Below are 55,490 nucleotides of genomic sequence, written 5' to 3'. Positions count from 1 at the left end.
TTCGCGTTCCGATTCGAGACCGCGTCGGGCAGCGTCGTGGTGTCCGGTGACACCGGCCCGTGCGCCAATCTCGAACGCTTGGCAGCGGGGGTCGACGTGCTCGTCCACGAGGTGATCGACGAGCAGTGGGCAGAACGCAACTACGCGGACAAGCCCGAGGCGGAACGCCAGGCGATGATGTTGCACCACCTTTCGGCGCACACGTCGATCGAGGAGGTGGGCAAGATCGCGCAGCGGGCGTCGGTGGGAACCCTTGTCCTCAACCACTTCGTACCGGGTCATCTTGTGCCCGGACGCTGGCACGAGGCCGGCCTGCACTTCGACGGCACACTGATCGTCGCCCAAGATCTGGACAGGATCGACGTCGACGCCGGCCGTTCGGCTCGCGTGTGACCGAGGAATGGTCGCGACAAACCGGCGCTCCGGCAAGGACCGCTCTGGCACGCCGATTGTTACCCGGCGGGAGCGAGCCCGATCCCCGCTTCACCCTGGCGAACGAGCGAACGCTCCTTGCCTGGATGCGTACGTCGTTGGCCCTGATCGGAGGCGGTATCGCGGTCGAAGCATTCACCACCGCCTCCCTGTCGCCGTTCGTACGAATCACGGCCTCGGTCGTGCTACTGACTCTGGGAATCACCATCAGCCTCGGTGCCCTCGCGCGCTGGCTCGCGACCGAACGAAATCTGCGGCATGGACGACCTCTGCGGATGCCGATGGTGGCAAGCCTACTCGGACTGGGCATCGCCGTTGTCGGCATTCTGTTCGTCGGTGCAGCGTTCTTCTGAAATGCCCCCTCTCCACAGCGATCCGGGGCTCCAACCCGAACGAACGTCCCTGAGCTGGCACCGCACACAGGCCTCGTTGATCATCGTCAGTGTCCTGTTCGTGCGGTGGTACCCGACATGGGGCGCCTTCGCATTCGCGCCCGTCGCCCTCGCATGCACGACGACCTTGGCAATCTCGGCGACACAGCGTCGGCGGTACGAACGAAGCTGCGCATCGATCGCCGCGGCACCCCTCGGCCCGGACATCGGTGGCGCAATAGCGATCGCCGCGTCGTGCGCAGCAATCGGAGCGGCCGGAACCGCTGTCCTTCTCGTCACTGCGTGACCGCCCTCGTAACGCGCCGATACTCCGGCGCTGGGCAGCATACTCGGTGCTCGCGCACCTGAAAGTGCCTTTTGTACGCCTCCGCTCGCGCACGCATCATGGTGTTACGAACTGCCAGTGAGTAACGGAGTCGAGAGCGAGGTAGTGGGATGAACGCACAGAACGCACAGGTGGTGATCGAGGTATGGACCGATCTGGGCTGCCCGTGGTGCTACATCGGTAAGCACCGTCTGCAGACTGCGATCGACCAGCGGCCGGACGCGGAACGGTTCGAGGTGCGGGTGCGGTCCTTCGAGCTGAATCCCGATGCGCCACACGAGCCGGAGACCATCGAGAGTGCTTTCGTTCGCAGCCATGGCGGCGACGCGTCGGTAGTCCTCGACGCCGAACGACGTATCCAACAGCTCGCCCAGAGCGAGGGATTGAAATTCTCGCTGGATCGGCTGAACGCCAACACTTTCGACTTCCACCGCGTTGTTCATCACGCCGCCGAGAAGGGCCTCGGCGCTCAGTTCTTCTCCGCAGTGCAAGACTCGTTCTTCGCGGGCGAGATCAACCCGTTCGACCGCGACCAACTGGTGCAGGTCGCCGAGTCGATCGGCCTGGACGGCGAGCGGGTCCGAGACGTCCTCGCCGGCGACAACTACGCCGAGCAGACTCGCGTCGATCGCCGCGAAGGACTCGCGCTGGGATCGACGGGCGTCCCGTTCGTGGTCTTCGACCGCCAGGTCGCGACCGCAGGCGCACAGTCGGTCGAGGCGTACAGCCGGATTCTCGACCAGGTCGCAGGCGGGGTCGCCCGGGTCTCGACAGCCGACGCTCATGGCTGACCCGATGCGCCCGCTCGAGGTCGTCACCGGCGACCCGGCCGGGATGTGCGACCTCGACACCGGCGTCTGCGTTCTGCCCGACAGCTCCGCGGAATCGGAATCGGCGGTCAGCGAACCGCAGTAGCCGCAGCCCTGCCCACGCCGGTTGCCTCGTGCAGCTTACGGTGGGCCGCCACGACGCTGTGATTCCGGGCCGCCCAGCCGGCGAGTGCCCGCACCGCCTCCTGCAGCGACCGCCCGAGGTCGGTGAGCTCGTAGACCACCCGCGGCGGAACCTCGGGGTACGCGGTACGGGTGACGAGCCCGTCTCGTTCGAGTTCCTTGACGGTCACCGTCAGCATCCGCTGCGAAATTCCGGGGATGCTGGCTTGGAGGTCCGAGTACCTCAACGGCCCCGCACCCAGGGTGCTGATCACCAGCACCGTCCACTTGTCGCCGATCCGGTCCAGTACCTCGCGGATGAACGCGCTGTCTTCCGGCCACGACGTGCACGGCCCCGAAAGTGTCCGCTGAGCCACCGCGATCTCCCAACTCCACATACCGAATCAATGGTTACCGCATCAACGGTAACCGTAAAACCACACCGAAAGATACCCACAGATGAGCACACTTCTCGTACTGGGCGGCAGCGGCCGCACCGGCACCCACGTACTCGCCCACGCCGTTGCCCGCGGCCACCAGGTCCGCGCTCTCGTGCGCAACCCCGACGCAGTCCAGGCTCCCGCCGGAGTGACGTTGATCAGCGGCACCCCGACCGACATCGACGACATCCGCCGGGCCGCCGACGGAACCGAGGCCGTGATCAGCGTGCTGAACAACTCGAGGGCGTCGGACAATCCGTGGGCCAAGTCGGTCAGTCCCCCGAATTTCATGACCGACGCGGCCCGCGCCACCTTGACCGTGATGGGCGAGAAGGCAATCACCCGGCTCGTCGCGACCTCGAGCCAAGGCGTCGCCGAGGACTGGAAGCGAATCAGCCCGATCATGCGCGGCCTGATCGGCATCTCCAACATCAAGGCCGGGTTCGAGGACCACAACGGAGTCGACGCGCTGGTGCACGCCTCCGACGTCGACTGGACCCTGGTCCGTGCCGTCGCCCTCACCGACAAGCCGGCCACCGGACCACTGCGCGCTGCCGAACGCGGCACCGACAAGCCCTCCCGGTTCGTCAACCGCGACGACCTCGCTGCCTTCCTCGTCGACACCGTCGAACAGAACCTCTGGGTCCATCGAACCCCACTGGTGTGGAACGCGCGCCAATAGAGCGCGCGTAATTGGACCGCGGTTCGTCAGCGCGACCGACGCGAAGGCCGGTCGATGGCAAGGGTGGCGAGAGCAGAAACGACGCCCGCACCGTTGATGACGGCCCAGGTCACGTTGCCGGGCTTGCCCGACTGTGCAGCGGCGACAGCATGATTGACGCCGAACAGAGCCGACAGAACGGCAAGTCCGCGCAGCTGCGCCCGCACCGGGTCGCCATCACCGGCGACGATCGCACCGGCCGCGACCAGAGTGCCGAGGTTCCAGATCGCGATCTCCCGCTGCCAACCCGGGTTGCTACCCCAGGCAGTGGTCGTGGCGAACTTCTCGGGGAAGACACCCTGCACGACCAGCGCGGCGGAGGTGCCGGCGAGCCAGGTAAGGGTGGCGGACCGGACGGTGGGTCGATACATGGCGGCCTCCTCGGGTATCAACCAGGAGACAGTACACCGCAGTGAGCAGCGGGCGGCAGTGGATGTTCAGACCCACTCGTCTTCGTGTGTGGACGACCGCTCGAGCGCATCACCGAGACTGGCTGCGACAGCCTTATCGTCGCAGCCGGTGCCGGTCAGTCGCACTTCGGCAACGAGCACTTCGCCGAATACGCACCCGGAATGAAAACCAACGACGACGCCCACGAACTCCGCGGCCGCATCCTCGGCGCATTCGACCAAGCCGAACTCGCAACCGATCCGGCAGAGATCGAGAAGCTGCTCACTTTCGTTGTCATCGGAGCGGGACCGACCGGGGTCGAGATGGCAGGGCAGATCGCCGAACTCACACACAAGACTCTCGACGGCACCTACCGTCACATCGATAGCCGAAGCGCTCGCATCATCCTGCTCGACGCCGCCCCGAAAGTGTTGCCGCCGATCTCTGATTCCCTCGGCCATGCCGCTGCGAAGCGCCTGAACAAGATGGGCGTCGACATCCAACTCGGCGCGATGGTCACCGATCTCGACGCCGACGGCCTGTCCGTCAAGGATGGGGACGGCACCAATCGACGCATCTTCTCTCGCGCCAAGGTGTGGTCCGCGGGAGTTGCAGCCAGCCCCCTCGGCAGGCAACTCACCGATCAGTCAGGAGCCGAAGTTGACCGCGCTGGGCGCGTACTGGTGAATAAAGACCTGTCGCTCCCGGACCACCCCGAGGTATTCGTCGTCGGCGATATGATGAGCCTCGACAAGCTCCCCGGCGTCGCACAGGTTGCTATAGGGGCGAGCGCTACGCCGCTCGCGCCATCTCCGCAGGCCTCGAAGCCGTTCGCGAAGGCCGAGATACGCCCGCGCGCATAGACTTCAAGTACTTCGACAAAGGTTCCATGGCGACGGTCTCGCGGTTCAATGCCGTCGCGCAGTGCACTGGACCCCGTGGGTTGGACTGTTAATGCAAGTCTAGGCCGCGAGGGCCTCAGCTCGGTATCGCACCGGGCTCAGGCCGTCGAGGCGTAGCGAGATCCGGTCGTTGTTGAACCAGTCGATGTAGTCCTCGATCGCGGTCTGCAAGGTGCCCAGGTCGAGATATCGGATGTGATGAAACATCTCTTCTTTGAGGTGACCGAAGAAGTTCTCGATGATCGCATTGTCGTAACAGTTCGCTTTACGCGACATCGACTGGATCGCCCCCGCATCGGCCAGCAATCGCCGCCACGAGGAATGCTGATAGTGAAAACCCTGATCCGAGTGCACAATTGGACACTCCTGTTCACCGAGGGTGTCCAGCGCCGCCCGCAGGGAACGGTTGGTGAACTCCGTCGTCGGGGACCGACCGATCGAATACGAAATGATCTGACGATCGAACAAGTCCATCACCGGAGACAGATACAACTTCGCCTCCCCGACCCGGAACTCGGTGACGTCGGTGACCCACTTCCGATTCGGTGCCTCCGCCGTGAACCGGCGGTCGAGGATGTTCGAGGCGACCGCCCCGACCTACCCCGGGCGTACCAGTCAGAATTCGCACGCCCAACCGACGTCCACCCTTTCCCTTCCGATCGCAAGCCAGTTCTCCGCTCACGGGCGCTCATCCTTGTCGAAACACCCGCCCGAATAGCCGTCACGCGTGGACCGCACAAACGAAGAGGGGCATCGAGCTCCGCTCACCCGACCTGGTGATTGACATCACAGAGCAGGGCGGCTATCTTTCAAACTGACATCAGTTCAGTTTGGCGAACGTGGCGTTTGGCTCGAATTCGTACGCCGAGTCTGCGAGCGGATGTCGACCGACTTCACGTCACCGGCGGCTCACCGAGTCCGCGGAAAGTTATCGACGTGCCCGAAAGGAACGCAGGCATGAACAAGTTCAGGACGACGATGGTTGCCGTGGCAGCAGCGGCGGCGATGGTGGGCCTTACCGCATGTGGGGGGTCGTCTTCCTCCGCGTCCGCTCCGGTCGAGGGCGACTGGGATGCTGTGGTCGCAGCTGCGAAGGAAGAGGGCAGTGTGATGCTCTACTCGAGCCAGAAGCCCGCCAATCTCGACGCACTGACAGCGGCTTTCGAGGCGAAGTACCCGGGAATCGACATGGAATACGTCCGTGGCACCGACTCCGAGATCAACCCCAGGGTCGAGACGGAGAATCGAACGGGAAGCGGTATCGCCGACGTGCATATGACCACCGATGCCTCCTGGATCGAGAACGCGGCAGAGTCCGGCAAGTTCTCCACCGAACTCGTCGGGCCCGATCTGGACGCACCCGCCTTCGATCCGGCAGCCAGTGTGATCAACGATCGGTTCTTTCTCACCAGCGCAGCGGTATTCGGCCTCGGGTGGAACACCGCAGCGGTGCCGGACGGCGTCAGCACGCCCCAAGATCTGATCGATCCGAAATTCCAGGGCAAGATCGGCATCGTGAACCCCACCGGATTCGCGTCGTACGTGGATCTGTACAAGTACTACGCCAAGAACTTCGGTGAGGACTACTGGAACAAGATCGCCGAACTCTCGCCGCGGGTCTACCCCAGCGCACTCGCAGTGGCGCAAGCCCTCACCTCCGGTGAAGTAACGGTCAGTCCCATGGTGCAGCCGCTCGTCACCGAGGTTGCCGCAGGCGCACCGGTCGATTGGGCTCTGCCCGACAAGCCGTGGGGAACACCCTGGTACTCGGAAGTTCTGAGCGCCTCACAGCATCCCAACGCAGCGCAGGTGCTCGCGAACTTCATGGTGACGGCCGAGGGACAGCAGGCCTTGAACGGCGGTTATGCAGCCGTACTGCCCGACGTCGAGGGTGCGGTCGCGCGAGCTCAGGACATCGCATCTCCGGATATCGCCGAACTGACTCCCGAGAAGGTCGAGCAATATTCTCAGGAATGGCAAACCCTGTTCCAGGGCTGACCCACGGCAATCCCCGGTGAAAACCGGACCGCCGCATCTGCGAGCGGACTACGAAATGATATGTGACAGAGCCGAACACCACGGTCGACGCACAGCGACCGCCGGTGCACGCACACCGATGCTCCGAAAGTGAGTATGCAATGACCTCTCGATTCGCGGTCTCCGGACTGACGAAGACCTACGGTGCCAACGTCGTCGTCGACAGTCTCGACCTCGAGATCGAGCAGGGTGAATTCTTGGTCCTGCTCGGACCGAGCGGCTGCGGCAAGACCACGACCTTGCGGTGCCTTGCCGGTCTGGAGACACCGCAGGGCGGTTCGATCTCGTTCGCGGGTCGGACAGTGTTCGACGCGGCCTCGAAAGTGCTCGTGCCTGCGCACAAGCGAAACATCGGCATGGTGTTCCAATCCTACGCACTGTGGCCCCACATGACGGTCGCCGAGAACATTCGGTACCCGCTGACCGTTCGCAAGCTCAAGAAGGCTATTGCCGACGGAGCGGTCGAGACGGCCGCGAATATGGTCGACTGCGGCGCTCTGCTCGATCGGTACCCATCACAGCTCAGCGGCGGCCAGCAGCAACGTGTCGCGGTGGCGAGAGGGTTGGTGGCCCAACCGGATCTGGTGTTGTTCGACGAGCCGCTGAGCAACCTCGATGCGCGTTTGCGAGATCAGGTTCGATCTCAGATCCACCAGCTGCACCAACAGCTCGGTTTCACCGCCGTGTTCGTCACGCACGACCAGTCCGAGGCCTTCGCTCTCGGCGACCGCCTCGCGATCATGAAGGCCGGAAAAATCGAACAGTACGACGAGCCCGAGCACGTGTTCGAGAACCCGGCATCGGAGTACGTCGCGGCGTTCATCGGGATGGGTAATCGACTCGAACTCCGCCGCGGCCACGACGGATGGGTCACCAGCGGCTCCGACGTCATCGACCTTCGGACCGCCACAGTGCGTGAGCGCGCCGACGAGGGCACCCGCGCCGTCGCCAGGTTCCGACCCGACGACGTGCTGTTGCACGACACCGCAGACCAGGTGCCACCCGGAAACGTAGCCCTGCACGCGGAGCTCGTGACGTACGAGTACGGAGGTCGGTACTTCGACGTCGCAGTCAGAACCGGTGACGAGCAATTGACACTCCGTGCCGTGGCCGCCGACCACAGTGCAGCACTGAGGCGTAGCAGCCCGGGAAGACCCGTCGTCGTCAGCTTCGCGCCGTCGTGTCTGAGGGTGTACGCGCTTCCCGACGCCTCGTCGGCCACCAGCTCCGAGCTCGTCGGATCCGCTGGAAAGAACTCGTGATGGCAACTCTCGTCGATGTCGAGCGTCCCGAGTCCACCGAGCCGGCCGACAGAAGATCACTGACCATCCCGTCGAGCTGGCGCGCACGAATCGGCTACGCCGCCGTCCTTGCCGTTCTGGCCTATCTGGTCGTGCTTCCCATGGTGAAACTGCAGATGCTCGCCTTCGAGGACGGCGCTGCCGGATACGGAAGTCAGTACGGCCGCTTCGACATCGGTGTCACGCTCCGAACCACGGTGGCATTGGCACTCGGTTCGTTGGTCATCGCCATGGTGTTGGGAACGCTGCTCGCCTTCGCAGCGAGCAGGCTTCCCGCCAAGCTCGGTTGGCTCCGCGTCATTCCGATCCTGCCGATCGTGATGCCGGCGGTGGCCAGCGTGGTCGGTTGGGCGTTCCTGCTCTCCCCCGGTCCCGGCTATCTGAACGTGCTCCTTCGCCTGTTGCCGTGGTGGAGCGGGTCGGACAGTGGACCGATCGACGTCTATACCGTCCCGTGGATCATCGTCCTCACCGGCTTCGGTCTGACGTCGTTCGTGTACCTGTTCGTCAGTTCCGGCATGCAGAACATCAGCTCCGAGCATCTCGAAGCGGCTCAGGTCAGCGGATCGTCCACGGTGGGAATCTTTTTCAAGATCGTTCTCCCGCTGCTTCGACCGTCTCTCATCTACGGCGGCGGCATCGCGCTGCTCCTCGGTCTCGGCCAGTTCACCGGCCCCCTGCTGCTGGGCGCGAACACCGGCGTCAAGGTGCTGACCACCGAGATGTATCGCCGGGTGTCGGAGTCCCCGTCGGACTTCGCCGCGGCAGCGGCCGCCGGGTCTCCGCTGGTGATCTTCGGCTTGGTGCTGGTGCTGGCGCAGAAGGCGCTGCTGGGCAACCAAACTCGCTTCGTCACGCACGGCGGCAAGGCATTCGCCCCCTCCACGGGTAAGGCCACGTGGGCCACGGTCACGATCGTCGTGTTCGCACTCTTCGCCTTGGTCATCCCGCTGGTGGGTCTGATCATCGTCTCGTTGACGCCGTACTGGTCGGGATCGTTGTCGCTGAGTCTGTTGACGCTGGACAACTTTCGGGCACTGATGGACACGACGGCCGTGGTCGAGTCGGTCCTCACCAGTGTGGTCACCTCGCTCGGCGCAGTGGCCATCTGCATCCCGCTGGGATACCTCATGGCAAACCTTCTCGTGCGGGGACGCCGGTTCAGAATTCTCGCGCTGATCGCAGACCTCATGACTGCACTGCCACTGGGCATCCCGGCCGTGATCTTCGGCGTCGGATTCCTGCTCACGTACACCGAGCCGCCGCTGATCCTCTACGGAACCAGGACGGTGATCATCCTCGTGTACATCGTGCTGATGTTGCCGTTCTCCACGAGGATGCAGATGACGGCCATGCTGTCGCTCGGCAACACGTACACCGAAGCGTCGGCCACCAGTGGTGCATCGCCGATCGTCACCAATCTCCGAATCATGTTGCCGCTGATGCGTCCCACGATCCTCAGCGCCGTCGCGCTCATGTTCATTCTGTTGACCCACGAGTTCGCCGCGTCACTTCTGGTGCGCGCGTCGACCACCCAGGTGATGGGCACGTTGCTGTTCGACATGTGGCAGAACGGCTCCTACCCACTCGTTGCGGCGATGGCACTGCTGATGACTGCCGTGACCACCATCGGTGTCGCCGCGGCGATGCTCGTCGGCGGCCGTAACGTGTTGAGCAAGCTGTGACGGGCATGCCGTCCCGGCTCCAGGACAAGGTCGTTCTGGTCACCGGGGCTACCGGAGGAATCGGTACCGCGATCGTCGAGCGGCTGGCTTCGGAGGGTGCCTCGCTGGTGGTGACCGACGTCGACGGTGCCGCATGTGCAGCACTCGTCGCCGAACAGACCGACAGTGACCGGCATCTACCGATCGGTCTGGATATCACCCGAGAGGGCCAGTGGCACAACGCCGTCGAGACCATCGACGCGCGATTCGGCCGACTGGACGCGGTGGTCAACAACGGTGCGATCGGCAGTCTCGGAACGGTGGTCGACGAAGATCTAGACCGCTACAACCGCGTGGTCGAAGTCAGTCAGACCGGTACGTGGCTCGGAATGAAGCACGCAGGGGCGTATGTCGAGCGATCGGGCGGAGGATCGGTCGTCAACATCTGTTCCATCCTCGGCAGCGTCGGCGGTCTCGGCAACAGCTTCGCTTACGCTGCAGCAAAGGGTGCCGTGCGCACCATGACCAAGAATGCGGCCCTGCACTGGGCCACCAAAGGGGTCCGCGTCAACTCCATCCACCCCGGCTTCATCGGTACCACGCAGCTGCTCGAACGCTACGAGGGATCCGAACGGCACAGGGCCATGATCGCGCACACTCCGATGGGTCGACTGGGAACCGGGGCCGAAGTGGCTGCTGCGGTTGCGTTTCTGGCCGGCGACGACTCCACGTTCGTCACCGGGACAGAGCTGTACGTCGACGGCGGATGGACCTGCGACTGACCGCTCGGGTAGGGCTGTCGGGGCGGATGCTTCAGCAGGTGGTGAAGAAGTCCACCCCGTTGGAGGTCCGCGCCGACAGTCGGCCGCGCTGGACCAGAACATCGAGGTGCGCAAGCGTCTCACAGGTCGCCACCATCTGATTGAAGCTGTCCATGGTGGCGAACGATCGTTCGTGCCGAGTCCACGTCAGGCCGGCTGCCACGTCCGACCCGGTTGCGCGACCGGCAGATTCGACAACGCTCTCGGTAGCGGTGAGACGGCGATCGTGGTGTTCGAGCAGCTGCCGGCAGCGCTCGTGCACACCCGCACCCGGATGGCCGTGTGACGGCAACATCGTCCGGTCCGGCCCGTCGAGCATCGCGGTCAGAGACGTCAGATACTTGTCCAACGGCAGGTCCCACTCACCGAGCTCGAACCCGATCGACGGCGTGATGGTGGGCAGAACGTGGTCGCCGGTATAACACACATTCCGGTCGGAATCGTGAAACACCATGTGCCCCTTGGTATGCCCGGGTGTGTGCGCAGCGAGAACCGCATGACCGGCAATATCGAGCGGTCCGGGCTGCAGCCAGGTGTCCGGCAGCTCCCAGTCCGAGGCGTCGAAGGGCTCGGCCTTCCCGCTCTCCCACGCGATGCGGGCGATGTCGGGTGCGCCCGCGCGCTCGAGTTCACGAATCGAGCTGACCGGAACGTTGCTGCGCAATCGACCGATGGCGTCGATGCCCGGAGCCTCTGCGGCACCGAGATGCACCCGGGTGCCGTATCGACGCCGCAATTCAACGGCGAACGTGTAGTGATCACGATGCACATGAGTGACGTACACGTCGTGGATCTCGGACGGTCGACGCCCGATCAGGCGTAATGCATCCACGAGCTCGACATGGGTGGACGCGCGGTGCCAACCGCCGTCGATCAGCGCGAGTCCCGTATCGGTCTCGAGCACATAGACATTGATTGCGCGCAGACCGTCCTGAGGCATCTGCAGAGGAACGCGATGAACACCGTCTGCCACTTCGAAGCAACCCGGGTCGGCCCACGACGACGTCATCCCGCGTCGCTCGCGAGGGGCACCATCGTTTTCTCGTCGCCGTACCACATCATCCGTCGGCCGCCCATGGTTCCGACGTGGTCGACCGCGGCCTTCCACTCGTCACTGGTCAGCGCGGCCTCGAGTGCGTCGCGGGACTCGAAGCTGAGCACCGACAGGCCGTCCCACCCTTCGGACCTGCCACCGAACGCTTCGAGCAGTTCGGTGTGCTGCCAGCGGATCAACCCGGGCAGGGGGTAGGTGACGTCGGCATGCTCGCCGCGCCACCACATGATGAACTGATCGTGAGTCCACTCGGCAGGACGGGCGGCTACGAGGACCAGGTTGTACATTTTTCTCCTAAGTGAATTCTGTTCAGTTACGCCGGCCGTCGAGAATCGGCAGCGCCGACGACATGCGGACTACTTTCGTACGACCCTGATGGCTGCGTCCGTGACCAGTGCAGTGATGTCGTCGATGCTCAAAGGACCGTCCGGCCGGTACCAACGCCATACGCTGACCACCAGGGCGAGCACCAGACGCGCAGACATCGTCGGATTCGATTCCGCGAACTGGCCCGCCTCGATCCCCCGCCCGATCAACGCGGTCCAGTTCTTCTCGATCCGTTGCACGAGTTCACGGCATTCGACTCGCTCGGCCTCTTCTTTGGCAGACTGACGTTCGGTCGCCAGCAGGTCCATGTGATTGTGGAGAATGCGCCGGGCCAATGCGTCCTGAGGTGATGCCGCCAAGGACGCGGCAATCGCGGCGCGAAGTGCGTCCTCGGCGTGCGTCACGCCGTCGGTGGCCGCAACGAAACGGGCGGCGGAGTCCGCGAGTTCTATGCGCATGATGGTCAACAAGCAGTGCGCTTTGGACTCGAAGTAGTGGTAGAGCGCGGTCTGACCGATACCGACCTCGTCGGCGATCGACGCCCACTTGGTGTGCTCGTATCCCACCTTGCCGAAGTGGTCGATCGCCGCCGACAGAATGCGCGTTCGCTTGGACCGCGGACTCTCGCGTCGGACGTCGGTTCCTACGGTCATGGTTGCCCCTACTGATAGCACGTGTTCCGGCCTCGTTCGAGTTTACATTTTCCGATGTGAATTCGAGTCAGTTGCGGCCGCGAGCTGCTTGGCCAGTGCCGTCGCATCGGGCCGGGACAGTTTTCCGACGCGATTCTGCGGTAGATCGTCGACGGTGAACACGTATTCCGGCCACTTCGACTTGGGAAAGTCGTCCTCGGCCAACTGCGCGGTGACGTCCTCGAGTTCGAGCTCCTCACCACCGGTGACCACGAGCGCTGCTGCGCGCTCCCCCAGCAGGTCGTCCGGTACCGGCACGACACAGACCTGCACGACAGACTGCAGCGAGGCGATCGCCGATTCGACCTCGTTGATGTCGATGTTGCGGCCACCGCGAATGATGATCTGTTTCTGCCGACCCATGACGCGAATCGAGCCGTCCGACGCGACCTCCACCAGATCACCGGTCGGAAGAAAACCGTCGGGCGTCAGCTCGGGCGGGACCGGAGTGCCGGCACGGGCGTACCCGACGAACAGCGACGGTCCCTTGACCTGGGCGGCACCGATATCGTCCGCGGGGAGCGGACGGCCGTCCGAGTCGACGGCTCGCACAGTGGTGCCGGGAAACGGCCGACCGTCGCGTCCGAGGCGGATCGACACCGGGTCGTCGAGAGCGGGTGTCGTGTGGCCCAAGCACTCGGACATGCCGAACACTCGGAGGAACGTGGTGTGCAACCACTGTTCGGCCTTGGCGAGCGCGCGCTCGTTCATCGGTCCGCCGCCGACCGTCATGGCGCGCATCGTGTTCAGTGCGCCTTCGGAGTTCGGTGCGACCGAGAGCTGTAGCGCCATGGTCGGTACCAGCATCGTCCAGGCAATCCGGTGTTCCTTCGCTGCCCGCAGGGCCGCCTCCGGGGACCACTTCCCGATGGCGACCATCGGACCTCCCAGTAGCGCAGGCAGATACATTCCGAAGCAGAATGCGGCGACCGACGACAGCGGTACGAAGGCACCGATCGCCTCGCCCGGGCGGAGGCCGACGGCATCGATGGTGGATCGAGACGCATACCTGATCGCGTCCTCGGATTGCACCACGCACTTGGGTCGACCGGTCGAGCCCGAGGTCATCGCGATCGCATCACCTCCGTTCCATCGCGCGACTGAGGCGAACGCACCACCCGACGCCCGCACGCGGTACGAACCGAAGGCGGGCTTGTCCACGGGAAATTGCTCGTCGGACACACCCCAATGACGAAGGGCCTCGGGCGTTCCCACGACGACGTCCGGTCGAATGTCCTCGAGTGCCAGCGCGAACTCCGACTCCGTGGCGTGCGGGCTGACCACCGCGACCACACCGCCGGCGAGACCGACACCGAGGGCAGCCGCAACGGCACCCCAAGTGTTGTCGGCCTGAATCACCACGGTCGGCGGGCTGGGGTCGATACCGCCGAACACGTCGGCGAGGGATGTCGCCGCCTCGACCACGGTCCGGATCGTGTGACTGCCGTCTTCGTCGACGACTGCGACGGTATCGGGGGTCTGTTCGGCGCGGACGAGCATCTCGCGGGCAAGCCGTTTCACTGGTCTGACTCTTTCCTGGTTCGTGATGCGCTCATGTCGAGGACTGCACGGCCGGTGACGGATCCGCCCCGCAACCGGTCGTATGCAGAGATGGCCTCGGTGAAGGGGATGGTGGTGATTTCGGCGCGCAGCACGCCGTCCTGCGCAAGTTCCACGACGGCTTCGAGATCGGCACGGGTACCCCAGAACGGGGCATCCACCGTCCATCCTGCGGCCAGACCGACATCCTTCCCGGTCGTCAGTCGGCCGCCGGCACTGCCCACCACCACGACAGAACCCCCGGACCGCAGCATGGCGGCCGCCGGGGCGGTCGTGGTCGGCGCGCCGACGAAGTCGAGGACGAGATCTGCACCGTCCAGTGCCTTGAGCCGTTGCGTCGCAGCGGAAACGGAGTCGTAGAACTCGTGCGCTCCCGAGGACTCGGCCAGTGCAGCGGCGTCGGCCTTGGAGTCGATTGCGATGATGTGAGGCACGCCCATGGTGCGCAGGATCTGCAGGGCAAGGTGGCCGAGGCCGCCGACTCCGATCACGACCACGTTGCTTCGCTCGTCGATCACGGCGGAGTTGGTGCGAATGGCGTGATACGCGGTCAGTGCCGCGTCCGCCAGAGGCGCGGCACCGAGAGGATCGAGATCACCGATCGGAACGAGTACGCGTTCGGACGGCACCAGCATCAGCTGTGCGATGCCGCCCGGATACCCCAGACCGTTTCCGATGGGGGCCAGCCGACCGTCGGGACGCCGAGCGAGGCTGCGACAGTAGTTCTCTCTGCCGCGCAGACAGTTCGGGCACGTTCCGCAGCTCCAGATTCCGTGAACGACCACGGCGCGGCCGATCCAGGAGGGGTCTGCCGACGGTCCCGCCGAGGCAACGGTTCCGGCCACTTCGTGCCCCAGCGTCAGTGGCAAGTCGTAGTCGAAAGTCTCTGCGCTCGAGTTCATCACGTGCAGATCGGATCCGCACAGTCCGGCTGCGTCCACCTGGATCAGAAGTTCGTGCCCGGTCGGCACCGGGTCCGGCACCTCCCGGAACTCCGGTGCGCTCCCCCACTGAAGGACCTGCACGGCCAACATCAGCGAGCAGTCCATCCGCCGTCGACCACCAGGGTCTGACCGGTCATGTAGGAGCTGGCATCGGAGGCCAGAAACAGCACGGCACCGTCGATCTCGCCGTCGACGCCGCCGCGTCCGAGCATGGTGTTCCGCCGCACCCACCCTGCGGACTTGTCGTTGGTGAACAGGCCATCGGTCATCTCGGTATCGAACCACCCCGGCACCACGGCGTTGACGCGAATGCCTCGTCGACCCCACTGACCGGCCAGTTCACGAGTGAGGCCGAGCGTGCCTGCCTTCGACGCCGCGTAGCTGGCACCGCCGATCGGCGCAGTGGACACCAGCCCGATCACCGAGGAGATGTTGATGATCGACGCTGTTGCCTCACTCGGCATCTTGCCGACCGCATACGTGGCCAGATGGAACCCGGCGATCAGGTTGACGTCGAGGATGGACTGGAAACCGTCCAGTGTCTCGTCCTCGGCGTTGGGCGGGCCGGGTTTGCCCGCGTTGTTGATCATGACGTCGAGCCGGCCGTGTTCGTCGAAGCAACGATCGACGAGAGCTCGCCGGTCGCTGTCGTCGGTGACGTCGCACCGCACGGGCACGATGGCCGGGATCTCGGCCGACAACGCTTCGAGCCGGTCGAGCCGTCTCGCGGCGGCGTACACCGTGGCACCGGCCGCGGCGAGCGACCGGGCGAAACCGAGGCCGAGCCCCGACGAGGCACCGGTGACCACTGCGACGCGACCGGTCAGCGAGAACATGTCCTGGGTCATGTGTCCACTTCCAAACTGATTGTCGGACAATACGAGTGATCGGTCAGTACACGGCGGTACGGCCGCCGTCGACCGGGATGATCGCGCCAGTCGTGTACCCGGCGTCGTCCGAGGCGAGATGAGTGATCAAGCCGGCGAGCTCGTCGGGCCGCCCCAGCCGTCCGGCCGGGAGCCGGTCGACGATCTTGCCGATGAACTCCTCGTCCCAGTTCTCGGACATGTCGGTGGCGAAACCGCCGGGCATCACACAGTTGACACGCACCGTGGGCGCGTACTCCTGGGCGAACGCGCGGGTCAGCGCATTGAGCCCGTTCTTGGCTGCCGCATACATCGCCTCGGGTGGGCTGGGTCGCTCGGCACCGATGCTCGAAATATTGATGATCGACCCACCTCCGGCAGCCGCCATCCGGTCCCCGGCCACGGCCATCAACCGGAACGGTCCCTTGAGATTGACCTCGATCGTCTTGTCCCACAGTCTCTCTGTGACCGACACGAGATTCTCCGCCAGCGGGGCGATCCCGGCGTTGTTGACGACGATGTCCAGGCTCCCGAAACGGGAAATGATGTCGTCGACGGCCGGTTCGATGCTCTCCCAGTGCCCGACGTGCAACGCGTACGGATGCGCACTGCCCGGGCCTGCGTCACCCAAGCTCGAGACAGCGCTCTCGCAGGCCTCGAGCTTGCGGCTCGACACGATGACCGTCGCGCCCGCGTCCTTCAGTCCACGTGCAATCGCCAGACCGAGCCCACGGCTCGCCCCTGTCACCAGGGCGACCTTGCCGTCCAATTTCGGCGTACTCATGCGTACCTCTTCACTTCGAGTCGGGCGATGGTCCGCAGATGGACCTCGTTGGGGCCGTCGGCAATCTGCAGAGCTCGGGTGATGGCATAGAGCCGAGCGAGAATGGTGTCGTTGCTGACTCCGGCCGCGCCGTAGGTCTGCACCGCTCGGTCGACGACCTTGTGGGCCACCTCCATCGCAGCCACCTTGATGGCCGCCACTTCCGAACGAGCCGAGGCATTTCCGGCGGTATCCATCAACCAGGCCGACTTCAACACCAACAACCGGATCTGGTCGATCTCCATGCGGCTGCGGGCAATCCACTCACGTACCACACCTCGATCGGACAACGGTCCGCCGAATGCCTGCCGAACGAGCGAGCGCCGACACATCATTTCCAGAGCGCGCTCGGCCATGCCGATCGCCCGCATGGCGTAGTGCATGCGGCCGGGCCCGAGCCGTCCCTGGGCGATGGCGAATCCGTCGCCCTCCTCTCCCAGCATGTTGGCGGCGGGCACGCGCACGTCGGTGAACTGAACTTCGCCGTGGCCCAGCCGATCCTGGAACCCGAACATGGGCAGGTCGCGCACCACTTCTACGCCGGGGGCGTCGGCCGGAACGAGAATCATGCTCTGCCGGCGGTAGGTGGAACTGTCCGGATCCGACTTCCCCATGAAGATCATGAGCTTGCAGTCGGGATCGAGAACGCCCGAGGTGTACCACTTTCGGCCGTTGACGACGTACTCGTCCCCGTCACGCGTGATGGTCGAGGTGATGTTGGTGGCGTCCGAGCTGGCGACATCGGGTTCGGTCATGGCGAACGCAGAGCGAATGGTACAGTCCAACAACGGCTTCAGCCACTGTTCCTTCTGCTCCTCCGTGCCGTACATGGCCAGGATTTCCATGTTTCCGGTGTCGGGCGCCGAGCAGTTGATTGCCTCGTTGCCGATGATGGAACGGCCGACGATCTCGGCGAGCGGCGCGTACTCGAGATTGGTCAGGCCCGCACCGAGGTCGTCGTGGGTCATGAACAGGTTCCACAACCCCAGCTCGCGGGCGCGGGTCTGCAGATCCCGCATGATTTGCGGTTGCTCGTGCGGATTGTCGTTCGCGGCGATCTGAGCGTCGTAGACACTCTCGGCCGGATAGACGTGGTCGTTCATGAATGTCTCGAGCGTGGCCGACAATTCGGCCGTCCGCTGTGAGTAGGAAAAGTCCACTTCCGTGTGCTCCTGTCGAGTGATGGTGCGTCAGCGCGCGAGCAATGCGGTGCCGGTGTCGATCAACCTGCGGATGGTCGCGGGCAGCTTTTCCTGATCCGGGTCGATGTGGCGCCCCTCGCGGTGCCGACGCAGGTTGTGGCCCATGATCGCTGCCATCTTGAGCCGTCCCAGGGCGTCGAACCATGTCATGTCCGGCAGCGCCGGACCGCTCCCGGTGTAGCAGGCGATCAGTTCGTCGGTACTGGGCAGACCGGGCACGTCGCGGCCGACACCGGGAAAGTTGGTACCGTCGGCGAAGACGAGAAACCATCCCAATTCGACGCGTGGATCACCTGCGCTCCAGATCTCCCAGTCGATCAGAGCCGCCGGCTCGAGACCGTCGGAGATGATGTTTCCCAACCGGTAGTCCCCGTGGACGAGTGTGGGTGTGATCGCCGCCGGAATGTCTCTGCGAAGCAGTCGAACCAACTCGTCGGCACCCTCCACGAGTTCCACCGGAACCGCGGCGAGCGTCTTGGACCACCGGTCCAATTCATCCGCAGGCGAGAGGATGTCGCCCGTATCGGGAATGTCGGCGAGCGGCACGGCATGCAACGCCGGCAGCACTTCTGCGGCTCGCCGCATCCGCGCGGCCGCGATACTCGGTTCCACCTCGGGGTCGTCGAGCACCGGTTCGAGCGACTCTCCGACGACGAGCTCCATCGCGAACCACGCCGGTTCCTGCTCGTCGACCGCCACGATTGCCGGTACCGGCACATCGGTGTCGGCGAGCGCGCGCAGAATCGAGGCCTGCCGGAGCATGTCGTGCCGCCCGACCGACCGTTGTCCCTCCGGGACCGCCTTGACGACGAAGTCGCCGTCGGACGTGCTCACTCGATAGGTCAATCCGGAATGTCCACCGAGGAGCGGTTCGAATGTGCTGACGGTGACGCCGAGCTCGGCGTCCAGCGCGGCGGACACGCGTGCGCGCAGGGAGGATTCGGTCATGGTCGCGGCTCTCTCGGCAGACCGAGCACACGCTCGGCGATGATGTTGTGCTGAATCTCGTCGGTACCGCCCGCAATTCGATACCCCGGGGCTCCGAGCAGGTGCTCGGACCAGGCGAAGGTGCCCCAGCGATCCGAGTCGGACGTCAGATGACGACCGAGCAGCAGACGCGCGACCTCGGAAGTTCTGGCCATCGTGTCGGTGGCAAGAAGCTTTCCGAGCGAGGCCTCCGGCCCCGGGTCGTTGCCTGCGATGACAGCACCGGCCACTCTCATGTTGCCGATCCGCTGGACGAAACTACGCGTCACCAGATCGGCAACCGCGTCGCGCTCGATCTCGGTCAGCTCACGGCCGAGGTTCTGAGCAAGGGCCACAGCGCGATCCGCATTCGCGAGCCCGAGATTTCCACCGTCCAGGCGTTCGGCCGCCAACACAGTCAGGGCAACCTGCCAGCCCTTGCCGACCGGACCCAGCCGATAGTCGTCACTGAGGTGTACCCCGTCGAGATACACCTCGTTGAACGAGCTTCCGCCCGTCATCTGACGAATGGGACGCACATCGACCCCGGGCGCGTCCATCGGAACCAGGAACATCGTCAATCCGGCGTGCTTGGCGACGGTGGAGTCGGTCCGGCACAGCGCAACTCCGTAGTCGGCGACACGGGCACCCGATGTCCACACCTTGTGACCGTCGATCGTCCACGACCCGTCCTCCGCCTGGGTTGCTCGCGTCCGGACCGCGGCCAGGTCGGAACCGGCTTCGGTCTCGGAGAACAACTGGCAGGCAATGATGTCAGCTCGGAGCATTGCCCGGACGTACTGGGTACGCTGCTGTTCGGTTCCCCACTGCGCGATGGTGGGTGCCACCAATTGTTGGGTGACAGAGAACATCTCGGTCCTCTTGGGAACGTCGAACGTGTCCTCGACGCGCCGGAAGGCGAGCACGTACGACAGCGGTAGGTCGCGGCCACCGTACTCGACCGGGGAATTCAACGCGCCCCATCCCGCATCGAACTTCGCCTGCTCGTAGGCGGCAATCCGGTCGGTGTGCGCCTGCTCTTCCTCCGCGGTCCAGTTCTCGAAGACGGCGACCGTATCCGGCCCGTCGCCCCACACCGAGTCGGTACGTGGCGCTGCAACGGTTTTCAACCATGCGGTCGCCTGCTCGCCGAACTCGTCGATGTCCGGAAACGTTCGTTGTGTCACTGCATTGCCTCTGGTTCGTCTCGGGTCAGACAGTCAGCACGGTGCAGGCACTGATGCCCGGTGCGCCGTACACGTGGGTGAAACCGACTCGCGGAGTACCGGGGACCTGGCGTTCGCCGGCTTCGCCACGTAGCTGGGTCACTATCTCGTGCACCTGGCGCAGACCGGAGGCTCCGATGGGTTCTCCGTTCGCGATGCAACCGCCGTCGGTGTTGATCGGCAGGCGTCCACCGATGTCGGTTTCCCCGGCCGCGATCATGGCTTCTTGCTCGCCGGGCTCGCAGAACCCGCATTCGGCCATGTGCATGATTTCGGCACCGCTCTCGGTGTCCTGAAGCTGCGCGACGTCGACGTCACCCGGAGCGATGCCGGCCTGCTCGAAGGCCGCACGTGCCGCGTCGGCGCTGACACTGGTGGGTTCGCCGGCCCCCTGGACGGAGGGGCTGAAGACCTCGAAGGATCCGAATCGGCGGGTTCGGTGGGTGATGGCGGCAATCTTCACGGGCCGACCGGTGGCTCGCGCGACGTAGTCCTCGCCGGCCACGACGATGGCAGCCGCTCCCTCACCCGGTGAGCAGAACATGTACCGCGTGAGTGGATCGTTGACCATGTCGGCTTCGGCGATGGTCGTGGCATCCATGGCCTCGCGTCGCCAGGCGTTGGGGTTGAGAACTCCGTTGCGATATGCCTTTTCGGCGACCAGGGCCAGCGTCCGACTCGAGATGTCGTGCTGACGCATGTAGCGGGAGATCTTGGCACCGAAGAACTGGGTGGTGACCATCAGACCGGCCTCGCCGTAGCCGTCGGGGAGTCCCCACTCCGCCGGTCGTGGGTCGAACGCGCCACGCGGATGCTTGTCGAATCCGACTGCGAGAGCGACGTCCGCGGAGCCCGAGCGCACGGCGTTGACCGCCGAGAACAACGCGCTTCCGCCTGTTGCGCAACCGTTCTTGACGTTGGTGAACGGGATGCCGGTGAAACCCAGTTCGGCGACGAGAGTGTCGGCCAGACCCGAGCCGTCACTGCCACCGAACGCGACCTGCACGTCCGGCCAGGCCACTCCTGCATCCATCAGTGCGTTGCCGATCGCGGTGACGGCCATCTGCCTGCCGGACACTCCTGGCTGGCGGCCGAACTTCGACAGGCCGGCACCGATGATCGAAACATTTTGTGTCACTGTGTGATTCCTGTCGATTCCGGTTGCGTGCCGAGTGTGTCGACAGCAAATCGGGGCACCGGCGCGGTGGACGTCAGACGCACCGGTGCCCCATCCAGTTCGTCGAAGCTCTCACAGTCGATGATCGCTTCGATCTTGATGCCCTCGGGCAGTTCCACGTAGCCGACTGCGAAGGGAACGAACCCGCCGGCCGGTGGCACGTAGGGAGGAGACTTGGGCGCGAAACGCTGAATCGTGTAGGCCCACAGGGTTCCTCGCGTACTCAGCGTGATGTTCTCCGCAGTCGGTGTGGCGCACCTGCTGCACATCGCACTCGCGGGGAAAGCCACGGTACTGCACACAGTGCACCTGCTGCCCTCGAGTGCGACGGCCGTTGCCTGCTCCATTGATGCTGCCTTTCGGGCTGTTCGGTCAGAACGCGGACGTGGAGCGGATCAGCGCCCGACCCACTTGGGCTCACGCTTCTCGAGGAATGCGGTGACGCCCTCCTTGCCGTCCTCGGACTGGAGCGCATTGCCGACTGCGAGATGCTCCATGACCATGAGCGACTGGATGTCCGCATCCAGACCGCGGTCGATGCACATCTTGGTCAGCTTCATCATGAACGGGCTCTTGTCAGTGAGGTTCCCGATGAACTCGTCGACGGTCTTGTCGAGGTCCGCGGCCGGCGCGGACGCATTGATCAGGTCGAAGTCCACCGCTTCCTGGCCACTGAGGAGCTTGCCCGTGAGCATCAGTTCCTTCGTCTTGCGGATGCCGATCATGCGGGGCAGGCGGTAGATGGGGCCGGCACCACCGAACAATGCACGGCGGATGTGGAAGTCGCCGATTCTTGCGTCGTCGGCCGCGATAGCGAAGTCGCACGAAATCATCAGTTCGAAGCCACCGGCGGTGACGTAACCCTCGAGCACCGCAACGGAGGGAGTGTTCATGGAGTACAGACGATCGCACACCTTCGCCGACAGGACGGCGACGTCCATGGCGGTGGTGGTGCCGATGAAGTCCGACAGCAATTCGTCGAGGTCGAAGCCCGAGCAGAAGGTGTTGTTGACTCCGCGGAGCACGAGAACCTTGAGGTTCGGATCGTTGTCCACCTCGACGATGATTTCGTCCAGGCGATGCAGCAGCTCCACCGTGACAGCGTTCTTCTTGTGCGGGCGGTTGAGCCAGACGCGAGCGACGTCGCCGTCCTTCTCCAACAGAATGTGGTCGGTGTCGATCATGAGACAGCCTTTCGAGAGTGCAAGTTGAACTGGATTCACTTCAGTATTGATCATCGAGGCGATGGCGTCAATAGCCGATCCCCGGCGACCGCGGCCATCGGTCTAGACGGCAAGCAAATCGGCGATCCGCGCCCGATGAGACCGCGAATCACCCTGCAGTGCCTCGTTTCCCAGAACTCGACGGAAGTAGCTGTGCGCCGAGTGCTCCCACGTGAAACCCACTCCCCCGTGCAGCTGCACGGCCTCGTGGGCCGCGTGCACCGCGGCGTCACTGCACACCGCACCCGCGACGGCAATCGCCAGCCGGGCCTCCTCGGGATCCTCGTCGTACACCGCTGCGGCATATCGGGCGGCCGATCTGGCCCGCTCGAGCTCGATCAGCATGTCGGCCAGGCGGTGTTTGATCGCCTGAAACGAACCGATGGGGCGGCCGAACTGATGACGCGCCTTGACGTGGTCGAGCGTCATCTGCAGCAGGGCATCGGCGATACCGGTGTTCTCGCACGCGAGCGCCAGAGTCGACACGTCCTGTATTCGTGCGATCGCCTCGGCTGCGCGAGCGGTCGGAACCAGAAGCGTCGCCGCGGCTCCATCGAACGAGATGTCCGCCTGACGCCTGGTGGAGTCGACAACACGCCGATCACGCACTGCAGACGCGCTTGTCGCCGACACTGCGAAGAGTGCAGCCCCTTCTGGACAGCGGGCGCTGACAACGATGAGATCGGCACCACCACCTCCGACCACGAAGCGTGCCTGTCCGCTCAGAACCCAACCGTCGCCGATTCGGTGAGCGTCGAGGTCGTCGGACTCGGCGGTCAGCGCGCTCACCGCAGCGACCGTGGTGCCGTCGAGAAGTTCCTCGAACACGTCCGAATTGCCCGCCTCCATCACGGCGCGAACACCCACGGCTGCATGCTGATAGACGGGTTCGACGGCGAGAGCGCGACCGCACTCCTCGAGGATGATGCCCAGCTCCACCATTCCGTAGCCGAGTCCGCCCGACTCCTCGGGAACGGCGAGGGCAGTCACCGACATGTCGGTGACCAGTCGTTTCCACAGATCGACCGAGTAGCCGGGAGTGGAGTCCGCTGCGGAACGCACCTGTTCGATCGTCGAGTACCTGCCCAGAACCCCACGGATGGTCTCGCGAATCTCGGCCTGTTCACTGCCGGGCGTCAGCGCCGATGGTTCCGAACGAGGCCAGGGGACTTGCGCGTCGCGGTGTGATGATGTCATGTCGCTCCACTCGAGTTGAATTCAGTTCTTTCTCGAACCATAACGTCTGAAACCCTCGACAAACAGGGTTTGCCTGAACTAAGTTCAATTCATGTCACTGGAGATAGTGGAGTACTACGCCACCCTGGACGCCGGCCACCTGGACGAGGCGGTGGCAATGTTGTCGGCGGACGTCGAATTCTCGATGATCCTGCCGGGCGGGGCGAATCGAAAGACCGGGCGGGCCGCCATGCTCGAATACCTGGCCGGCCGGCCTCCCGTCGATCGCAAGCATCGAGTTCTTCGATCGGCCGTCGACCACGACCTGCAATTCGTGCACGGTGCGGTGACCGAGGGAGATCGAACGACGGGCTTCTTCGTCGGAGTCATGCGAGTTCGTCCGGACGGCCTCATCGACCGGTACCAGGTCTCTTTCGATGCCGAATTCACCCTCCTCGATACCGATGAAGGAGATCGACGATGACGTCGAACATGCACCCGACGCCCACCTTGCTCCGCTGGTTCGAGTACATGGATTCCGAGGATCCGGACCGGGTCCTCACCATGATTTCAGCGGACTTTCGTATGTCGGTCCAATTCTCCAAGGGACTCGGCGAGGCAGCCGAGTTCGTCGGCGACCGAGACGGTCTAGTCGCATACCTGCAGCAACGTGAGAAGAGCACCCTGGTCCATCATCTCGATCGCGGCGCATCCGTCGACGGCACCGAGATGGTGCTGGGACGGACCACCCGCGACGGAGCCTTCGAGGCGTCGTTCAACGCCTCGGCCCAACTCGACGACAACGGGCACGTCCGACGGTTGCTCATCGCCCGCACGCCGGAACTGGCGTTCGACTGAAGAGCCGCACGGCTCGCGCCACAGAGAAGAAAAGAGCGAGATGTCAGAGCACGCACTGATTTTCGAGGCCATTCGCACGCCGAGAGGTAAGGGCCGCAACGGATCGCTGCACGGAGTGAAGCCGGTGAACCTCGTCGCGGGGCTGATCACCGAACTCCGCGCCCGATTCCCCGATATGGATCCGTCCGACATCGACGACGTCATCCTCGGCGTCGTCTCTCCGATCGGAGAACAGGGAGCGGTCATCTCCCGCGCCGCCGCGCTGGTGGCAGGCCTACCGGAATCGGTGCCCGGCACCCAGATCAATCGATTCTGCGCGTCGGGCCTCGAAGCGACGAATCTGGCGGCACAGAAGGTCGCCTCCGGGTGGGACGACCTGGTGATCGCTGGCGGCGTCGAGTCCATGTCCCGAGTGCCGATGGGCAGCGATGGCGGTGCCCTGTTCACCGACCCGGCCACCGCCTACGACCTTTACATCGTTCCGCAGGGAATCGGTGCCGATCTGATCGCGACGGTCGAGGGATTCTCCCGTCACGATGTCGACACGTACGCGGTGGAGTCCCAGCGACGCGCCGAGGCAGCGTGGAATGCAGGCTATTTCAAGAAGTCCGTCGTTCCTGTCGAGGACTTCAACGGCGTCACTCTGCTCGATCACGACGAGCACCGCCGCCCGGGCACCACGACGGACAGCCTGGGCAGATTGAAGCCCGCCTTTGCCGCGCTGGGGAAGGCAGCAGGATTCGACGACGTGGCTCTGCAGAAGTACGTCGATGTCGAACGCATCGATCATGTGCACACCGGTGGGAATTCGTCGGGCATCGTCGACGGTGCTGCGCTGGTTCTCATCGGAAGTGCCGCGGCCGGTTCGCGCGCGGGCCTGGTTCCACGCGGCCGCATCGTGGCCACGGCCCAGGTCGGCAGTGAACCGACCATCATGCTCACCGGTCCGACCCCGGCCACAGTGGCGGTATTGAAGCGAGCGGGCCTGACCGTCGACGACATCGACGTGTTCGAGCTGAACGAGGCCTTCGCCTCGGTGGTGCTCAAATGGATGAAGGACCTCGACATCCCGCACGAGAAGACCAATGTCAACGGCGGAGCGATCGCGATGGGCCACCCGCTCGGTGCCACCGGCGCGATGTTGGTGGGCACCGTGCTGGACGAGTTGGAACGAACCGGTGGCCGATACGGCCTGATCACCCTGTGCATCGGTGGCGGAATGGGCGTTGCCACCGTCATCGAACGCCTCTGAACCGCCCATCGTCGACACACGAGAATACGAGAGAACATGAGCGAGAACATGATCGGGTGGGAACGCGACGCCGATGGCATCGTCGTCCTCACGATGGACGACGCAGGCAAGCGCGCGAACACCATGAACGACGCGTACATCGCATCGATGGCAGGCGCGGTGGAGCGACTCGAGGCCGAAAAGGACGACATCACGGGTGTGGTCATCACGTCGGCCAAGAAATCGTTCTTCGCCGGCGGCGATCTGGGCGACATGACGGCCGACCCGGGCGATGTCGACGAGCGGGACGTCGCCCGCGCCTTGACCGACCGAATCGACGGCATCAAGAGCGTTCTGCGACGGCTCGAAACTCTCGGGCGCCCCGTGGTGGCCGCGATCAACGGCGCAGCCCTAGGGGGTGGCTTCGAGATTGCGCTGCACACCCACCACCGCATCGCGGTGGATCAGCCGGGCACCAGAATAGGTCTTCCCGAAGCAACGCTCGGCTTGCTACCCGGCGGTGGCGGCATCGTCAGAACGGTCCGATTGATGGGACTCGATGCCGCCCTCTCGAAGGTGTTGACGAAGGGTCAGCAGCACTCGGTGGCGGACGCGACGAGGCTCGGTCTGATCGATGCCACCGTCGGCCGTCTCGACGAGTTGGTCCCGGCCGCGAAGGCGTGGATCGTCGACAATCCGTCGGCGGTGCAGCCGTGGGACGTCAAGGGTTTCACCATTCCCGGTGGTGCGCCGACCGATCCGGCCGTTGCCCAGAATCTTCTCGTGGCAACGGCATTGCTACGCAAGCAGCTCAAGGGCGCGCCCTCCCCCGCCCCGAGGGCGATCCTCGCCGCCGCGACCGAGTGCGCGTCGGTGGATGTGGACACGGCGGATCGTATAGAGACCCGCTACTTCGTCTCATTGATGACCGGTCGCGTCGCGCAGAACATGATTCGCGCGTTCTTCTTCGACATGCAGACCATCCAACGCGGTACCTCACGCCCGGCAGGCCACGACAAGTTCACCACCCGCACCGTGGCAATCATCGGTGCCGGAATGATGGGTGCCGCAATCGCATACGTCTGCGCCCGGGCCGGTGTCGAGGTCGTGCTCAGGGATGTCGACCAGGTCGCCGCCGATCGCGGAAAGAACTACGCGGAGAAGTTGGAGGCGAAGGCCCTCGAGCGGGGGTCGACGACCGCCGAGAAATCCGCGGCGCTGCTCGGCAGAATCCGGCCGACCGCGGACGCCGCCGACTGCGCCGCCGCAGATCTGGTCATCGAAGCCGCATTCGAGTCGGTAGATGTCAAGACACAGATCTTCCGCGAGCTCGACGGTATCGTTCCCGCGGATGTCGTCCTGGGCTCCAACACCTCCCAGCTCCCCATCTCCATTCTGGCCGACGGTGTGAGTCGACCCGAGAATTTCATCGGGATCCACTTCTTCTCACCAGCCGACAAAATGCCACTGGTCGAAATCATTCGCGGCAAGCGCACATCGGACTCGACGCTCGCGAAGGTCATCGATTTCGTCTTCCAGATCGGTAAGACCCCCATCGTCGCCAACGACAGCCGCGGGTTCTTCACCTCGCGAGTGATCGGCGCATTCCTGGACGAAGCGATGGCCGCGGTCGGTGAAGGCATCAATCCCGTCTTCGTCGAACAGGCCGGCGCACAGGCGGGCTATCCGGTCCCGCCGCTGCAGTTGATGGATCAGGTGACTCTCACGCTCTCGCAGAAGATCCGCAAGGAGAACGAACGCGCGGCGGCCGGCGAGGGCAAGCCACCTCGAACCCATGGCTCCGACGCGGTGATGAACAAGATGGTCGACGAACTCGGTCGTTCCGGGCGAACCGGGGGCGGCGGCTTCTACAGCTACGACGACTCGGGCGTGCGAAGTGGGATCTGGCCGGGCGTACGCACCGCCTTCGATTCCGGTTCCAGCCGGATCCCCCTCCTGGACATGCAGGAACGGATGCTGTTCGCCGAAGCGATCGAGGCCGTCAAATGTCTGGACGAAGGAGTCTTGACCACCGTCGCCGATGCGAACATCGGGTCGCTGCTGGGAATCGGCTTCCCTTCCTGGACCGGGGGCGTCATCCAGTACATCGACCAATACGACGGTGGGCTACCGGGTTTCGTCGATCGTGCCCGAGAGCTGGCGTCGAAGTACGGAGCCCATTTCGAACCGCCCCAGTCCCTGGTCGACAAAGCGACGCGCGGCCAGCGCGTCTACTCACTCGCATCCTGAACGAAAAGAGTGTGCCATGAGCACAATACGTCGATCGCTGCTATCCGCCGGAATCGTCGCGGTGACACTCGTCGCCGCGGCCTGCGGGCAGTCGTCGCAGGAAGCCGGTTCCGCACCGGTGCAGGGAACGTGGGACGACGTCGTGGCCGCGGCCGACGACGAAGGGAGCGTGCACCTGTACTCCACCCAACACCCTGAGAACCTCGCGGCGCTCGAGGCTGCCTTCGAGTCGAAATACCCCGGCATCGATCTCGAATTCACCCGCGGTAGCGATGTCGAGCTGAACCCGCGAGTAGAAACTGAAGCCCGCACAAACCGCGGAACAGCCGACGTACACATGCTCTCCGACCCGGCGTGGATCACCACCGCGTCCGAATCGGGCAACTATTCGACCGAGATCGTCGGCCCTGCGTTCGACGACCCGGCTTACGATCGGACCAGCAGTGTCCTCGGCGACGAGTTCTTCCTCACCAGCGCAGCGGTATTCGCACTCGGATGGAACACCGACGCCCTCCCTGCCGGGCTCTCGTCTCCGCAGGATCTGTTGGACCCGGCGCTGAAAGGCCGCATGGGTGTCGTGAATCCGGCAGGGTTTGCAGCAGTCGTCGACGAGTATCGCTTCTTCGACGAAAAATGGGCCGGTGGCGGCTTTCTGGACAAGCTTGCCGCTCAGGAACCTCGGGTGTATCCGGGCGCGTTGGCCGTGGCTCAGGCACTGAGCTCGGGCGAGATCGCCGCGTCACCGATGGTCCAGCCACTCGTCCGGGAAATGGAATCGGGAGCACCGGTGGAGTGGACGCTTCCCGATCCGGCGTGGGGCACCCCGTGGTATTCCCACGTGTTGTCCTCGGCTCCGCATCCCAACGCCGCCCAAGTGTTGGCCGACTTCATGGTCACCCCCGACGGACAGCGGGCTCTGTCGAAAGGCTACGGCAGCGCTCTGCCCGACATCGAGAACTCTGTCGCGTCGGCTCAGGACATTCCACTGCCCGATACGGATTCGCTGACGCCCGAGAAGGTCTCGCAGTTTCAACAGGAGTGGGAAAGCAAGTTCACCTGAGCGGTGCTCGGCCCCTCACAATCGTCGACCCGCCTCGAAGGAGCCCGACCTCGACCATGATCAGCCGAGCGCTCTGCCTCGCCGCCCACCCCAGCGAGAAACTCACGACCGAGCATCTGGAGCTGACGGACATCCCGCTCGCCCCACTGCTCGATGGCGAAGTGCTGGTACGAAATACCTGGCTCTCGATCGATCCGTCGATTCGTCTGCGATTGGGTGAATCGGCACCGTCCGGATATCTCCCACCCCTCCGGATTGGAGATGCGCTGGTGGGATTGGCACTCGGCATCGTCGTCGAGTCACGGCACGAGGACTTTCGGCCCGGAGATCTGGTGTCGCACATGCACGGCTACCGCGACTTCGCAGTGGTCTCCGCCGCGGCCGGCGGGCTGGGCGGCGCGGGCACCCTCACCAGAATCGACGCCCACGACTGGCCCCAACAGTGGTATCTCGGCCCGCTGGGTAGTTCTGGCCTCACGGCCTATGTCGGCCTCTTCGAGGTCATGGGCATCCGACCGTCCGATACCGTCTGGATCTCGGCAGCCGCAGGAGCAGTCGGGAGCATCGCCACCCAGCTCGCAGTCCACCACGGGTGCACGGTGATCGCGTCCGCAGGCAGCCGACGCAAGGCCGATCACCTGGTCGATGCCCTCGGAGCCTCCAGCTCGTTCGATTACCACGACGGCGACGTGGGCAGCCTGCTCGCACAGGCCGCCCCGGACGGGATCGACGCATACTTCGACAACGTCGGCGGTTCTCACTTCATCGCCGCCCTCGACGCACTCAACCCCGAAGGACGCGTCGTGATGTGCGGGGCAATTTCCACCTACGAGACCTCGAACACGCTGCCGTCGAATCTGTTTCAGATCACGGCGAAAAGCTTGTCGGTCCGAGGATTTCGAGCCGGCTCGTTCGGCCATCTCTACGACAGAGTGCGATCCACTGTCGGAAGCCGCCTGGCAAACGGGACCTTGATCCACGAGGAATCGATCTACGACGGCCTCGAGCACGCCTCCACCGCACTAGTCGATCTACTGAACGGGCGAACGACCGGAAAGACGCTCTGCCGACTGTGAACCCAGACGCACCGGTTCAGAGCAGTCCGCCATTCGACCGCACGACGCGCGGCGGCGTCCAGTTCTCGCTCAGGGCATCCTCGGCCGGTTGATAGATCCTCAGGACCAGAAAGAACGGATGTTGGGGTGCCGGAAGCCAGGCGTGATCGGGACTGTCGGTCGTGGACGGCGATGCGCTCACTGTGATGGTCGACGGTCCCGATGCTCCGTCGCCTCCATTGACCGCCGATCCCACCGAATGCTTCTTCCCGGGTGCGTCGTACAACCAGCCGGTCTGCGCGTCGTAGAGTGTGATGCTCCAAAAAGCCTGTGCCGGTGGTAAAGCGAAAAACTCGATGCGGTAATCGTCTCCGCCTTCGCACGACAGTGGGCGTCCTTCGTGGTCGACGTAGGTGTTGTACGAGCAGTTCTCCTCGACAACGTTGGCACCGAGACCGACGTAGTTCATGACCGCACGTGCAAAGAAGTTGTGCCCGTGGGCACCCTTGCCGAGCACCCGCGTCCAGCCGGATTCGGTGCGACGTCCCAGCAGTGATCGAGACCGGGACAACATGGTCATCGCTGTATCGAAACCTTGTTCCATGCCTTCACGTGTTGCCTCGTCGAGGTCGTTCACAGAGAAGGTGCCCGTACCCACACCGAGATGACGGAATTGGTGCACGTGGGATATGTCGGTGAACGGCACTCCGTTGAGAGCCAGCGACGCATCGAGGGCAGTGAGGAACGCTGACGAGGAGGTCTCGACCGCACGAGGATCGACCACCGGCCACGTCCGCGCCGACGGGGCAGGTGCGTCGATCGTGACCGCGTCCTGCAGACCGTGCACGGCCGGCAAGTCCGCCACACCGAACGTTTGAATCCGCATCAACAGCCACATGATCGGTGTCGCAACCCGGAACACCTCCACGCCGTCCGCGACCGTGCCGGTCCAGTCCGCACACGCGAGAAGCAGCTCACGTGGCTGCTCGGGGTGCGTACGCCTGCTGACGTTGCTGGCGTTGCTGTAGGCATCCAGAAAGTTCAACGTGTAGTACCTACTGCCGAAATCGGGCAGGACGATGGCAATCGGACCGTCCGAAAGGTCCAGCCAGGCATTGGAATACAGCGTGTCGACGTTGGGAACCCGAAAGGCCTCGAAATCCGCACCGGCAATCGTTCGCTCGTGAACCAGCGTGTCGAGCGCCCACGGGTCGTCGCTTCCGGGCGGTGCACACGCGGAGCACATGGCGGCGTATTGGTACACCGACGGCAAGCCGTAGATCACGGCCTGCAGCACCGACGAACGCGCCCATTCCTGTCGGTCCACCGCGTCCGACGGGACTATGTCCGCCGTATCGATTGCAGTGAGCTGATCGGCCGAGTTCGCGTCGTACGTACGCATCGGTGGACAGTCCTTTCTCGCCGAACGATCACACCACCCTCAGGAAGTGATTGACATCACGTACCCTACCTGGTGAACTGAGGTCAGTTCAACTAGGAGGACGACGTCATGCGATATTCGCTTCGGTCAAAACACGTCATCACCGCGATGCTTCTCGCTGTGTCGACTGCCGCACTCAGCGCCTGCGGCTCGTCTGCGGGTGAGACTGCGTCGGTGGATGGGAGCTGGGAAGAAGTGGTGGCGGCAGCCGAGCAAGAAGGCTCGGTGACTCTGTACTCGAGCCAGAACACCACCATCCTCGACAGCGTCAAAGCCGCGTGGAATGCGAAGTACCCGAACATCACTCTCGAGTACGTCCGCGGCACGGACGCAGACCTGAACCCTCGCGTCGAGGTGGAGAACAAGACGAAGAAGGGTATCGCCGACGTCCACGTCGTCACCGATACCGCGTGGATCGCGTCCGCCGCGGATTCCGGGAGTTACTCACAGGAGCTACGCGGCCCGAGTTTCGACAACCCCGAGTACGACCGGGACTCCAGCATCAAGAACAACCGCTTGTTCCTGAACGTCGCGGCCACCTTCGGCATGGGCTGGAACACCGATGCGGTTGCGAACGGCCTGGCCGATCCCCGAGATGTTCTGGCCCCCGAATACAAAGGGCGAGTAGGCGTTGTCAGCCCCGTGGGCATCGCATCGTACGTCGATCTCTACGACTTCTACCGCAAGAATTTCGGCGACGACTACCAGGAACGGCTCGCCGCGCAGGAGCCGAGGATCTATCCCAGCGCCCTCGGAATCGCGCAGGCGTTGACGTCGGGAGAAATAGTCGTAGCACCGATGGTGCAGCCACTGGTTCAAGAGGTGGCGGCCGGTGCGCCGGTGAATTGGGCTCTGCCGAACCCATCGTGGGGAACCCCCTTCTACGGGCATGTCACCGCGGTTGCTCCTCATCCCAATGCGGCTCAGGTCCTCGCGGACTTTCTCGTCAGAACGGAGGGACAAACTGCGCAGGCCATCGGAGTAGCGACGGCACTGCCCGGCATTGCGGGGGCCACCGCCGACGCGCACGATGTCCACGCTCCCGACCCCGAGAAATTGACCAAGCAGTACGTCGACCAACAGTCCGCGGAGTGGGAACAGCAGTTCCTGGGGTAGCGCACTCTGCAGCTACTCGAGATCGAGGGCAGGCCGTGACGGGATCGCACCGTCACGGCCTGCGCTTTTCCACGTCACCATGAAACAGCGGTCCAGATGACGAAGGTCAGGGCGATCAGTCCGAGGGTCGGGATCAACGCTGCAATGACATGGGCACGCAACGGAAACGCGAGCGGCACCGTCGATTCGGTCCCGTCCGTCCGTCCGCACCTCGTTCGCGAGATCCACCCCGAGACCAGCAGCCCCGCCGCACAGAAGCTGACGAGGACGGCCAGCGCAACCAACGCCGGCTGGCGGGTGTGCGCGCTCAGGCGGATACCGATCACCGCGCACACCGCAACCGCCGACTCCGTTCGCGCCCAGGCCAACTCGGTTCGCTCGACCTGCAATCCCCCGTCGCCCAATTGGCCGCCCGGCCGCCCGGCCGGTTGCTCCCGTCGGCGTCGCCGCATCGTCACAGGACGGACCACAGAACCAGAACGCCGACCGCTGCGAGGACCGACGCCAACGGCAGAGCGATACGAGGAGACGGAAGCGCTTCGGAATTGCGCATACTCTTCTCGGTTCGTGCCCAGCCCCACCACGCATGCAGCGGAACCCCGATCGACGCCACGATCAGCATCACCGAGGCCACCACACTCGGAGCGGAGCCGCCACCGATGCCGAACACCTGGAGGGCCACCCCTGCCGCCATCAACGCCAGCGACGTTCGAATCCACGCCAGATAGGTTCGCTCGTTCGCCAGACTGAAGCGTGGATCAGGCTCGCTCCCAACGGAATAGACCGACCGAGGAAATCTGCCACGCCTGCCGTCTTTCACTTCGACCTCTCGAACTGCGCTGCAGCCGGAGCCTCGCTGCGTCCGGACCTTCTCGAATCACGACTTTCGATACTGTTTCCAGACTACAGTCAAGGTGAATTCAGTTCATCTCAAGGGGCAACATGACGAACCAGAACACGCCGACACACCCCGATCTGCGCGACGATGCGCGCGCACTCCAGGCCTGGGGGTTCCCCGTGGTCTTTGCCCAACGCCTGAGGCTGCGCTTCACTTCTCCGTCGGATCCCTACGTTCAGCGAACATCCACGTCCGCCGGAGCCCCGCTGAATCACCTGGGCCACCAACGCGAATTGGCCGATCCCACGCTGACGGCGGGCGTCGCCCCGAATGTCGACACCCTCTACTCGCTGGCGTTCGTCGACCTGGACTCGGGCACCTTCGAGCTCCGGCTGCCGGACTTCGCCGACCGCTACTACAGCGTGCAGATCGGTGAGGCGGACTCGTCCACGAACACGGCCCTCGGGCAAAGGACGCATGGATCTCGCATCCCTACGATCACCTTGTTCCGGCGGACACCCGGGTCCGCGGATACGGCTGCGGACGGATGGATTGCCTGTCGATCGAGATTCGTCATGATCGCCATCCGGATTCTCGTTGATCCATCTCGTGAAGGGGACTTGCACAGGGTCCACGAGTTGCAGAACCTCATCGTTCTGACCGGCCCGTCCTCACCGACGGCTGAACGTGCAGACCTTGTTCTGAGCACCGTCGAACGTTCCGACGAACAGCGGCGACCCGTCGCATTTCTCGCCGCCCTCGATCACGCGATCGGTGGCCTTGCCGATTCGGACGTACCGAGCTGGGTGAGACATACCTACCGCCGTCTCGTCGATGCACTCGAAGACACAGTCGACCGTGACGCAACCGAGCAAAACATCGCCGACGGGCTACTGGCAGGTCTCGAAGACATTGCCGCGCAGGTGAAATCGATGGGTCGACTCGTCAACGGCTGGGCCATCAACGACGCTGGTGCGGAGTTCGGCTCAGATCATCTTCTACGAGCCGCCGTCGCATACTCCCAGATCTACATCAACCCGGCGGCCGAGGCGTCCTACCCCGTGTGCGAACAGGACGAGGATGGCCGTCCACTCAACGGCGCGAACAACTACGCCATCACGTTTCGGGCCGGTCACTTTCCTCCGGCGAAGTATTTCTGGTCGGTGACCGTGTACCACGCGAAGGGACTTCTTTACGCAAACGAACTCGACCGGTATGCCATCACCGACCGCACACCAGACCTGAAACACAACGAGGACGGGTCACTGACCGTGGTGATTCGAACGACCCGTCCCGCACCGGGAACGACTGTCAATTGGCTTCCCTGCCCGCCCGGTGACTTCCGACTCATGCTCAGGCTCTACGGACCCCGGCCGGGCAGCTGGTCTCCCCCGCCGGTGATTCGACTCGAGTGATCGGTGCCTGGTTCGACGTTGTTGTCGAGCAATCTGAGCAGTTCGCCCCGCCCCGCCACGCAGTGCCCGCCGGAAGGACGTTGCGGTGAATAGCGTGTCGAGCTCGGCCGCGAAGAAAACTCAGTGTCTCGTTGGCGCGCTGAGATTCTCGAAGTCAGCGGAATTCGGTGGCGCGGGCAGTGCAAAGTCCACGGCCGCTCGGGCATGCAAACGCGTGGATGGGAAAGTGGGTACGACGAGGTCATCCGGTTGTATCAACAGTTCGACTTCGGTGCATCCGAGGACGATGCCTTCACATCCCGCGTCGATGAGGTTGTCGACCACCGCGAGGTAGATTTCACGCGATTGCTCCGTGACGATGTTGTGACACAACTCGTCGTAGATGATGCTGCTGACCGCCTCGCGGCCCGCAGCGTCCGGAGTCACCAAGTGCACTCCGCGTGCGGAGAAGCGTTCGCGATAGAAGGCCTCTTCCATCGTGAACGCAGTGGCCAACAGGCCCACCTTCGAAAGACCATGCTCTGCCACAGCCTCGGCCGTAGTGTCGCCGATGTGCAGAAAGGGCACGTGGAGCGACCTCTCGATCTGCGGAGCGACGTAGTGCATCGTGTTGGTGCACAACACGATCGCATCGGCCCCTGCAGTTTCGAGTCGGCGCGCTGCTGAGACCAATCTGGCACCGATCTCGTCCCACTCACCCTCGAGCTTGAGTGCTTCGATCTCACCGAAGTCAACGGATTCCAGAACGATGTGCGCAGAGTGCAAGCCCTGGAGTCTGTCGGCGGTCATCTCGTTGATGAGCCGGTAGTACTCGGCGGTGCTGACCCAGCTCATTCCGCCGATGAGCCCCAAAGTCCGCATTCGATCGCCTCCTCATGTCCTCACTCTTGCGATACCGGTCGCGAACAACGATGGCACTATGTCTGGCAGCGACGAATCTCGGCCCCGTTCGATTCTCTACCTAGCAAGTACGACCGTTCTGAAGAACGTCGTCGGAACCGATTCGTCGTTCACGTACCGATATATCCGGTCGCTTCTGAGCCTCGCAGACTCCCCGGTCCCGACGGTCGCAACTTCGCCGTCGGCCATCAGCGTCAACACCCCCGAGACTACGTGGAACAACTCGAACGACCCCTGGGAATCCGGCATACTATCTCGAGCGCTGCAGTCACGAACGCTGGGCACAGCGGCTGGCCGACATCCCGCTGTCGCGCCCGGCGCGTTCGGTAATCGAAGCGTTCGTGTCCGAGGCCCTTCCCACAGACGAAAAAAGCCGGGTATTTCATCAACCGAGCATGTCCTACGCCGTCTTGGTAATGACGAGCCCTCAGATCGCGGAGCAACCGTCCATCAGCGGTGTCGACAGGCTCGAGAGCGAGCTCATCGGGGTGCTCGAGGGCACACTCGCTGCGAACGAGATTGCACCCGATCTCGTTCGCAGCGAGTGCGTGAGGTTGGCGGCCCTGGTCAATGGCCTCGGGACAGGCATCCTCATCGGCCACTACACGGACGAACATGCCGCTGATGTTGTGGCCAATCACCTCGAACCGGCTGTTCGCGTCGAGCTGACCGTGCATTCGGTCGAGGAACCCGACCGGTGAGGTTCACGCCATGACGTGAATAGCGAAAACTTCTTCGGCCCAAGCGAATCCGGCCATCTTCTTGCCTGCAGTGAGATGGGTGCAGCGCCGTGGCAGACGCAGGCGACGATGCCCCATGCTCTTAGAGCTTACGTGTGACGCCCCGCAAGCCCTCACTGTCGAGGAAGTCCTCCATAAGGGCGTAGCGGCCGATTCGAGTTGATGCGCGATCACCGGCAACGGGTGGTGCGCCCCCATCGGACGCGTTGGCCTGCGCGCTGGCTGTGCCGCTCAACGACGAGGTGACGGCATTGCGCCAGTGCGACAAACCGATCGGTGTCCGGGTCACCGTCGACCCGGACGGGGCATCGGGGATGGTCCGCGGGAACGTCTCCTTTTTGCGTTGACCTACCGCCTCCGCTGCAGGGTGACCGCCGGGGATCGGTAAGGCTCGGGAAGAATGTCGGGGGATCATGACTGTGTTCGGTGTGCTCGATCGCGTGCTGGCTCGACGACTGCCCCTGGAGCCTCCGGACGATCCGCATGCCGCGATCCTTCCGACGCCGATCGGCAACGACGCCTTCTTTCTCACCCCTCCCGGCATCGAGGACCTTGCACCCGGTGCGGTGATCCGGCAGCGCACGACCCGCGGTCTGGTGCCCCGGCCGCGAACCGCCCTGCATCAGTTCATGGTGCGATCGACCGACGCGCGGGGTCTCCCCGCCGGCGTCACCGCCTCGCTGCTGATCCCGAAGCGGCCGTGGACCGGGCGCGGACCGCGGCCCGTCGTCGCCCACAACGTGGCCATCGATTCCCTCGGAGCCAAGAGCACGCCGTCGGTCCGGCTCGTGCACGGTGTCGGTGCCGACCTCCCGCCGGTGATGCCGCTCTGGCTCGCCCGCGGATACGCCGTCCTCGTCGCCGATCACCAGGGCCCGCGGATGTCGTACTCCGAAGGCACGATGGCCGGGCATGCCGTCCTGGACTCGCTACGCGGGATGACGGTCGTCGCCCCGGAGCTCGCCGACAGCCCAGTGGTGGCCTACGGCTACAGCGGCGGCGCGATCGCCACCACGTGGACCGCGCAACTGCACCCGAGGTACGCGCCGGACGTGAGGTTGGCGGGTGCCGTCGCCGGTGGAACACCCACCGACTTCTCGATGCTGCTGGACACCATGAACGGCACCGTCGCGGCCGGCCTGCTGGGCGCGGCGAGCATGGGTCTCGCACGTGAGCACCCCGAGATGGTCGAGTTGTTCGGCCCGAAGGCGCTGCTGTTGGCGTCCTGGGTCAAGGACATGTCCGTCCTCCCCCTGGCCCTGGGCGGACTGGCACGCATGCGAATCGAGGACTTGGCGTCCGAGCCCGACCCGTTCGACTCCGACATCGCGCGGCGGGTGATCGCCGCAAACCGTCCGGGCGCGGACGCACCGTCGGCGCCGGTCGCGTTCTTCCACGGTTCAGCGAGCAAGTGGATCGGCGATCGCTACATCCCCGAGGCCGGCGTGACTGCCCTGATCGAGCAGTGGCGCAGCAAGGGTGCCGACGTACACTACGAGCCCGTGGCAGGCGACCACTTCATCGGCGCCATGACCGGGCTACCATTCGTGTTGCGTTGGACCGCAGAACAATTCGCCGCCAACGGTTCGGGTTAACTCACCGAAGCAACATAGCGCTGCGACTAGGAAAATATGGTGCCCCCAGTCGGACTCGAACCGACACTGTCCGGATTTCAAGTCCCTAGAAGTGGATCCACCCAGACTTCAGTGGACTCGATATTTGTTTGTTCACAACGCTTTACGTGCATGACCGTCCAGCCCAGACCAGGTCCGAACGTACCGACTTGTGACACTCTCGTGACACTGAGGTTCCCGCCCATCGACGGATCGGCCTGGACGACAAGGGACTTTCGTAACTCGAACCGGGTGTGCGACTCCCGGGGACCGCGCGGATCATCATGTCGGATCAAGATCTAGCCGATCAGCAGCGGCGCTTGGCCACGGGAACCGATCGGGCCAAAAAGGACGATTACCGCACTGTCAGCAGATTTTGACGGTGTGCCGCTTCGAGCAATCGCTTTATCACCGGCACCCTCCGCATGCCCGAATGCGCGGCCTGACAACTAATCAGTCCACAATAATCACGCCGAGGTTTGACGTTGCTCGTGCTCTCGGTCCTCCAGTGCATCGATGGCGGCCGCCGTCAGGCTCTTCACGATGTGCTGACGCATGAGATCTGCAGCCCCCTGCGAGTCCTGTGCGACAACGAGTTCGAGTATTCGGAAGTGTTCCTGGTGGTCGACGGTGCGCGGTTCCGCACCGGGCGGCAGCTCGAGACCGATCCGTCGATAGCGGTCGGATTTGTCCCACAGGTCATCGAGCAGACGGATCAGGACGTCATTGTGCGACGCCAGGTACAGCGCGCGGTGAAAATCTCGGTGCGCACGCAACGCGTCCTCGCCCCACTTCTGCGTGACCGGCAGTAGCCTTCCCGCGGCCGCACGCATGTCGGCGATGTCTTTGTCCGTTCGCCGATCGGCAGCCAACTCGACAGCTGTTGGATCCAGCGACAGCCGAACCTCGAACAGCTGACGCGCTTCCGCTGCGCTCATGGGTGCGATTCGCACGTTCTTGTGATTGTCGAGCTCGATGAGCCCCTCACTGCTGAGCCTTCGTACTGCTTCGCGGATCGGGGTGATGCTCATGTGCAGCCGGTCGGCGAGCTCGTATTGCGCCAGTTTCGATCCTGCGTCGAGCGTGCCCATCAGGATCATGGCGCGCAGCTCGGCGTAGGCGACTTCACCTTTGCTGGAGAAGACATTGGTAGGTGAGGTCACTGCTGGACCTGCCTCTCCGCTGTGAGTACAGCCCGTCTCGGCCGCTCTTCGATCAGGATCTCGATCACTCGATGCTACACCCGCGGCCCCGAGCTCTTATAAGATGCCCGACACAACTTCTGAAATCTTATAAGAAATTGTTGTGTTCGCCATCACTCTGCGCTACCGCCACTTACACCTTATAAGATATGAGAAAGGCGCAGAATGAAGATCATCTCCGTACACGAAGGCATCGTCCCGATCAGCTCCTCGATCCGAAACGCGTGGATCGACTTCTCCAAGATGGACTGCTCGATCGTGGCAATCGTCAGCGACGTGATGCGCGACGGCGAACCGGTAGTCGGGTACGGATTCAACTCGAACGGGCGCTACAGCGCCGGCGAGATCCTCCGCCGCCGTGTCATCCCCCGCCTGCTCGACGCTGCGCCCGATGCCCTGCTCGACGCCGAAGGCGAACTGGACCCCACCCGCGCGTGGGACTTCATGATGAGCAACGAAAAGCCCGGAGGACACGGAGAACGTTCCGTCGCAGTCGGTGTCGTCGACATGGCCCTGTTCGATCTGGCTTCCAAGATTGCCGAAAAGCCGCTCTACCGGTGGCTCTCGGACAAGCACGGTGACGGACCGCCCGACGACTCGGTGTTCGTCTACGCCGCCGGTGGCTACTACGCGCCCGGCAAGACCCTCGCCGACTTGCAGGACGAGATGCGCGGGTTCCTCGACCAGGGCTACAACGTGGTGAAGATGAAAATCGGCGGTGCCGATCTCGCCGAGGACCTCGAACGCATCGAAGCCGTACTCGACGTCCTCGGCGGCGACGGGCAGCGCCTCGCGGTCGACGTGAACGGAAAGTTCGATCTGGCCACCGCTCTCGAATACGGCGCAGCCATCGAGCAGTACAACCTGTTCTGGTACGAGGAAGTCGGCGATCCCCTCGACTACCGACTCAATGCCGTTCTGTCCGAGAACTATTCCGGACGCATCGCCACGGGCGAGAACCTGTTCTCGCTGCAGGACGCACGCAACCTCGTCCGCTACGCCGGAATGCGACCCGACCGCGACATCATCCAGGTCGACCCAGCACTGAGCTACGGACTCACCGAATACCTGCGAATCCAGAAGATGCTCAAAGACCACGGCTGGTCGTCACGCCAGTGCATTCCGCACGGCGGACACCAGTTCTCGCTGCACATCGCAGCTGCGCTCAAACTCGGCGGCAACGAGTCCTACCCCGGCGAGTTCCAACCCACGGGCGGATTCGCCGACGGGGCAGTGGTCGAGAACAGCCGCGTCGGACTCACCGAAACCCCCGGCATCGGATTCGAGGGCAAAGCCGCCTTCTACAAGGTCCTACGCGAACTGCACTGACCCCCTGCCAGACCGCTCCGACCCCAGCTTCACGTGACGACAGAGCTACGCCGACACACCAGCCGCTGCGCGGCGTAGCTCTGTCAGTGCTGCGCGAAAAACATTCGTAGACAGCAGTTCCGAAACGGTCTTGCACGAGCGGGACCACACTCCCCCACCCTTGCTGCTGTGCAAAGGAGCACCCCATGGCGACCACCCACCTCGACACCCCGAACCACCCGCCCCAGAACACCCCCGAACGGTCGCGCTTCGCTCGGTTGATACGAGAACTGTGGTTTCAAGTCATCATCGGAGCGGTCGCCGGTATCGCCGTCGGCATCTTCCTACCCGACGTCGGATCGGCACTGAGCCCGCTCAACGATTGGTTCATCGCACTGGTGAAGATGATCGTCGTCCCCGTCGTCTTCTGCGTGGTCTCGCTCAGTATCGCCTCGATGGACAACCTCCGCAAAGCCGGCCGGATCGGCGTCAAAGCAATTGGCTACTTTCTGTTCCTGTCGCTGATCTCCATGCTGTTCGGGCTCCTCGTTGCCAATATCTTTCGCCCCGGCGACGGAATGAACATCGACCCCTCGGCACTCGATTCCTCCTCGTTGCCGGTCGACGAGAACTCGTCGGTCTCCGGTATCGAATTCGTCAACAACCTCATCCCCGAATCACTCTTCGGCGCACTCACGGGCCACACGATTCTCGCGGCCTTGCTGGTGTCCATCATCTTCGGTGCAGCACTCAACGTGTCGGGTGAAGCCGGGGCACCGATCACCAAAGGAATCAACGCACTCTCGACCGTCGTGTTGAAAATTGTCTCCTGGGTCATGAGACTGGCCCCGATCGGAACCTTCGGCGCACTCGCTGCAGTCGTCGCAAACTACGGCGCATCGACGCTGCAACAGCTCGGCTACCTGATCTTGTTGTTCACCGCCACGTGCGTGGTGTACGTCATCGTCATCCTCGGCGGGATCGCCCGCGCCTGCGGACTGCGACTCTGGCCGCTGATGAAGTTCCTCAAAGCCGAACTGCTCGTGGCGCTCTCGACCTGCTCGAGCGAAGCAATCCTCCCGCAACTGATCAAAAAGCTCGAGCACCTCGGAGTCGGGAACCCGGTCGTCGGCATCGTCATCCCGTCCGGCTTCTCCTTCAACCTCGACGGCTCTGCCGTCTACCTCACCATGGCATCGCTGTTCCTCGCCCAAGCATGCGGTATCGACCTCAGTTGGCAGCAACAGCTGATCATGGTCGGAATCATGATGCTCACCAGCAAGGGCACAGCCGGCATCGCAGGCGGGGCATTCATCGTCCTCGCCAGCACCATCACCGCCGTCGGACACATCCCCCTAGCAGCACTGGCGCTGATCGTCGGTATCGATCGAATCCTCAACGAGGGCCGCGTCTTCATCAACGTTCTCGGAAATGCCATGGCCACCATCGTGATCGGAAAATGGGAGAACGACTTCGACACCGATCGCGCACAGTCGGTTCTCAATGGCGAGATCGACTACGACCCCAATTACGACCCGGACCGGACCGGCGACTCCACGGTCGCCGAGACGTCGACCGACAAGACCAACGCCCGAGTCTGACATCGGTCGGTCCACCCGCCGGCATTCGACGCTCGAGGTCGAATGCCGGCGGCATTTGGCTGTATGTCCCATATCGTTGCACCACAACAGATCTCCGCACACGCCACGGAAGGACCGCGCCAGTGGGAACGATCCTCATCACCACCGACTACCTCGTGCCCGGCGACGAGGTAGACGAGCTTTTCCATGCAGCCGGCCATCGAACAGTGCACAGCCCTGCAACCGGTCGACGCGCAGACGGTGAAATGGCCGACCACCTGCTCAGGTGCGACGCAGCGCTGATCGCCAGCGAACCCGTCACCGCAGACATGATGCGGCCAGCCCGATCCCTGCGCGTCATCGCACGCAGCGGTGTCGGATACGACTCAATCGATGTCGACGCCGCGACTGCGCTCGGCGTCGTCGTGTGCAACACCCCCGGTGCCAACAAGAACGCCGTGGCCGAGATGACGGTCACCCTCCTATTGATGTGCGCCCGGAGGATCGTCGAAACCGTCGACGGCGTCAGGACAGGTCACTGGCCCCGACACGATACCCGCGAACTACACGGTGCCACCCTGGGAATCATCGGCCTCGGACCCAGCGGGCGGGCGGTAGCCGAGCTGGGCCGCGCCTTCGGTATGACCGTTCTGGTCTCGACCGGCCATCCTGCTTCCGACCTCGACGTGAGCTATGTCGATAACGACGAGTTGTTCTCTCGATCCGACTTCGTCACCCTGCACGCGCGTGCGCAACCCCATGGCACTCCGATAGTCGACCGCGCGGCGCTCACCGCCATGAAGCCCTCCGCCTACTTGGTGAACACAGCACGTGGTTCCCTTGTGGACGAACCCGCACTTGTCGACGCGCTGAGGCGCGGTGACATAGCCGGTGCCGGACTCGATGTATTCGCCCGCGAGCCAATCGATACGGACAACCCGCTCCTGAGGATGCCCAACGTCGTGTCGTTGTCCCACATGGCCGGGCAGACCCGTCAAGCACGTAACGAAGCGAGCCTGGCCGCCGCCCGCGACATCGTTGCAGTTCTGGACGGCCGGCACCCACGCGGCGCGGTGAACGATCCCCAGGACACCCGCGGCATAAGCCGCGACTGATCGACACGACGACACCGAGTGCAGAGAGGAACCGTCATCCGCAATTCTTTCGAACCCATTGTTCTGCCATTACCGATCACCGACGAATGGGAATGGCAACTCGACGCCGAATGCCGCAACGAACAAGCGGCCGTGTTCTTTCCACCCACCAATACGCGGGGGGCCGCGCTCGAACTCCTCGAAATCCAAGCCAAGCGCATCTGCAGCCGATGTCCTGTGCGCCGACGATGCCTCGACTACGCAATCGCAAGCGGCGAGCCCTACGGCGTATGGGGCGGGTTGTCGGCATCCGAACGTCACCGAGTGCGCGTGAACGAACCGGGGACAGACACCGATGACCACGCCGCGGTCGCTCAGCGCCCCCAACCCCCTAGACGCGCACTCGGTGCGCCTCGTCGGCCCTACCTCAAACCCACACGAATCCGCCCAGACACGACTGCGTCTCGCCGAGCCTGACAGCCGCCAATGGCCCCGCACACGATGTGTGCGGGGCCATTGGCTCGGGATCGTGCAGGCAGTGGGTCTACCCGGACGTCACGACGTTTCGAATGAACCCGACGCCATCGATACTGACTTCGACTGTCTGGCCCTCGGTCAGGTACTCGCGCGGTGTTCTGTTGTGGCCGTTGCCGGCTGGCGTTCCGGTGAGAATGACATCGCCGACCTCGAGAGTCATGAACGTCGAGATCAGTGAGATCAGTTTCGGCACCGAGAAAATCATCTGGTCGATGCATCCGTCCTGAACCAGTACACCGTCGATTGTCGTCCGGATCCGCGCATCAACTGGAAGGCTTTCGTAAGGCACGACGGACGGTCCCAGCGGGGTTGTCGAATCCCACGCCTTACCCTGCAACCACTGTGTGCTCATGCTCTGAAAGTCCCGCACGGTAACATCGTTGGCGACCGTGCACCTCAGAACGTAATCGAGAGCATTCTTTTCGGGAATGCGCCGGCCGCGGCGACCGATCACAATTGCCAACTCGCCTTCGGCGTCGACCGCGACCGACTCCGAGGGCATCTCGATCGGATCGAATGCCCCCACCAAACACGACACGAATTTTGTGAAGAAGACCGGATACTCGGGAGCTGCGGCACCGACGGGAAGGGCATCGTAATAGTTCATGCCCACGCCGATGATTCTCGATCTGTCGGTAACCGGGGGAAGCAACCTGACATCGGCTGCGGGAACAGATCGGCCGTGTTCGGGGTGCGTCGAACCGGGACGCAGGTCGCCGACCGAACCTGTATCGAGGGGGAAAATCGTCGAGTCTCGACGCCACCCGACCGATATTTCACCGTGGTGTTCGTAACGAACGTAGGCCATTTCTCAGGTGCTCATCTGTTGCGTCGGGGTCACCGAGCCGGTCGTCAGCCGGATCAACTCTCTGGTGATGTTGTCGCCGAGGGTGTTCGTGCTGGCCGATCCGCCCATGTCCGGAGTCAAAGAGTGCCCACCGTCGGCGAGCACGCTTTCGATTGCGCTCATCACCGCTGCCGCCGCCTCGGTCTCCCCCAAATGATCAAGCATCATCGACGCACTCCAGATCTGCCCTATGGGATTTGCGATTCCCTTTCCTGCAATGTCGGGGGCCGATCCGTGGACTGGTTCGAACAGACTCGGGAACGTCCGCTCGGGGTTGATGTTGCCGCTCGGGGCGATCCCGATGGTGCCGGTGCAGGCCGGACCCAGATCGGAGAGAATGTCACCGAACAGGTTGCTTCCGACGACCACGTCGAACCAGTCCGGGTGCATGACGAAATTGGCCGCCAGAATATCGATGTGATACTTGTCGACGCGCACGTCCTGGTATCCAGCAGCCATCGCTTCGACCCGCTCGTCCCAGTACGGCATGGAGATGGAAATTCCGTTGCTCTTCGTCGCCGACGTCAGGTGCTTCTTGGGGCGGGTCTGTGCAAGATCGAAGGCGTACTTGAGGATTCGGTCGACCCCCGTGCGGGTCATCACCGTCTCCTGGGTGACGATCTCGCGATCGGTGCCGTCGAAAATCTTGCCGCCGATAGACGAGTACTCTCCCTCGGTGTTCTCACGTACGACATAGAAGTCGATGTCACCGGGCTCTCGGCCGGCGAGCGGGCTCGGCACTCCGGGTAGGAGTTTGACCGGCCGCAAGCTCACGTACTGGTCGAAGTGACGGCGGAACTGGAGCAGGCTTCCCCACAGCGACACATGGTCGGGAACGACTTCTGGCCACCCGACGGCACCGAAGAAGATCGAGTCGAAAGACACGAGCGTGTCGAACCAGTCGTCAGGGAGCATCTGGCCGGTCCGCAAAAAGTAGTCGGCGCTCGCGAAGTCGAAATGCTCGAAATCGAGCGAGAAGTCGAACGCCGACGCGGCAGCCCGAAGGACCTTCAGCCCTTCCGGGACTACCTCTGTGCCGATACCGTCACCGGGAATGACGGCAATGCGATGTGTTGCGCCCATAGGGGGATCTCCATTCGTGAGAAAGCTCGATCAGACTGACTGAATGCCCAGTGCACGTGCATGTTCGATCAGGGCCCGTGCTCGCCCGAGACGGGGCGGATCGCTTCCGTCGCGTATCACCGACCCGCGGGACTCGAATTCGGCGAGGAACTCCGAAGCCCAGATCAGATCCGCGCAGGCGGGGCTCATGGACGTGTTCGACCGCGAGCGCTCCGAGCTCACCCGTGACTGCACACCGCTGTGCTGCCGCATCGTCGTGACCTTCTTCCTGTCGCGGTCGGATCGACGAGGTCCGGCCTCACCCGGTCCTGCGCTCCGCTCATCTGAGTCACCGTGTCGAACGCAGTCTTGCATCTTATAAGAATGTAGGCAAGGCGTAGTGCGGTCGAAGCTCGACTCCGCTATTCGTTGTTACCCTCGGGCCCCTCCAGGAGCGCGGCGGTCGCCGAGGCCTGGTGACCACTCAGGGCTACCGCGCCCCATCCCGCGGCCGCTTGCTGGATTGCACTACCTGAATAGCCGTTGGTCGGGCCACTCGATCATGCCGAGCCGAGCGTGCCGAAGGTGCCTCGTGCTCTCAGTCGATGGAAGCGTGATGTCGTGGACGATCCGGCCTGCGTCTGGATCAGTACATCCGCGTCCGCGTGCGCACTCCGCCACTCAGCGACAATTCGTTCGGTTGCACCTTGGGCGTAAATGTCCACTGTGTCGAACACCATGACGCCGACCTCGACCGCATGGTCCAAGATCGCGGTCGTGCCTGCGGCGTCCAGGCCGATATCGGAAGCAACCGTTCCGGCATCGCCGCCGAAGTTGCCCGTTCCCAACAACACTGGGAGAAATCGCCGTCTGAGCGCGGACGTGGTCATGGCTGTGTCTCTTTCGGGCCGAAAGTCGGCGGTGTCATCGGTGTTGATTCGTGCCGGTCGGCAGGTTCGAAGGCGGCGGCCGTGGCGCGGCTGCGGGACCGACGTCGTGCACGGTTCGCGGGGTCGAGTCGTTCCCGCATGAAATCGGAAGCTTTCGGTCCGGATACGAACTGCGCCTTGCTCTCTGCCAGGGTGCGCCCTGTCCGACGGTCCACGAATACCGGGTCGATGGTCTCCCCTGCCTCGTCCACTAACACCACCGCACGGTCGTCGTGGTCGACGTGCTTGTTGCCCCAGGCGTAGAGCGCGACGATGACCGAGGTGAGCTCTCGGGCTCTGGCGGTCGGTACATACTCGAAGCGAGGCGGACGATTGCTGTATGACCGACGTTCCAACAATCCGGCGTCGACCAAGGATTTGAGCCTGCGTGTCAACATGTTCGGTGCGATACCGAGATTGCGCTCGAATTCGTCGAAGCGGCTGAACCCATCGAGTGCATCACGCAGGATCAGCAGTGTCCACCATTCACCGACCTGTTCGAGCGCGCCGGCAATTGGGCAACCCATGCTGTCGAAACTGCTGCTCGGCACGTATCACCTCGGGGGTATGACGAGCAGAGAACTCGTTCCGGTAGCCACGACGTCACCGTTCTTGTCGACTATGGATCCTTCCGCGAAGATGACCCGGGAACCTCGTTTGACCACGGTTCCAGTGGCGATCAACGGCTCACTCGAATCGAAGATTCCTCGAAGGTAGCTGACGTTCAGATCTATCGATGTGTACCCGGTTCCGGCAGGCAGCGTGGTATGCGCCGCGCATGCGATCACCGTATCGAGCAGAGTGCACGCGAGACCACCGTGCACAGTGCCGATCGGGTTGTAGTGCGCCTCGGACGGAGTGCACTCGAATACCACCTTGCCGTCCTCGACCTCGATGGGATCGAACTGCATCAGCACCGCGATCGGTGGTGGCGGCAACTCGCCCGCCGCCAGAGCCCTCATCACCTCGAGGCCACTCATCTGCGATGCCTCTCGCAACACCGATTTCGGAGTAACCCAGGTGAAAGTCTGTGAACGCTGGTCCTGTCCGATTGTCATGTCCGTCCTTCAGCAGTGGCGACGCGCCGGTGAGCAACTATCAATATGATAGTTAGTATTCCACTGCGATCCAGCGGTGCACAACGACGTCCAGGACTTCGACACCGAGTTTTCGATAAATCAGATTTCCTCGGATCCGATGCGATCGAGCTCGAGATCACGGGACTTCCACCACTGCAACGCAATGCTCGCAGCTTGCGCGGCGTACACGCGATCTTCCCCGAAACCGACCATGTGGGTAACGGCCATCGGAGCCAGTACAGCGACGACAGCATCTCCGTGATCATCGAAATGTCCGGCCGCTTCCAGGGATACGAACCCATGAACCAGGCTCCACAGTTGGGCCGCTATCAGTTCGCCGTCCTCCTCATCGATTCGACCGGAGGACGCAAGATCCTGGCATGCACGCGCCAGCACCTCGTATGCATCCGAGAACGGCTACGGTGACCACCGCCGAAGCCGGCTCACTCCCACTCGTCGCTCTCACCGCCTGGCAGGCTCTCGTCGAGAACGGCAACGTTCAACCAGGCCAGAAAGTCCTCATCCACGCCGGCTCCGGCGGAGTCGGCACCATCGCGATTCAGCTGGCCAAGCACCTCGGGGCGACCGTTGCCACGACCGCCAGCGCGTCGAACGCCGACTTCCTGCGCGACCTCGGCGCAGACCTCGTGATCGACTACCGCACCCAGGATTTCGAAACCCTCCTCACCGACTTCGACCTCGTCATCGACAGTCTCAGCGGTGACAACCTCGAGAAGTCCCTACGCGTCCTGAAGCCCGGCGGCAAGGCCATCGGCATCACCGGCCCTCCCGATCCCGATTTCGCCCGCAACGCCGGCCTCAATCCCGTTCTACGACTGGCCATCACAGCGTTGAGCCGGAAGATCCGCAGACAGGCCCGGAAGCTTGGCGTGGACTACCAATTCATGTTCATGCACTCCGACGGCGGACAGCTCCGCCGTATCGCAGCACTGGTCGACGACGGCACCATCCGCCCCGTCGTCGGAGCCACCTACCCCTTCGAGGAGACGCAGGAGGCCCTGCAGTCACTCGGCCGGGGCGGCGTCCGCGGCAAAACCGTCGTCACCCTCCCCCACAACCAGAAAGCCAACGACCAATGAGCAACGACAACACCTCGATCATCAGGTCCTACGCGAACGCTCCTGTCCGTTCGGTCACCGCCGGCGGCACCACCTACTCGTACCGAGAACTCGGACCGACGGGCGGCATCCCCGTAGTGTTCTTCGTCCATCTCGCCGCGAACCTCGACAACTGGGATCCGCGCATCGTCGATCCCATCGCTCAGAATCGACACGTCATCACCTTCGACAACACCGGCGTCGGTGCATCCTCGGGCAGGGTCCCCGGCACCATCGAAGAAGCCGCTGCCGACGCCTACACCTTCATACGTGCACTCGGGTTCGACACCGTCGACGTCTTCTCCTTCTCACTCGGCGGAATGATCGCACAGGATCTCACCGTCGAACATCCCGAGCTCGTCCGCAAACTCGTCCTCACCGGAACCGGACCCCGAGGCGGAAAGAACATCGACAAGGTCGCCGGCGTCACCTGCTGGGACATCCTGCGCGCAACACTCACCCGATCGGACCCGAAAGAGTTCTTGTTCTTCAACCGCAACGCAACCGGCAAGCGCGCGGGCAAGGCTTTCGTCGAACGCTTGAAAGAGCGCACCCACAACCGCGACAAGGACGTCAGCATCTCGGCGTTTCGCACGCAACTGTCCGCGATCAAGAAATACGGTCGGTCGGCACCGTCCGATCTGTCCAAGATCACCCAACCGACGTTGATTGCCAACGGAGACAACGACCGTATGGTGCCCAGCGTCCTGCCCGAAGGCATGCACCGACGCATCGCCGGCAGCGAACTCGTCATCTACCCCGACTCCGGACACGGCGGCATCTTTCAGTTCCACGAGCAGTTCGCACCCCGTGTGGTCGAATTCCTCAATCGCTGACCGTTTCTCACGCACCGAAGTCTTGCCGCGTCACCATCCCGTCCCTCCGCACTGCACAGAAAGTCCTGCCTGAATCCAGTACCGAATGTGCGAGAAGGCTTGGTTCGAGGTTGCGGTCTGCATGGCACACAGTGAAGTGGAAGGTGTCTGCGTTCGACTCGATCGCGGAGCCCAACGCGGCATGCCCTCACTCGCCAGTGCACGTGCGCGCCGTGCAGACCGGTCGCACCTCTCACGCGCCTTGTTGACCCTGTCGCCGTCGGTCCATGTCCTCCACGATGAACACGACATCGAAAGTCTGGGTGAGCGAAGACGACGGGAGATCGAGGTGCTGATGGCGCTGCGATGGGTGCGGGCGATGATCCCGGTGTCGCGCTCCCGCGAGCCGGCGCTCGTCTTGGATTCGATCGACGCGACATTTCGGGTTCTGCCGGGTGCCTCGACATGCTGATGCACACGACGAATGGGCGGTACCTGTCGATTCTCGACGCCGCCCGCATCTCGTACCTGACGCGGACGGATCTGTGGCGGTGGTGTGGCATCAAGATGACCTGTAAGCCGCGCTGCACGTAGATATCCAGTCGATACCGGATGCGCCGATACCGTCTCCAATCCCACAAAGCAACAATTGAATTCATGGACACGGCAGTGTCCCGCGAGCTCTGCATGCCGCCTGCTGCAGTTCCGCACCCTCAGCCGGTAGACGCGCGTACGCTCACACGATGTCGGCGAACGAACACGATCAAGGGCCACGAGCAGGACCACCTGAAATTGCCGAGGCGGTCTCGGTCCTGCTGATCGCCGACCCCGGCAAACCCACTGCTCTCGCTCACAAGCTCGCAAAAAACCTACCGGAACGCCTGCGACACCGAGACCGCAACGAGCGCCGATGGACTGTGTCCGTGCGCAGCGAGCCGTACCTCTCCGATGAGCAGGCCGACTTCTCAGACGCCATCGACGCAGTCGAACCGTCCTCGGAGAACGACGATGTCGTCGTCTACCTCACTGATCTACCGCGGCGCGACGACACCGTGCCGGTGGTCGCCGACGTCAGCGCCGCACATCTGTTCGCGCTCGTCTCCATCGCCGCCGTCGGCGGGATTCGCATCGAGGACCGGGTGCGTGCCGTCGCCGAACTCGCGATCGCGTTCGTCCTCGGTGAACCGACACTCGCGCCGGCCGGTGCGCAGCGGCGATTTCCCTCCCAGCAGATCGACAGCGGTACGCGATATTTCGCTCCCCGGGGTCTGCGACGGCTGCGGTTGCTGTCGGGGATGGTGCGTGCGAACCGGCCGTGGCGACTGGTCACCGGGCTGTCGAAAGTTCTCGTCGGCGCATTCGCCACCGGTGCGTTCGCCTTGGCGACGAACACGATCTGGCAGTTCGCCGACACGATGGGCCCGTGGCGCATGAGCGCAGCAACGTTGCTGTCGATCACGGCCATGGTTCTGTGGCTGGTCCTCGATCACCAGTTGTGGGAGCGGCCCACGTCGCCGGACGCGCGCGAGCGGTCCGTGCTGTACAACACCGCCACCGTCGTCACCCTGGTCATCGGTGTCCTCGTTCTCCACGTCGCCTTGTTCGGGTTGCTTCTGCTCACCGCATCCATTGCGTTGCCCCCTCCGCTGCTGTCCAGCACGCTCGGACATGCGGTCAGCTTCTCCGACTACCTCACGCTCGCCTGGCTGCTGGCATCGATCGCCACCCTCGGCGGTGCACTCGGTTCAGGACTCGAGGACGACACCGCCGTCACCGACGCCGCCTACGGGATCCGGCAACGACAACGCCTCGACAAGCAGACACAGAAACGCTCGACCAAGGCGCAATGACAGTCCATCGGCGACCATGGCTGTACTGCAGGTAACGCCCCACGCGATACACAAGAATCACCTAGCCCGTGGCCGCATTCACAGCGAGAACGGCAGTTGTCGCAGCGTCAATCTAGGTTGACCGAATCATTGTCCGCACTGTCGGCCGGCGAGAGCACCTGGTCGACGGCGTACCGACCGCGATGCGGTCCCCGCCCGGGCCAATCAGTTCGACGCGAGTCGATCCGAGGTCAGCGCGTCCGCCTTGGTGCCCTCGCGCAGGCGCGCGATCTCGGCCCGTGAATGAACGACTCTGTCACTGTCGAGACCTTTGCTGACCGCGAGATCCGCACAGAGATCGAGTGCGGCGCGAACGAGGTGACGTCGCTTCTTCTTGTCTGCTCGATCGGTGCCTGCTTTCACGTACTGACGCTGTTGCCGCCAGCCTCCCGCTGCGGTCACTTCGTCATCGGTGAGAACTCCTGCGTCGACTTCCGGACCGAGAACATCGCGTACGAAGTGCGCCTCCCGCGGATGGGCCCAGACGAAAGCGATCCACAACGCAGTGACAGCGAAGAGGAAATCTCCCACCATGAGCACAACGACGACGACAGCAGTGCCGCCGGCGAGCGCCGTCATCGAATCCCACACAGCGTGAACGACGATCGGAGCAACGATCAGAGCTATGCCGCGCCCGATTCGCCTCGGTTGAGCTGGACTGCCCAGTAGATAGATGACCCCTGCACAGAACAGTGCAGTGAACAGCGGGTGCGAGACGATGTCCGAGAAGGTGCGAGTTGCGATGGACCCGACGAGGCCGTCGGTTTGATGCGAGCCGAATCCCTGTGTCGCGCCCGAGATCGAGTACAACAGATCCTCGCTGGTCTGAAATCCCAGGCCGATGAATGCACCGAGCAGCAGCCCATCGGTCGGTGTGCGAACCAACCTAGGCGCGAGCGCGATCAGGACAACGATCCCGACGCCCTTGGCGGTTTCCTCGACGAACGGTGCCGACAGACCGGCATGCCAGTCCTGCGCCCATACCTGACCGAACCACTTGGCATACAACGAGCCAAGCGCGTCGTTGGCCTGCACCGCGATGGCGAACGTTGCTGCTGTTGCCCCCCAAACGAATCCGGTGAGCACAAGCTTGACGGGTTGACGTTCGTACCGATCGACGTGACGAAACCACCAACCCCAGATCACCGCGCTGATCACACCGATGATGCTGGCGATGAGCAGCGCACGACCGAAGTATCCGGAGAGCGGCGAGAGCATCTGCCATGCCTTGACGACACCCGTTCCGCACAGCCACACAAACATCCAGAACACGATGTTGCGTGGCTGGAAGAGATCGAACCTTTCGCCCCACGCGGTCTTCTCCAGTGCCGCCGCACGTACATCGACGAGGTCGGTGCTCATCACGCCTGCCCTGGACGGCCGACCCCGTGGTTCGACTACCCGACGATCCCCGTTCGCTGTTGATCGTCATCGCCTCCACACACGGTGATACGAGCACGCAAGCTTCTCAAGTCTCGGCAACACGCCATCAGGTCGATGCCTTGCCACGGGGATTCGTTCTCGTGTCGTCGGCGAAGCCGATTGCCCGATCGGAGTTCGGCAGCTGCTGTTGAGGCCACGATGCCCGGGGGAATACGACGAGTTCTGATACGGAGGGTTACCAGTGGCCGCTAGAAAGCGTTGTTCGACAAGGGAGTTCGATTTGATCCGGTCGCTCGAGCGCCTCCGTTCACGCGGGGGGCGTCGACGCCGAGGTGTGCCACTCACTCTGGGCTCAGCCGTCCGGCCGAGCTGTTGACTGCCGTCCTAAACTGACTGTACATTCGTACAATACGTTCGTACAGGGAAGGAGCAAGTCATGGGCAATCACACTGCGTCACTAGCCGTCGGAGCAGTCATGATCGTGGGAGGTTTAGTGCTGTTCTTCGCTTTCCGTGACGTAGAGACACCCATCGTTGGGCTTCGTCAGGCCGGTGTCGTGATCGCGGCGCTCGGCGCAATCGAGGTCGCCGTGACCGGTTGGTCGCGGCTCGGATCCAGACGACGACAGCACGGCAGATGAAGGAAGCTCGACTTCTCGACGGTGTGCTGACAGTGCTGGCCGAACAGGGCATCGGAGCCTTGAGCGTTCGTAGTGTCGCCGCCGCGGCGGGAGTGTCGCCCGCGCAGGTGCAGTACTACTACCGGACGAAGAACGAATTGGTGCGCGCCGGCTTCGACTATGCAGGAGAGCAGTTCCTTGCGGACGTGGAGGCCGCGGGGCCGGGCACGCTGACGGACTTCGTGAAGCAGTGGCTCCCCCTCGACGATCGGCGCGAACGCCGTGCGCTTGTTTGGCTTGCTTATGCAGCCATCTCGGCTGTCGACCCTCAATTGGCTGCAGCCTCGGCGAAGCTCGACTGCGAGATTCGCCAATGGTTCGTCGGCCAGAAATTCTCCGAACTTCAAGCCGCGCAGATCTTCGCGCTGATCGATGGGCTCACCGTGCAGTGCCTGATGCTGCCTCGATCGGAACGGCACGTGCTCGTCGAGCGGACGCTCGAGCCCTACATAGCTTCCCTCGAATCGAACTCGTGAAGAGATGCCGGTGGCTGGTGAAGAGGTACCGGCTGGTTCTGAAAATAGTTCAGCCTGACCGGCCTCGCGGTTCGGAAGGTCCACTCATCCAGGAGTCGGTCATCCGACTCCATGTGCTCGATCGGTCCGCATGATCGATAACCACACGGTAGATCCGGGCAGTCGGGCCTCAGTTACCGCGCCGTCAAGGAACCTTGACGGAAATTTGCGTCGACACTACCCCCGCCCTGCCCAAGGAGCACGTACGTCGCCGATGCGTCCATAGGCCACCATCTCACTCCAGAATGCACACAGGCCGGACGCCCATTGATCGGCCGTGAGTGGAAAGACAGGCGGGTGATACCCATACCGCGCGCCCCACGTTTGGTCAGTCGGCAGTACGCGCAGTTCAGGTTCGGTCGGGATGGGTACGTGGGCGTCGTAGAGAGCAGGGCTGCCGGTGAGCTGGTACACCAACGTTGCAGTCCCGCCTTCGAGGTCGAGCGAGATCGGCACGAAGCGGGTGTCCACCACACCGCGGATACGGAGCCTGTTCGCGAGAGCAGTGAACGTATCGAGGGTGCCGGGGTAGGCGCTGTGGCTGTCGACACGGACTCGCCATCTACCGTCGGGAGTTGTCCTCGGGTCAAGATAACGGGCGGTAGCAGCATACGGACCGACTTCCGAGAGATGTTGTTGCAGAAACGCATTGCCCGCACTGGACGCGAGTTTGCGCACGCCGTTCTCGGCCGGGCCGTCGATCCGAGACCAGTCGAAGTTATCGGGCGCGAGCATCGGCGCGGCGGTGCGGTCGAGGATCACCCCGAACCGGAACCAAGCCGCCGGAGCAGTCGGTTCTCGGTGGTCACTGTATTCGTAGGCGTAGTCGGCCCACCACTCACCGAGCGCGGCACGGACCCACCCCTCTGCTTCGGTCACAGGGATAGCTGCATCCGGAGGACCGATCGTCCGCAGTGGAGGTTCCGTCGGCGGTAGTCGTCGACCGACAACGCGCACCCGTACGAAGACCGGTCCGGTCTCGGGCGGGAAGGTGCCGAGATCGTCGGTGTACGGATGAAAACTGCACGCGACGACGACGCGGATCGTCTCGTCCCGTGATGCGGGTCCCTGGAGCCGCTCGTGCGGGCCCAGGCGGTCATCGGAACGGCCTCGAGAGGTCACCAGAAGTTGGATGTGATTGTGCAGTCTCGTGATCACGGCGGGATGACTGCGACTCACGAATTGCGCAACCATGCGAACATCTTCGATCTCAGTCATGGCGTCGACCTCCGGCGCGGCGGTGCTATCGGTGGACGACCTCACGTGTCGGTCTGTGTACGACCTGACGTGTCGGTGTCCGGCAGGTTCATGATGCCGGTGCCTCCACTGGTGTGACAAGCCCT

General features: G+C 63.6%; 60 protein-coding genes and 3 pseudogenes (1 of these 63 running past the window's edge). 31 read left to right on the top strand and 32 right to left on the bottom strand.

Translation table 11 applies throughout. The features are described 5' to 3' along the window. The 5 genes from CH276_RS20295 to CH276_RS29065 form a co-directional block, all read left to right on the top strand. On the top strand, window positions 1-393 hold the 3' portion of the coding sequence (locus tag CH276_RS20295) for an MBL fold metallo-hydrolase (protein ID WP_094631490.1). Its footprint begins 633 nt before the window's first position; the window shows 393 of its 1,026 coding nt (coding positions 634-1,026); its start codon lies off the left edge, out of view; its stop codon occupies window positions 391-393. Next, window positions 390-785, top strand: coding sequence for a YidH family protein (locus CH276_RS20290; protein ID WP_094631489.1), 396 nt, complete (start codon window positions 390-392; stop codon window positions 783-785). Before CH276_RS20295 ends, CH276_RS20290 begins: the two co-directional genes overlap by 4 nt. Beyond that, window positions 691-1,110 (top strand): DUF202 domain-containing protein, encoded by a 420-nt coding sequence (locus tag CH276_RS20285; RefSeq protein ID WP_094631488.1) that lies wholly within the window; start codon window positions 691-693, stop codon window positions 1,108-1,110. The genes CH276_RS20290 and CH276_RS20285 overlap by 95 nt, the downstream gene beginning before the upstream one ends. Window positions 1,111-1,259: 149 nt before the next feature. Next, window positions 1,260-1,940 (top strand): DsbA family oxidoreductase, encoded by a 681-nt coding sequence (locus CH276_RS20280; RefSeq protein ID WP_094631487.1) that lies wholly within the window; start codon window positions 1,260-1,262, stop codon window positions 1,938-1,940. Continuing rightward, a complete protein-coding gene (locus CH276_RS29065) occupies window positions 1,933-2,064 on the top strand; it encodes a hypothetical protein (protein ID WP_254924345.1) in 132 nt (43 codons plus the stop codon). Before CH276_RS20280 ends, CH276_RS29065 begins: the two co-directional genes overlap by 8 nt. On the opposite strand, the gene CH276_RS20275 is transcribed toward CH276_RS29065, so the two are convergent. Next, window positions 2,048-2,458 (bottom strand): winged helix-turn-helix transcriptional regulator, encoded by a 411-nt coding sequence (locus CH276_RS20275; RefSeq protein ID WP_254924344.1) that lies wholly within the window; start codon window positions 2,456-2,458, stop codon window positions 2,048-2,050. The genes CH276_RS29065 and CH276_RS20275 overlap by 17 nt on opposite strands. An 82-nt stretch (window positions 2,459-2,540) precedes the next feature. Here CH276_RS20275 and CH276_RS20270 point away from each other — a divergent pair, with 82 nt between their 5' ends. Continuing rightward, on the top strand, window positions 2,541-3,203 hold the full coding sequence (locus CH276_RS20270; RefSeq protein ID WP_094631485.1) for an NAD(P)-dependent oxidoreductase: 663 nt from the start codon (window positions 2,541-2,543) through the stop codon (window positions 3,201-3,203). A gap of 26 nt (window positions 3,204-3,229) precedes the next feature. On the opposite strand, the gene CH276_RS20265 is transcribed toward CH276_RS20270, so the two are convergent. Next, a complete protein-coding gene (locus CH276_RS20265; protein WP_094631484.1) occupies window positions 3,230-3,613 on the bottom strand; it encodes a hypothetical protein in 384 nt (127 codons plus the stop codon). A gap of 105 nt (window positions 3,614-3,718) precedes the next feature. Between CH276_RS20265 and CH276_RS20260 the strand changes: the two are divergent. Continuing rightward, window positions 3,719-4,557, top strand: a pseudogene (locus tag CH276_RS20260) (NAD(P)/FAD-dependent oxidoreductase); the annotation flags it as partial. A gap of 37 nt (window positions 4,558-4,594) precedes the next feature. Here CH276_RS20260 and CH276_RS20255 read toward each other — a convergent pair. Next, window positions 4,595-5,113 (bottom strand): annotated as a pseudogene (locus CH276_RS20255) (IS3 family transposase); the annotation flags it as partial. Between the two features lie 378 nt (window positions 5,114-5,491). On the opposite strand from CH276_RS20255, the gene CH276_RS20250 reads away from it, so the two are divergent. The 4 genes from CH276_RS20250 to CH276_RS20235 all read left to right on the top strand — a co-directional run bounded on the left by CH276_RS20250 (window position 5,492) and on the right by CH276_RS20235 (window position 10,318). Further along, window positions 5,492-6,532 carry an ABC transporter substrate-binding protein gene (locus CH276_RS20250; RefSeq protein ID WP_441344234.1) on the top strand — a complete coding sequence of 347 codons (1,041 nt, stop codon included), beginning with the start codon at window positions 5,492-5,494 and terminating at the stop codon, window positions 6,530-6,532. Window positions 6,533-6,672: 140 nt separating this feature from the next. Further along, complete coding sequence (locus CH276_RS20245) at window positions 6,673-7,833, top strand: ABC transporter ATP-binding protein (protein WP_094631482.1); 1,161 nt, start codon at window positions 6,673-6,675, stop codon at window positions 7,831-7,833. Then, window positions 7,833-9,557, top strand: coding sequence for an ABC transporter permease (locus CH276_RS20240; RefSeq protein WP_094631481.1), 1,725 nt, complete (start codon window positions 7,833-7,835; stop codon window positions 9,555-9,557). Before CH276_RS20245 ends, CH276_RS20240 begins: the two co-directional genes overlap by 1 nt. Then, the gene (locus CH276_RS20235) at window positions 9,554-10,318 is read left to right on the top strand and encodes an SDR family NAD(P)-dependent oxidoreductase (protein WP_094631480.1); all 765 of its coding nucleotides are present in this window, start codon (window positions 9,554-9,556) and stop codon (window positions 10,316-10,318) included. The genes CH276_RS20240 and CH276_RS20235 overlap by 4 nt, the downstream gene beginning before the upstream one ends. Before the next feature lie 31 nt (window positions 10,319-10,349). Here the strand turns inward: CH276_RS20235 and CH276_RS20230 are convergent, their stop codons facing one another. From CH276_RS20230 to CH276_RS20165, 14 genes are all read right to left on the bottom strand, one after another. Further along, window positions 10,350-11,366 carry an MBL fold metallo-hydrolase gene (locus CH276_RS20230; protein WP_094631479.1) on the bottom strand — a complete coding sequence of 339 codons (1,017 nt, stop codon included), beginning with the start codon at window positions 11,364-11,366 and terminating at the stop codon, window positions 10,350-10,352. Further along, on the bottom strand, window positions 11,363-11,698 hold the full coding sequence (locus tag CH276_RS20225; protein ID WP_094631478.1) for an EthD domain-containing protein: 336 nt from the start codon (window positions 11,696-11,698) through the stop codon (window positions 11,363-11,365). The genes CH276_RS20230 and CH276_RS20225 overlap by 4 nt, the downstream gene beginning before the upstream one ends. 69 nt (window positions 11,699-11,767) lie before the next feature. Next, complete coding sequence (locus CH276_RS20220; protein ID WP_094631477.1) at window positions 11,768-12,391, bottom strand: TetR/AcrR family transcriptional regulator; 624 nt, start codon at window positions 12,389-12,391, stop codon at window positions 11,768-11,770. 42 nt (window positions 12,392-12,433) lie between these two features. Further along, on the bottom strand, window positions 12,434-13,951 hold the full coding sequence (locus CH276_RS20215) for a class I adenylate-forming enzyme family protein (RefSeq protein ID WP_094631476.1): 1,518 nt from the start codon (window positions 13,949-13,951) through the stop codon (window positions 12,434-12,436). Then, window positions 13,948-15,024: an alcohol dehydrogenase catalytic domain-containing protein gene (locus CH276_RS20210; protein ID WP_094631567.1), complete on the bottom strand. Its 1,077-nt coding sequence runs from the start codon at window positions 15,022-15,024 to the stop codon at window positions 13,948-13,950. Before CH276_RS20210 ends, CH276_RS20215 begins: the two co-directional genes overlap by 4 nt. Further along, window positions 15,024-15,782: an SDR family NAD(P)-dependent oxidoreductase gene (locus CH276_RS20205; protein ID WP_094631475.1), complete on the bottom strand. Its 759-nt coding sequence runs from the start codon at window positions 15,780-15,782 to the stop codon at window positions 15,024-15,026. Before CH276_RS20205 ends, CH276_RS20210 begins: the two co-directional genes overlap by 1 nt. 43 nt (window positions 15,783-15,825) lie before the next feature. Continuing rightward, a complete protein-coding gene (locus tag CH276_RS20200) occupies window positions 15,826-16,584 on the bottom strand; it encodes an SDR family NAD(P)-dependent oxidoreductase (RefSeq protein ID WP_094631474.1) in 759 nt (252 codons plus the stop codon). Continuing rightward, complete coding sequence (locus CH276_RS20195) at window positions 16,581-17,783, bottom strand: acyl-CoA dehydrogenase family protein (RefSeq protein WP_094631473.1); 1,203 nt, start codon at window positions 17,781-17,783, stop codon at window positions 16,581-16,583. Before CH276_RS20195 ends, CH276_RS20200 begins: the two co-directional genes overlap by 4 nt. A gap of 30 nt (window positions 17,784-17,813) precedes the next feature. Next, window positions 17,814-18,773, bottom strand: a complete 960-nt coding sequence (locus tag CH276_RS20190; RefSeq protein ID WP_094631472.1) for a phosphotransferase family protein — start codon at window positions 18,771-18,773, stop codon at window positions 17,814-17,816. Then, the gene (locus CH276_RS20185; RefSeq protein WP_094631471.1) at window positions 18,770-19,978 is read right to left on the bottom strand and encodes an acyl-CoA dehydrogenase family protein; all 1,209 of its coding nucleotides are present in this window, start codon (window positions 19,976-19,978) and stop codon (window positions 18,770-18,772) included. The genes CH276_RS20190 and CH276_RS20185 overlap by 4 nt, the downstream gene beginning before the upstream one ends. 25 nt (window positions 19,979-20,003) lie before the next feature. Next, the gene (locus tag CH276_RS20180; protein WP_094631470.1) at window positions 20,004-21,155 is read right to left on the bottom strand and encodes a thiolase family protein; all 1,152 of its coding nucleotides are present in this window, start codon (window positions 21,153-21,155) and stop codon (window positions 20,004-20,006) included. Continuing rightward, window positions 21,152-21,541: a Zn-ribbon domain-containing OB-fold protein gene (locus CH276_RS20175; protein ID WP_094631469.1), complete on the bottom strand. Its 390-nt coding sequence runs from the start codon at window positions 21,539-21,541 to the stop codon at window positions 21,152-21,154. The genes CH276_RS20180 and CH276_RS20175 overlap by 4 nt, the downstream gene beginning before the upstream one ends. Window positions 21,542-21,589: 48 nt before the next feature. Further along, entirely contained in the window at window positions 21,590-22,378 is a 789-nt protein-coding gene (locus tag CH276_RS20170) for an enoyl-CoA hydratase/isomerase family protein (protein WP_094631468.1), read from the bottom strand. A gap of 102 nt (window positions 22,379-22,480) precedes the next feature. Further along, a complete protein-coding gene (locus CH276_RS20165; RefSeq protein WP_094631467.1) occupies window positions 22,481-23,614 on the bottom strand; it encodes an acyl-CoA dehydrogenase family protein in 1,134 nt (377 codons plus the stop codon). 91 nt (window positions 23,615-23,705) lie between these two features. Here CH276_RS20165 and CH276_RS20160 point away from each other — a divergent pair, with 91 nt between their 5' ends. From CH276_RS20160 to CH276_RS20135, 6 genes are read left to right on the top strand one after another with little or no spacing between them, the layout of a single operon-like run. Further along, window positions 23,706-24,077: a nuclear transport factor 2 family protein gene (locus tag CH276_RS20160; protein WP_094631466.1), complete on the top strand. Its 372-nt coding sequence runs from the start codon at window positions 23,706-23,708 to the stop codon at window positions 24,075-24,077. Then, the gene (locus tag CH276_RS20155) at window positions 24,074-24,451 is read left to right on the top strand and encodes a hypothetical protein (RefSeq protein ID WP_094631465.1); all 378 of its coding nucleotides are present in this window, start codon (window positions 24,074-24,076) and stop codon (window positions 24,449-24,451) included. The genes CH276_RS20160 and CH276_RS20155 overlap by 4 nt, the downstream gene beginning before the upstream one ends. Before the next feature lie 40 nt (window positions 24,452-24,491). After that, window positions 24,492-25,703: an acetyl-CoA C-acetyltransferase gene (locus tag CH276_RS20150; protein ID WP_094631464.1), complete on the top strand. Its 1,212-nt coding sequence runs from the start codon at window positions 24,492-24,494 to the stop codon at window positions 25,701-25,703. 36 nt (window positions 25,704-25,739) lie between these two features. Then, window positions 25,740-27,932 (top strand): 3-hydroxyacyl-CoA dehydrogenase NAD-binding domain-containing protein, encoded by a 2,193-nt coding sequence (locus CH276_RS20145; protein WP_094631463.1) that lies wholly within the window; start codon window positions 25,740-25,742, stop codon window positions 27,930-27,932. 16 nt (window positions 27,933-27,948) lie between these two features. Then, complete coding sequence (locus CH276_RS20140) at window positions 27,949-28,992, top strand: ABC transporter substrate-binding protein (RefSeq protein WP_094631462.1); 1,044 nt, start codon at window positions 27,949-27,951, stop codon at window positions 28,990-28,992. 56 nt (window positions 28,993-29,048) lie between these two features. Next, window positions 29,049-30,068, top strand: a complete 1,020-nt coding sequence (locus CH276_RS20135; protein ID WP_094631461.1) for an NADP-dependent oxidoreductase — start codon at window positions 29,049-29,051, stop codon at window positions 30,066-30,068. Between the two features lie 16 nt (window positions 30,069-30,084). On the opposite strand, the gene CH276_RS20130 is transcribed toward CH276_RS20135, so the two are convergent. Then, window positions 30,085-31,449: a DUF1254 domain-containing protein gene (locus CH276_RS20130; RefSeq protein WP_094631460.1), complete on the bottom strand. Its 1,365-nt coding sequence runs from the start codon at window positions 31,447-31,449 to the stop codon at window positions 30,085-30,087. 108 nt (window positions 31,450-31,557) lie between these two features. On the opposite strand from CH276_RS20130, the gene CH276_RS20125 reads away from it, so the two are divergent. Next, complete coding sequence (locus CH276_RS20125; RefSeq protein ID WP_254924342.1) at window positions 31,558-32,604, top strand: ABC transporter substrate-binding protein; 1,047 nt, start codon at window positions 31,558-31,560, stop codon at window positions 32,602-32,604. 74 nt (window positions 32,605-32,678) lie between these two features. On the opposite strand, the gene CH276_RS20120 is transcribed toward CH276_RS20125, so the two are convergent. Both CH276_RS20120 and CH276_RS20115 read right to left on the bottom strand, forming a co-directional pair. Beyond that, the gene (locus CH276_RS20120; RefSeq protein ID WP_256981031.1) at window positions 32,679-33,056 is read right to left on the bottom strand and encodes a DUF202 domain-containing protein; all 378 of its coding nucleotides are present in this window, start codon (window positions 33,054-33,056) and stop codon (window positions 32,679-32,681) included. A 2-nt stretch (window positions 33,057-33,058) separates the two neighbouring features. Further along, the gene (locus CH276_RS20115; RefSeq protein WP_094631457.1) at window positions 33,059-33,424 is read right to left on the bottom strand and encodes a YidH family protein; all 366 of its coding nucleotides are present in this window, start codon (window positions 33,422-33,424) and stop codon (window positions 33,059-33,061) included. 122 nt (window positions 33,425-33,546) lie between these two features. Here CH276_RS20115 and CH276_RS20110 point away from each other — a divergent pair, with 122 nt between their 5' ends. Beyond that, window positions 33,547-34,857, top strand: a complete 1,311-nt coding sequence (locus CH276_RS20110) for a DUF1254 domain-containing protein (RefSeq protein WP_094631456.1) — start codon at window positions 33,547-33,549, stop codon at window positions 34,855-34,857. Window positions 34,858-34,977: 120 nt separating this feature from the next. On the opposite strand, the gene CH276_RS20105 is transcribed toward CH276_RS20110, so the two are convergent. After that, complete coding sequence (locus CH276_RS20105) at window positions 34,978-35,718, bottom strand: aspartate/glutamate racemase family protein (protein WP_094631455.1); 741 nt, start codon at window positions 35,716-35,718, stop codon at window positions 34,978-34,980. 96 nt (window positions 35,719-35,814) lie between these two features. Then, the gene (locus tag CH276_RS20100; RefSeq protein WP_094631454.1) at window positions 35,815-36,006 is read right to left on the bottom strand and encodes a cupin domain-containing protein; all 192 of its coding nucleotides are present in this window, start codon (window positions 36,004-36,006) and stop codon (window positions 35,815-35,817) included. Between the two features lie 41 nt (window positions 36,007-36,047). Here CH276_RS20100 and CH276_RS20095 point away from each other — a divergent pair, with 41 nt between their 5' ends. Beyond that, window positions 36,048-36,458 (top strand): TetR family transcriptional regulator C-terminal domain-containing protein, encoded by a 411-nt coding sequence (locus CH276_RS20095; protein ID WP_094631453.1) that lies wholly within the window; start codon window positions 36,048-36,050, stop codon window positions 36,456-36,458. Window positions 36,459-36,579: 121 nt separating this feature from the next. Here the strand turns inward: CH276_RS20095 and CH276_RS28255 are convergent, their stop codons facing one another. Beyond that, on the bottom strand, window positions 36,580-36,912 hold the full coding sequence (locus CH276_RS28255; RefSeq protein WP_141214755.1) for a hypothetical protein: 333 nt from the start codon (window positions 36,910-36,912) through the stop codon (window positions 36,580-36,582). Between CH276_RS28255 and CH276_RS20090 the strand changes: the two genes are divergently transcribed. Beyond that, window positions 36,911-38,092 carry a lipase family protein gene (locus CH276_RS20090; RefSeq protein WP_094689126.1) on the top strand — a complete coding sequence of 394 codons (1,182 nt, stop codon included), beginning with the start codon at window positions 36,911-36,913 and terminating at the stop codon, window positions 38,090-38,092. The two genes, CH276_RS28255 and CH276_RS20090, sit on opposite strands and share 2 nt — an antisense overlap. A 485-nt stretch (window positions 38,093-38,577) precedes the next feature. Here CH276_RS20090 and CH276_RS20085 read toward each other — a convergent pair whose 3' ends face one another. Next, window positions 38,578-39,273, bottom strand: a complete 696-nt coding sequence (locus CH276_RS20085; protein ID WP_094631451.1) for a GntR family transcriptional regulator — start codon at window positions 39,271-39,273, stop codon at window positions 38,578-38,580. 204 nt (window positions 39,274-39,477) lie between these two features. Between CH276_RS20085 and CH276_RS20080 the strand changes: the two genes are divergently transcribed. The 4 genes from CH276_RS20080 to CH276_RS29195 all read left to right on the top strand — a co-directional run bounded on the left by CH276_RS20080 (window position 39,478) and on the right by CH276_RS29195 (window position 43,771). Continuing rightward, window positions 39,478-40,641, top strand: a complete 1,164-nt coding sequence (locus CH276_RS20080; RefSeq protein WP_094631450.1) for a mandelate racemase/muconate lactonizing enzyme family protein — start codon at window positions 39,478-39,480, stop codon at window positions 40,639-40,641. A gap of 185 nt (window positions 40,642-40,826) precedes the next feature. Then, window positions 40,827-42,221, top strand: a complete 1,395-nt coding sequence (locus CH276_RS20075) for a cation:dicarboxylate symporter family transporter (protein WP_094631449.1) — start codon at window positions 40,827-40,829, stop codon at window positions 42,219-42,221. Window positions 42,222-42,343: 122 nt separating this feature from the next. Continuing rightward, a complete protein-coding gene (locus CH276_RS20070; RefSeq protein ID WP_094631448.1) occupies window positions 42,344-43,315 on the top strand; it encodes a phosphoglycerate dehydrogenase in 972 nt (323 codons plus the stop codon). A gap of 18 nt (window positions 43,316-43,333) precedes the next feature. Continuing rightward, window positions 43,334-43,771 carry a WhiB family transcriptional regulator gene (locus CH276_RS29195; protein ID WP_303396062.1) on the top strand — a complete coding sequence of 146 codons (438 nt, stop codon included), beginning with the start codon at window positions 43,334-43,336 and terminating at the stop codon, window positions 43,769-43,771. Window positions 43,772-43,838: 67 nt separating this feature from the next. Here the strand turns inward: CH276_RS29195 and CH276_RS20060 are convergent, their stop codons facing one another. From CH276_RS20060 to CH276_RS20030, 6 genes are all read right to left on the bottom strand, one after another. Further along, window positions 43,839-44,639, bottom strand: coding sequence for a fumarylacetoacetate hydrolase family protein (locus CH276_RS20060; RefSeq protein WP_094631447.1), 801 nt, complete (start codon window positions 44,637-44,639; stop codon window positions 43,839-43,841). 3 nt (window positions 44,640-44,642) lie between these two features. Further along, window positions 44,643-45,761, bottom strand: a complete 1,119-nt coding sequence (locus CH276_RS20055; protein WP_094631446.1) for a tartrate dehydrogenase — start codon at window positions 45,759-45,761, stop codon at window positions 44,643-44,645. Between the two features lie 539 nt (window positions 45,762-46,300). Beyond that, window positions 46,301-46,630, bottom strand: a complete 330-nt coding sequence (locus CH276_RS20045) for an aldo/keto reductase (RefSeq protein WP_094631445.1) — start codon at window positions 46,628-46,630, stop codon at window positions 46,301-46,303. Continuing rightward, entirely contained in the window at window positions 46,627-47,220 is a 594-nt protein-coding gene (locus CH276_RS20040; RefSeq protein WP_217901419.1) for a winged helix-turn-helix transcriptional regulator, read from the bottom strand. The genes CH276_RS20045 and CH276_RS20040 overlap by 4 nt, the downstream gene beginning before the upstream one ends. A 3-nt stretch (window positions 47,221-47,223) precedes the next feature. Beyond that, window positions 47,224-47,727: a PaaI family thioesterase gene (locus CH276_RS20035; RefSeq protein ID WP_094631443.1), complete on the bottom strand. Its 504-nt coding sequence runs from the start codon at window positions 47,725-47,727 to the stop codon at window positions 47,224-47,226. 120 nt (window positions 47,728-47,847) lie between these two features. Next, on the bottom strand, window positions 47,848-48,144 hold the full coding sequence (locus tag CH276_RS20030) for a TetR-like C-terminal domain-containing protein (RefSeq protein ID WP_094631442.1): 297 nt from the start codon (window positions 48,142-48,144) through the stop codon (window positions 47,848-47,850). 35 nt (window positions 48,145-48,179) lie between these two features. Here CH276_RS20030 and CH276_RS20025 point away from each other — a divergent pair. From CH276_RS20025 to CH276_RS20010, 4 genes and pseudogenes are all read left to right on the top strand, one after another. Continuing rightward, window positions 48,180-48,848, top strand: a pseudogene (locus CH276_RS20025) (NADP-dependent oxidoreductase); the annotation flags it as partial. Next, complete coding sequence (locus CH276_RS20020; protein WP_094631440.1) at window positions 48,845-49,702, top strand: alpha/beta fold hydrolase; 858 nt, start codon at window positions 48,845-48,847, stop codon at window positions 49,700-49,702. The pseudogene CH276_RS20025 and the gene CH276_RS20020, both read left to right, overlap by 4 nt. A 121-nt stretch (window positions 49,703-49,823) precedes the next feature. Then, a complete protein-coding gene (locus CH276_RS20015) occupies window positions 49,824-50,153 on the top strand; it encodes a hypothetical protein (RefSeq protein WP_094631439.1) in 330 nt (109 codons plus the stop codon). A gap of 271 nt (window positions 50,154-50,424) precedes the next feature. Continuing rightward, on the top strand, window positions 50,425-51,531 hold the full coding sequence (locus tag CH276_RS20010) for a hypothetical protein (protein WP_094631438.1): 1,107 nt from the start codon (window positions 50,425-50,427) through the stop codon (window positions 51,529-51,531). Between the two features lie 204 nt (window positions 51,532-51,735). Here CH276_RS20010 and CH276_RS20005 read toward each other — a convergent pair whose 3' ends face one another. Then, window positions 51,736-52,932, bottom strand: coding sequence for a PrsW family intramembrane metalloprotease (locus tag CH276_RS20005; RefSeq protein WP_094631437.1), 1,197 nt, complete (start codon window positions 52,930-52,932; stop codon window positions 51,736-51,738). Window positions 52,933-53,389: 457 nt separating this feature from the next. Here CH276_RS20005 and CH276_RS19995 point away from each other — a divergent pair, with 457 nt between their 5' ends. Next, a complete protein-coding gene (locus CH276_RS19995) occupies window positions 53,390-53,593 on the top strand; it encodes a DUF5708 family protein (RefSeq protein WP_094631435.1) in 204 nt (67 codons plus the stop codon). Then, on the top strand, window positions 53,590-54,108 hold the full coding sequence (locus CH276_RS19990; RefSeq protein WP_094616736.1) for a TetR/AcrR family transcriptional regulator: 519 nt from the start codon (window positions 53,590-53,592) through the stop codon (window positions 54,106-54,108). The genes CH276_RS19995 and CH276_RS19990 overlap by 4 nt, the downstream gene beginning before the upstream one ends. Window positions 54,109-54,324: 216 nt before the next feature. On the opposite strand, the gene CH276_RS19985 is transcribed toward CH276_RS19990, so the two are convergent. Then, complete coding sequence (locus CH276_RS19985) at window positions 54,325-55,365, bottom strand: hypothetical protein (RefSeq protein WP_094616737.1); 1,041 nt, start codon at window positions 55,363-55,365, stop codon at window positions 54,325-54,327. Between the last annotated feature and the right edge of the window lie 125 nt (window positions 55,366-55,490).

It is taken from the genome of Rhodococcus sp. 06-470-2, from assembly GCF_002258235.1.
GTDB lineage: Bacteria > Actinomycetota > Actinomycetes > Mycobacteriales > Mycobacteriaceae > Rhodococcoides.
Note: the sequence above shows the minus strand (reverse complement) of the source record. Positions and strands in the feature narration are given on the sequence as shown.

What these genes read in the sequence shown, in the direction of transcription:
- CH276_RS20010 (WP_094631438.1), top strand. Translation starts at nt 50,425, where the DNA reads ATGTCGGCGAACGAACACGATCAAGGGCCACGAGCAGGACCACCTGAA.
- CH276_RS20245 (WP_094631482.1), top strand. Translation starts at nt 6,673, where the DNA reads ATGACCTCTCGATTCGCGGTCTCCGGACTGACGAAGACCTACGGTGCC.
- CH276_RS20080 (WP_094631450.1), top strand. Translation starts at nt 39,478, where the DNA reads ATGAAGATCATCTCCGTACACGAAGGCATCGTCCCGATCAGCTCCTCG.
- CH276_RS20015 (WP_094631439.1), top strand. Translation starts at nt 49,824, where the DNA reads ATGGCACACAGTGAAGTGGAAGGTGTCTGCGTTCGACTCGATCGCGGA.
- CH276_RS20210 (WP_094631567.1), bottom strand. Translation starts at nt 15,024, where the DNA reads ATGTTGGCCGTGCAGGTCCTTCAGTGGGGGAGCGCACCGGAGTTCCGG.
- CH276_RS20055 (WP_094631446.1), bottom strand. Translation starts at nt 45,761, where the DNA reads ATGGGCGCAACACATCGCATTGCCGTCATTCCCGGTGACGGTATCGGC.
- CH276_RS20205 (WP_094631475.1), bottom strand. Translation starts at nt 15,782, where the DNA reads ATGACCCAGGACATGTTCTCGCTGACCGGTCGCGTCGCAGTGGTCACC.
- CH276_RS20155 (WP_094631465.1), top strand. Translation starts at nt 24,074, where the DNA reads ATGACGTCGAACATGCACCCGACGCCCACCTTGCTCCGCTGGTTCGAG.
- CH276_RS19995 (WP_094631435.1), top strand. Translation starts at nt 53,390, where the DNA reads ATGGGCAATCACACTGCGTCACTAGCCGTCGGAGCAGTCATGATCGTG.
- CH276_RS20190 (WP_094631472.1), bottom strand. Translation starts at nt 18,773, where the DNA reads ATGACCGAATCCTCCCTGCGCGCACGCGTGTCCGCCGCGCTGGACGCC.
- CH276_RS20130 (WP_094631460.1), bottom strand. Translation starts at nt 31,449, where the DNA reads ATGCGTACGTACGACGCGAACTCGGCCGATCAGCTCACTGCAATCGAT.
- CH276_RS20170 (WP_094631468.1), bottom strand. Translation starts at nt 22,378, where the DNA reads ATGATCGACACCGACCACATTCTGTTGGAGAAGGACGGCGACGTCGCT.
- CH276_RS20100 (WP_094631454.1), bottom strand. Translation starts at nt 36,006, where the DNA reads ATGCCGGATTCCCAGGGGTCGTTCGAGTTGTTCCACGTAGTCTCGGGG.
- CH276_RS20285 (WP_094631488.1), top strand. Translation starts at nt 691, where the DNA reads ATGGACGACCTCTGCGGATGCCGATGGTGGCAAGCCTACTCGGACTGG.
- CH276_RS20145 (WP_094631463.1), top strand. Translation starts at nt 25,740, where the DNA reads ATGAGCGAGAACATGATCGGGTGGGAACGCGACGCCGATGGCATCGTC.
- CH276_RS20270 (WP_094631485.1), top strand. Translation starts at nt 2,541, where the DNA reads ATGAGCACACTTCTCGTACTGGGCGGCAGCGGCCGCACCGGCACCCAC.
- CH276_RS20105 (WP_094631455.1), bottom strand. Translation starts at nt 35,718, where the DNA reads ATGCGGACTTTGGGGCTCATCGGCGGAATGAGCTGGGTCAGCACCGCC.
- CH276_RS20020 (WP_094631440.1), top strand. Translation starts at nt 48,845, where the DNA reads ATGAGCAACGACAACACCTCGATCATCAGGTCCTACGCGAACGCTCCT.
- CH276_RS20060 (WP_094631447.1), bottom strand. Translation starts at nt 44,639, where the DNA reads ATGGCCTACGTTCGTTACGAACACCACGGTGAAATATCGGTCGGGTGG.
- CH276_RS20160 (WP_094631466.1), top strand. Translation starts at nt 23,706, where the DNA reads ATGTCACTGGAGATAGTGGAGTACTACGCCACCCTGGACGCCGGCCAC.
- CH276_RS20150 (WP_094631464.1), top strand. Translation starts at nt 24,492, where the DNA reads ATGTCAGAGCACGCACTGATTTTCGAGGCCATTCGCACGCCGAGAGGT.
- CH276_RS20075 (WP_094631449.1), top strand. Translation starts at nt 40,827, where the DNA reads ATGGCGACCACCCACCTCGACACCCCGAACCACCCGCCCCAGAACACC.
- CH276_RS20090 (WP_094689126.1), top strand. Translation starts at nt 36,911, where the DNA reads ATGACTGTGTTCGGTGTGCTCGATCGCGTGCTGGCTCGACGACTGCCC.
- CH276_RS29065 (WP_254924345.1), top strand. Translation starts at nt 1,933, where the DNA reads ATGGCTGACCCGATGCGCCCGCTCGAGGTCGTCACCGGCGACCCGGCC.
- CH276_RS20135 (WP_094631461.1), top strand. Translation starts at nt 29,049, where the DNA reads ATGATCAGCCGAGCGCTCTGCCTCGCCGCCCACCCCAGCGAGAAACTC.
- CH276_RS20230 (WP_094631479.1), bottom strand. Translation starts at nt 11,366, where the DNA reads ATGACGTCGTCGTGGGCCGACCCGGGTTGCTTCGAAGTGGCAGACGGT.
- CH276_RS20045 (WP_094631445.1), bottom strand. Translation starts at nt 46,630, where the DNA reads ATGACCACGTCCGCGCTCAGACGGCGATTTCTCCCAGTGTTGTTGGGA.
- CH276_RS20280 (WP_094631487.1), top strand. Translation starts at nt 1,260, where the DNA reads ATGAACGCACAGAACGCACAGGTGGTGATCGAGGTATGGACCGATCTG.
- CH276_RS28255 (WP_141214755.1), bottom strand. Translation starts at nt 36,912, where the DNA reads ATGATCCCCCGACATTCTTCCCGAGCCTTACCGATCCCCGGCGGTCAC.
- CH276_RS20110 (WP_094631456.1), top strand. Translation starts at nt 33,547, where the DNA reads ATGACGAACCAGAACACGCCGACACACCCCGATCTGCGCGACGATGCG.
- CH276_RS20005 (WP_094631437.1), bottom strand. Translation starts at nt 52,932, where the DNA reads ATGAGCACCGACCTCGTCGATGTACGTGCGGCGGCACTGGAGAAGACC.
- CH276_RS20120 (WP_256981031.1), bottom strand. Translation starts at nt 33,056, where the DNA reads ATGCGGCGACGCCGACGGGAGCAACCGGCCGGGCGGCCGGGCGGCCAA.
- CH276_RS19990 (WP_094616736.1), top strand. Translation starts at nt 53,590, where the DNA reads ATGAAGGAAGCTCGACTTCTCGACGGTGTGCTGACAGTGCTGGCCGAA.
- CH276_RS20225 (WP_094631478.1), bottom strand. Translation starts at nt 11,698, where the DNA reads ATGTACAACCTGGTCCTCGTAGCCGCCCGTCCTGCCGAGTGGACTCAC.
- CH276_RS20165 (WP_094631467.1), bottom strand. Translation starts at nt 23,614, where the DNA reads ATGACATCATCACACCGCGACGCGCAAGTCCCCTGGCCTCGTTCGGAA.
- CH276_RS20175 (WP_094631469.1), bottom strand. Translation starts at nt 21,541, where the DNA reads ATGGAGCAGGCAACGGCCGTCGCACTCGAGGGCAGCAGGTGCACTGTG.
- CH276_RS20240 (WP_094631481.1), top strand. Translation starts at nt 7,833, where the DNA reads ATGGCAACTCTCGTCGATGTCGAGCGTCCCGAGTCCACCGAGCCGGCC.
- CH276_RS20200 (WP_094631474.1), bottom strand. Translation starts at nt 16,584, where the DNA reads ATGAGTACGCCGAAATTGGACGGCAAGGTCGCCCTGGTGACAGGGGCG.
- CH276_RS20220 (WP_094631477.1), bottom strand. Translation starts at nt 12,391, where the DNA reads ATGACCGTAGGAACCGACGTCCGACGCGAGAGTCCGCGGTCCAAGCGA.
- CH276_RS19985 (WP_094616737.1), bottom strand. Translation starts at nt 55,365, where the DNA reads ATGACTGAGATCGAAGATGTTCGCATGGTTGCGCAATTCGTGAGTCGC.
- CH276_RS20250 (WP_441344234.1), top strand. Translation starts at nt 5,492, where the DNA reads ATGAACAAGTTCAGGACGACGATGGTTGCCGTGGCAGCAGCGGCGGCG.
- CH276_RS20035 (WP_094631443.1), bottom strand. Translation starts at nt 47,727, where the DNA reads ATGACAATCGGACAGGACCAGCGTTCACAGACTTTCACCTGGGTTACT.
- CH276_RS20125 (WP_254924342.1), top strand. Translation starts at nt 31,558, where the DNA reads ATGCGATATTCGCTTCGGTCAAAACACGTCATCACCGCGATGCTTCTC.
- CH276_RS20140 (WP_094631462.1), top strand. Translation starts at nt 27,949, where the DNA reads ATGAGCACAATACGTCGATCGCTGCTATCCGCCGGAATCGTCGCGGTG.
- CH276_RS20265 (WP_094631484.1), bottom strand. Translation starts at nt 3,613, where the DNA reads ATGTATCGACCCACCGTCCGGTCCGCCACCCTTACCTGGCTCGCCGGC.